The sequence below is a fragment of the Lachnospiraceae bacterium GAM79 genome (genome assembly GCA_020735665.1).
GTDB lineage: Bacteria > Bacillota > Clostridia > Lachnospirales > Lachnospiraceae > Coprococcus.
The window spans coordinates 2,010,857-2,068,527 of the sequence record CP085928.1; the positions used below are offsets into that span (position 1 = coordinate 2,010,857).

The window sequence follows — 57,671 nt, forward strand, 5'->3', positions numbered from 1 at the left end:
ATTATGCCGGGCTTCGTATTGGAGAAGCCTGCGGTTTGGCATGGCAGGACGTAAATCTGGAAGAACAATGCCTTACCATAAGACGCAGCATCCGATATGATGGCTCAAAGCGCAAATATATCATCGGACCAACCAAGCGGAAAAAAGTAAGGGTTGTTGATTTTGGAGATACACTGGTAGAGATTTTCCGTAATGCCCGGAAAGAGCAGTTAAAAAATCGAATGCAGTACGGAGAACTTTATCACACGAACTACTACAAAGAGGTCAAAGAGAAAAACAGAGTGTACTACGAATATTATTGTTTAGACAGAACAGAGGAAGTCCCGACAGATTATAAAGAAATTTCTTTCGTCTGTTTAAGACCGGATGGTTGTTTGGAACTTCCAACTACTTTGGGGACTGTTTGCAGAAAGGTGGCAAAAACATTAGAGGGATTTGAAGGCTTTCATTTCCACCAGTTACGTCACACCTATACAAGCAACCTTTTAGCAAATGGAGCTGCCCCAAAAGATGTGCAGGAATTGTTGGGACACTCAGATGTCAGTACCACAATGAACGTCTATGCTCACTCCACAAGAGATGCGAAACGAAAATCAGTTCGGCTTCTTGATAAAGTGGTGGGCAATGACTAAAAAATTTCCCTTATTTCCCTTGTGATTATCTCATAAGGGCAAAAATAAGGGAAACTACATATCATTTCACTAATGGACAGGCGGGAAAGCCTATAAAATGGGGAAAGTTAGAGGAATAATTATATAAATTCTAGTTTTTGAAACTGAGAAATCGGAATTTAACGGAGGAATCATTATGTGTGGAATGACAACTGATTTATAAATAAAAATAAATCGGAGGTTTATATGAATTATTCAATAAGAGAATTAAAACAAGATGGAAATAAGGTATTAGATACTTTTTTGTACGAGGCGATTTTTATTCCCGAAGGAGTTTCTGCACCGCCCAAAGATATTATTAACCAACCAGATTTGCAAGTATATGTAAAAGACTTTGGTAAGAATAAGGGAGACTTATGTTTGGTTGCTCAAGTTGGGGATAAAATTGTTGGTGCCGTATGGGTTCGGATTATGAATGATTATGGTCATATAGATAATGAAACACCGTCTTTTGCAATTTCACTTCTTAAGGAGTATAGAAACTATGGTATCGGAACAGAATTAATGAAACAGATGCTAACAAAACTAAAATTAGAAGGATATAAACAAGCATCATTATCAGTTCAAAAGATGAATTATGCTGTCCGTATGTATAGGAAGATAGGATTTGAAATTATTGATGAAAATGATGAAGAATATATTATGATTTGTAAATTATAGACACTTGCAAATTCAAATTTGCTTATTTTAACCAAATCGGACCGACAATAAATATTCCCCAAAAGAGAACTGTAATAATGACTAAGGCTTCAGATACAGACCAGTAAATGATTTTATATTTTTTTACCGTAAGAGGATATATAAAATATATCAGTACAACTAATAGCTGTAAAATGATAAATAGTATTGTTTCCTCAACCGTTGCAGATATGAAAAAGTCAGCAGCGCCCTTTGCTACACCCTTACCTATAAGCCAGATATTGACTGCCAAAAAAGAAACGATTGAAAGAATTAGCTTTACACCAAATCTATTCATGTTATTCCCCTCCAAATTCCGATTTTCTTGATTCCACAAACTGAAAGTTTACTTTCCCTATTTCTATCATTTAGTAAAATTCAATAATTCTTGAACCTTTTCTCGATATTCTTGGTTATGATCTAACCATATTTCTGTATGTTCACTATCAGTTACCGTCCAAATCATTTTAATTTCTTCATTTTGTATTGAATCATATATTTCTTGTCCCATAAACTGTGGGGTTAATGTATCTGCTTCACTGTTTATTACCAAAACCGGAATTTCAATATCTGCAATTTTGTCACATACATTTGCATCATCATAACTAAATCCCAATTTCATTTTGTTGATAATGTTGCCACAGAATGTCATGTAAGATATAGGCAATCCAATATCCATCTTTCTCATTTCTTCTTCTACCATCCATTTCATATCACTAACCGGACAATCTAGAATCAGAAAATCCACTTTGTTTTCAACATCCTTATCTCCCATTGCTAATCCTGCAGTTGCTCCACCAAACGATGTACCCCATATTCCTATCACTTGCTCCGGTGCATGGCTATAGACATAATCAATGTAATCAATCAAATCATATTTTTCCCAGTATCCAAATGTAGTATATTGAGCTGTATTTTCGTTGCTACTTCTCTGGTCATAAGTCAATACATTATATCCTTTCTGTAAAAACATTTCTGCTAAAGGATAATTGGTATAACGATTTCCACCAAGACCATGCACTAAAATAACTGTTGGATTATTCTTATCTCCTTCTTCACCAAGAGCATATATGTAATCTGCCGGTATCATATGTTCATCAAAAGTTGAAGTGATTTCAACTTTTTCTATAGTATATGTACTGCAGAAAACATCATAATCCATATTATATCTTTCCCAAAAACTATCTTTCACTTTTGAAGTATCTTCACAAGTAACCAATTGAGTAGACCCCATGAAAACTTGCGTCCCTATAAAATAGGACATTCCCACAAACAAAAGTAAAATAACTATAACTATTATCAACAATATTTTTGTCCATTTCTTCATCGTTTTCTCCTAAAAATTCCGATTTTCTTGATTCTACAAACTTGAAATTATCAGTTAGATAAATGATAAAATTGTTCTTAACTTAAATCAAGAGTTGTATAGCCAAACTCGTTGATATGTCTTTGCAAATTATGAAAATCTATCATGTTTTTATTTTTCCGAAATAGTCCTTTTTTATTAAACAATATTTTAGTATGTGCGTATGTGCTATACAATTCGATATATGGCGGTTCGGCAGTGATATTTCTTTCTCCGATACAGTTTCCTCTACTGTTGGGATATTTCCGATTGAAATTTATAGTACATTCTTTGTATGTCAACCAATGCAAATCACTAAATTTTATTCCATGCTCATCAATAGAAACAATATTCTCGTAGGAGACTTCTTTAACCTCAAGATGGAAATAATGATGTTTTGATTTAAAATACTCGACAGCTGCATTGATATGTTCCAGAAAAAATGCGATTTGTTCCTCCGTCAAACTACATTCCCATGGATAGTTGTTAGCCATTCCTGTTTTCCCGTATTGATATGCTGCCATACTATATTTTATTTCCGGTTTTATCCATTTTACAATCAGAAAATCGTTTTCCTCAAGCAATATTTCAGCGTTTCCTGTTGAAAGAATTTGTGCTTTTATTGCCTCTGTTTCAGCTGTCATAAATAAAGTTCCTTTCCTAACAAATACCAATTTCTTAGTTTTAAAAACGCTTGATATCATTTTATATTCATTGTGAATCTTCTAAATACACTATACATCTGTTAACATCTTTTGGAGAATAAAAAACCGGAACTTTCTTCTTCATAAACAACTTTTTGTCACTTTGAAGCATATTCTCTAACTCTGGTTCTATTCCTTCTTCGTAATCTCCATAATGCCCGATCGTGAAGCGGCACTCATGTTCCATATTATCTTTTGTCTTAAATATAATATGAGCTTCGGTATAGGGCTGGTTAAAATCATTAACTAACGTTACATCTTCGATGATCCCCTCGACCAGATTCCATTTTATAATCACGGAAAATCGATTGACCAAATAGATGATAGGAATAATTGCAAAGAGAGCAGCTAAAAAAAGCCATCTGTTAAAAAGTCCGGCAATGATTCCGGGGATAGCCGTTATAAGCACCGCAATCATACACCTTTTACATGTTCTCTTTAATACTTTACTTTTGTATTTCCCCATTATCTTTCAGCTTTCCTTACAATTTCACCATCATGTCGGATTCATATTTTATAATCGTTGAAAATCAAAGTATTACAAACACTACTACCAAACATCCAACGAATCCCACGAACCACGGTATTATAAAAGATAGAAAATTTGCTTTATTTTTTCGAAGCAGAATCATTGCGGTTATCATTATGGCTAACCATGCGAACATAATAAAATATCCAAATGGTACAAAAAACATATCCTCTACATAATCTTTTGTGCCGGGAGAAGTTTCAGGAAAAGCAAGCACCCACCCCAGTAATGCTAAGTAACTACCAAGCGTTCCTTGCAGAAGCCCTAGTATTCCCAAGCATATTTTCTTGATTGCATTATTCATAATAAACACCTCCAAACAAAAAATAAACTACCGGACCAGTCAAAATTTAAAGAACCAGAAAAGCTTCCCGCCATATGGATTTTTCTTACTGAGCAACCGTGCTGAAACTGCATGGAATAATAAAAATGCACCGCTTATGAGAGTCATCACCAGTTCAAACTGTGATAAGACCGACATGGAATTATCACTATAGCCTATATAAACATTCTTACTGCCCAGAATACTGCAATTTCCCTCATACCAGAACACATCGGCACCATTGACCGGTGAATCCGCCTTAATCTGCAGCACCGTATAAGTTGGTCGAATACCTTTCCCATAACGTGATTTGTAATTTCTGACATCATTTCCGCTATGTACCTTAACATGATTGGAGCTCTGCCGAGAACTTTGATATGTTACAGTTCCTGTTGTATGATTCTTCGCGCAGGCATATCCGACCACCTGCGTCATACCCGCCACAAAGAAAATCAAAGCAACTACAAGTGCCAAAATCTCAGCCGTATAGAATGCATCCACCGATTTGCTCTTCGTTTCTATCTCCTCATCACGACTCCATGGTTTATTACGGAAATTGCGAATTGCTGATGGTAACAGGCAGATTGCGCCAACCAACCCCAGCAAGGATAAAATCAAACATATAAGTACCGGTGTCTTTGTTCCGATAACCAGATCTGCGTTCACTCCCTCTTCTGTCGATTCATCCATAAATGTGATGTTACCACTTACCAACACCTTTTCATCCTGTTTTAGATGCGACTTGCTTCCGGGATAATAATAGTGGAAGAATATCGTTCCTCCATTCTCTCTGGCTCCGTCTACCTTTAATACTGCATAGCCGCTTGTCCCATGCTTGTCCACACCCGCAACCGTTGCCGGCAATGCATTCGATGAAAGCAAAGAGAATCTCGGCACACAATAAATCGCAGTCACAGCAAACAAAACGACACACACAATGGCAATCACCATATTTGAAACATTCTTCCTATCATTTTTCATTCCGGTTTACTCCCTACATAACCTTTGAAATAAAATTTTCGTCAGTCCCCCGACTTTTTGTCTTATATATTCTTATATGTTTTATTTATTTTTATATATTTCTATATACTTTCATATATGTTATATATTTTTATATACTCAAACTTCGCACTTGAATAAGTTCCTATGCACCTAATCCCATAAACCACGGTATTATAAAAGATAAACTGAAAGTTTCCGTTGCTTATCTTGATTTTTATATAAAACCTCTTTTTTTTGCTTCTTCAATCAATATAGGTTGAATTAAAGGATATGTCCAATTATCAACTAACTTATCTGAAATCAATATTTTCTCAATCTCACAATGTAATTCCACAAATGAGCTAATGTCTGCAATAAATAACATTCCAAAAGTTTCATCATCAATATTTTCATTTACTCGTGTCTTTCCTTTAACAGAATACACACATATTGGTTCAATTTTAAAATCAATTGCCCCTGTTTCTTCTTGTAATTCTCTTTTGGCTGTTTCAAAAATACTTTCTCCAGGTTCTCTGTGACCGCCTGGCACTTCATAAGTCTCTCTTTCTTTGTGTTTACAGAATACCCACTTGTTGTCTGTTTTTGATATTATTACTGCAAACTTCAAAAGTTCATCTGCGACATTGTCATAAAATTTTACTTCTACCATTCTACCAATACCTCGTCAAATTCAAAGTTTCTGTTGCTTTCAATCTCTCCGCATGACTGAAAGTTTTGAGTGCCTTATATTTATCTAAATAATTTTTGCATCTGCTTCTCGAAGCTTTTTAAAATATTTTTCTTTATTCTTATTAAACATTGTTCCGATAGCTGATTCATTAAGTATTACACTATAGCCTTCTTTTATGGCCCCTAACGCAGTCAATGCTACGCACCCACCACCATCAACTCCTACGATTTCAACACATTTAATCTTATGTGCTTTTAAGAACTCATTAAGTTTAGGATTGCTAAATGCATTTCCCTCATATTTTATGAAAACATAATCAGATACAACATGAAGATTGCTAACTAGTTCCACTTCTTCAGTTCCTTCATAAGCCTTAAATGGTGCAAGCTTATTTATTAAATTTTTCTTCATGATATTTTTGATATAAACAACCACATTACTTTCATTTGCGTCAATAACTTCGTTTACAGTTTGAATCAGAATTTCATTATCATATTTAAAGTATGTAGCGTGATTTTTTCCAACACATACATTCTGCATATCAATTACCAACAATGCTTTTTTCACTTTCTTTCCCTCCGTCATCTTCAAATTCATCTAATACTTTGCATTTTTATATGAAATCAATATATGTGCAGGTGCAAATAATAGTGATGCCACAATCAATAATACAGACCTGCTCATAATTCCACTGAAGATGAAAATTACGGATGGAATAATAGATAATGTCAATGCTTTAAAAATCGTATTATTTCTAAAACAAATAATCCATATCACACAATAAAGTATAATTAAAACGACATTTGCTATTAAATATATCGCAAAAGCTTCATCAGACCACCAACCGAACCAGGTTCCAGGAATATTAACAACCATAAATCCGAAACACCCAAATCTTCCTATCTGTTCTACAACTTCAACACCTTTATTATTCCACTTATTTTCAAAACCATCTTTATACTTTAATGTAAAAATAATATTGGGTACCATGATTACTGCTATAAATACTGCCCCAAAAATGTTTATCCACTCCATCATGTTCTCACCTTCAAATTTCGATTTTCTTGATTCCACAAACTGGAAGTTTCCTTTGCTTTTATCTTTTGTATTATCTTATTTACAATAAATACTATAATAGATACAATCAAAAACCAATAGTATAATTGACAAAAATATCTCTATATGCCGAAGATGCTAATTCAGCAGTTAGTCCCCTAAACCATACATACAAAAAAGCCAATAAAATTGTTGGAACATACACCACAACTAATTTAATTGCAAAATTCTTTATATGTATATATCTAATTAGTGAGTATGCTAAAATCACAATTAAAGTAATAATTGCACGGTCTAATTCGTGCCAGTTTCCTGTTGGATCTTCATATATCCCTTTTGAAAGATAAGAAATACTATTTACTATTGTCGCAATTGTATATAAGCCACAATATATTAATAACGAATCCTTTAAACCTCTGTTCCATATGTTTTTCATGTATTGTTTCCTCCGTCAAATTGGAAGTTATGAATGAACGTTCTCTCGTTTTTTCTGAATCCAGATGCTAATTATCGTTGAGATTGCTGTCATTACAGCCAGTAACACATAATATAACGAATCTTGATTGATATCTACCACTCCCATCAATGTGTTTGTCCATCCATGTAGAATCATGCAGAACATGACAGCTCTGGTGGCATCATAAACCATAGATAACCAATAGCTAAGCGCCAGTCCTAAGACTGCAAACCAGATAAATGACATGCCCTGATGTGAATTGCCTTCTATGAACCAGAGTGAAATATGCCAAATGACCCATACAATTCCAACGATTAATGTTGCTAAAGGTGCAGAAACTTTCTTCTCCAGAATCGGCAACATAGTACCTCGCCAGCCAAGTTCTTCATTTCCACCGTACAGGAACGCAGCCTGTATAAATATGATGAATCTCTTTTATCTTTGCTTTCTGCTTTCTTTTCAGAACTCTGTGAAATGCCTTTTCTGTTTCATTGCTCATAGGGACTTTGCGGTTTCCGCTTGCTGTCTTAGGCTCGGCTATGTAATATCCGTCCTTGTCCTTTAAAAGCTGATGATTGACATGGATAGTATGCTTTTCAAAATCCAAGTCCTTTTTTGTCAGTCCGCAGAACTCTGATATTCGCAAGCCTGTTTTCAGCAGGATAAATATATCATCATAATATTTCTGATAGGTTCTGTCCTGTCTGATTGTCGAGCGACACATTGTAAATCGTTGCATATCGGCGATTTTATATTTGTTTTGCCTTTTGCTTTTTGTAATAGTCCCCCCCTGTTAGATAACGGGGGCTTAGAAAGCTCGCTTCGCTCGCATAACCGCCAAAGTGAACCAGGCACTCGCCAGCAGGCTGGCGTGGCGATTTGTCTTACAACCGCCACCGTGTCTGGATCACTCCGTCGGTTGCTGTTTGCGTCCTTAAAAATACGTTTCTAAAGCAGGGGATAAGAAAAGGACAGAAACCTTTGTCCCTGTCCTTATCCTTGCTTATCTGCTTCTTCTGCGTTTGAAGAACAATGCTGTCAGCATTCCTGCAAGGGAAATGACCGTTACCATACTCAACAGCAAAATATTTGTACTATCGCCTGTCTTAACTGCTGTATCTGGCTTTGTAGAAGTAGTAGGCTGTTCTTCGTTGGAAATCATAGAAATGACTGCTGTTTCTTTATAATCGCAACGTTCACAAACACGTTCTTTTTTGCCTGTTTCTGTGGTTGTTGCTTCCTTGATGACTTTCCATGCTCCCCACGTATGACCTAACTCATCTACTTCGTTTCCTCTGTAGCTATAGCCACAATTTCTGCAGTTATATGTCGTATATCCTTTCTCTGTGCAATTTGGTGGTGTAACGACTGCAACATAATCATGTTCGTTTACAGTAAACTGTAGCTCCGTTGTTGCTATTTGAGCATTAGCTGCTGTTACAGTAAGCGTTGCCCGATATATACCTGTTGCTAAACTGTCTTTTGGTGCTACTGCTACTTTTAGAGTATCGTTTAGCTGGATGGTTGTAGTACCATCACCACTCAACTCGAACTTATCCTTATCTGTACCCGTGATAGATATATCTACATTCTCTAAATCAACATTTCCGCTATTTGTAATCGTAAATTCCTTTGCGGTAATTGGTTGATATCCTACGCAAGTTCCTGTAAATGTTCCGTCACCACTTAAAAGCATGCTGTAAACTTTCTTTGTTGCAGGTGGCAGTGTGATATTCACATCACTTATCGGCGTACCTGAAATGGTAAAACCATTTTTAGTCATTTTTGTCACTGTCAATCCGTTCAAGCCTTGGATTCTGTCCTCATAACCATCCGGAAGAAAATATCCGTCAACAGCTTCTACTATAATATCTGTAATTGCCTTGTTTGGAACAACTTCCTGCACACCATTATTCGATGTGATATTCAATCCCGCACCCGCAACAATATTCACAGCAGTTTCTTGTTCTTTCTCTGCCAAAGCCGCATATGTGATTCTATTTGCTGTATCTGTTGTTTCCAGCCATATCTTGCAATTCGCAAAATTATCTAAATTCATACCACTTGCAGAAACTTCTGTTTCATTCGTAATTTGTTTCGCATACGCACCATTGCTGTTTTGCGCAACCAGATATGTACCATTTGGAACATCTGTTAAGATAACCTTGCTACCATCATAAGAAATTACGGCTGAACCTAGGTTCTTGCTATACTTACCGGCGTCATAGCGTAATGTAAACGCTCCATCTCCATCCGTATCCTGCAATGTTAAATTACCTGTAGATGTTGCTGACGGAACAGCCGATGCAAAAAGAATCGTTGATGAATTCAGTTCAAAAGCAGGTCTTATTTTTTCTACATTGCTTGTTTGAGCTCCATTAAAAGCAGGATAATTCTTAGAAGGCCACGCAGTCAAAACATCATTTCCATCATTCGGATCATCATTACTAACAAATGGTGAACGAATCCAAAATAATTCAAGAACAGATTCTCCCCAATAACTTGGATCAATACGAAGACCGTCATTCAAATCATTTGCGCTGTTCTTTCCCACAGTAATGTGATTATAATCTTCTTGGTCTCCATAAGCCAAATATAGCTTGTCCGTCGTGGAATAGACGCTGTTGTTTTTCGTATCATCCGTATAAATCGTTGTTTCATTTATCAGTGCCTGTTCTGAACTTGTAAAAAAAGAAGCTTCCATCTCTTTTAAGGTAACATTCCTTATATAGCTCGCACCGTAGTGATTCGGGAAAACTTCTGCTGGTTCTCTATCAGGATAGGTACAGTTCCACTTATCATCATATGTTTTATTGTCCATATAATTTGATTCAAATTGTACATCATCTCTCATAGAACTTGCAGAAAAAAACGTTATGCTATCATTACTTTGACTTCCTGCAATCCACCACTGTTGATTGTTATTTCCGAAATAGACTTTTGCAGGATTTTTCACTCCGTCATTATCATTTGTATCATAGTTTTTTAATTCTTCAACAGTTGAAAACTGCTCTTTCGTTGGCGATTGATTTTCCTCTGCATGAACGCTGGTACTAAACGTCGGAAACATAGTCAATACCATTGCACTTACCAGCAAAAATGAATAAGGCTTTTTCAAATATCTTTGTTTCATATTTACTTTCTGCTCCTTTCCTTGATTTTTCTCAAAAGGTACACCTGTTAATAGCCACTATATCATTATCTAGTATAGCTGAAAACGCCTGTTTTTTCAATAAACAAATCATTTAGAACAGCTTTGAAGATGTTATTTTTGCTAATATTGCCAGATTATATTTTTTGCAAAAGGTGTACTTTGTGATAGTTCAGAATAGACTACCTTTGCTGTAATAAGCGGTATTCACTTAATTTCCGATAGAATGTAGCTTCGCTCATTTTACATACGTTCAAGACTTCCGACAGAGGAAGCCTTTTCTTTTCCCATTCACGGACAAGCTCTCCAAAGTTCTCTGGAAGCATGATTTCTGGTCTGCCGAATTTTACGCCCTGTGCCTTTGCCACAGCTATGCCCTGTGCCTGCCTTTTTCTGATGTTCTCACGCTCATTTTGTGCCACGAAAGATAGTATCTGTAATACAAGGTCAGCGATGAATGTACCCATTAAATCTTTCCCGTTCCTTGTGTCCAGTAAGGGCATATCTATGACACATATATCAATCCTTTTTCTTTCGTCAGTATTCGCCATTGTTCCTGTATCTCAAGATAGTTCCTGCCTAGACGGTCAATACTTAGGATATAGAGCAAATCACCTTTTTTTAGCTTTCTGACGAGCTTTTTATATTGCTGACGCTCAAAACTTTTTCCAGACTGCTTGTCTATGTAGATATTTTTAGGAAGCACGTTTCTTTTTGAGAGTTCGACAATCTGCCGTTCTTCATTCTGGTCTATACTTGACACTCGTACATATCCATAAATCTCTGCCATTTATTATCAATCCTCCTTTGCTATGGATATAGAAAAGTATCATAAACAAAAAAGCACCTTACTGTAAAAGTAAAATGCTTTATAGAAAAATATATTCACTTGTTATTATCTTTCCATTTCTGCCTTTAAGAAGCTACGCCTTATCCCACAGCTTGTAAAGAGCGTTGACACATTGCGTTGCAACAGGCTCTTGACACGCCGTGAACTAAGACATTGATAGCGAACAAGCAGAAATGAGATAGTATGTTGTTTCACGACATAGAAAAAGACGCTCTATTTCAAGCGTCGATTTCTTATAACTCTGTATTTCTCTTTATAAGTCGTTACATCAGGCTCTTTCATTTGTTGTAATTTCGTTGTAAATTTCCTTATTTTCTTCTTGCTATTTTGCTGATAGATACTGTATTTATGCGGTATTCCTCAATTTGGTATCTGTTTTTGGCACAAAAAAAGAAAGCTCGTCGATTAGGACGAACTTCTGTGTTTTATGGAAGTATTTGCTTTGACTGCTTCACAAGTGTATCTATAACTTCATAAATTCTGTTTCTATCTTCAGGAGCAAGTTTTTCAAGTTTCTCATTCAGCATAGAGTTCTTGACTGTGTATCCCGTTTCCAAAACATCTGTAAGAACCATATCCGATGATACACCTAAAGCATTTAGTATCTTTATGAAAGTTTCGAGTGACGGAATTTTCTCTCCACGCTCAACCATACCAATATAATTTGTTGTCAAGTCTGTTTTCTCAGCCAAATCTTCTTGGCGTAATTTCTTCGCAAGTCGGAACTTTCTTATATTCTTGCCGATTGTATCGAGCTTCATCACATCACCTCCCTTAGTGTGCTTCACTCATTTGGACAAAGGGGTATGAAATGCACACCCAAAATCGCTACTTTTGCAAAAATTTCTTGAAAAAATTTTTTCTGAACGAAAAAAAGCCGCCTATTTCCTCAAAATTGAGGTCAATAGATGGCGGGTAGAAATATTCACAATTTTGGTGTATAATATGAAATCCAGAGAAAAACAAATCGGAATTTATCTATCTGCATCGCAGCCATCTACAAATATCGACCACCTGCACACCCTGATAATCATAAGTTTCATGATGGGTCCTTGCAATTACCATCTTAGGATATGCATCTCGTATTGCAAGCAATGGCGAATATTCCCTCTCAAATGTTGTTTCATCTGAAATATTGTCACTTACCTGAATGTATATCAGTGTGTCTCGTTTCTTTGCTACAAAGTCCACTTCTTTTTTATAAAGTTTACCAACATATACCTCATAACCTCTCCTTCGTAACTCCAGATAAACAATATTCTCATAAACCCTTCCAAAGTCCATATTTCGTGTACCATTGACTGCATATCGAAATGCTGGATCACAAAGATAAAACTTACTATTGTTTTCGAGATATTTTTTCCCCTTTAGGTCATACCGTTTTGCCTCATAAAATAGAAATGCGTTCTCTAAATAACCAATGTATTTTGATACTGTCTTTCTGGTAATCTCTCTTTGGTCATTATTTAATGTCTTGCAGATATTATTGGGAGAAAGCAGGTTGCCAATATTATCCATCATAAATTCAGATATACTGGCAAACTCTGATGTATTTCTTATTCTATATTTCTCAACCAAATCTCTTATAAGAATAGTCCCATACACATCTCTGATATAATCATACTGTCTATCCTCTGTCTTATATACATAGGCTCCCGGCATACCACCGGTTCGGACATACTGATCAAATGCATCATCAAATCCATCCGTAATTCCATAATAAGTCAGATATTCCACAAAAGAAAAAGGATATACCTTTATTTCCATCGTTCTTCCGGTAAAAAGTGTTGCCAAATCTGAACTTAACAAAAATGCATTTGAACCGGTAACATAAATATCATAGATTCCTTTTGTATAAATACTATTGATTGCAAGTTCGAACTGAGGGCACATCTGAACCTCATCAATCAATAATACGTTATTCATTCCCTCTTTATATTGACCCAAGATATACTTATGCAATGCATGATATTCCAGCAAATGATCAAACTCTAATTCCTGAAGGTTTATCATTACAATATTGCTCTTTTCCTCTAACGACTGCAGATAAGTGATAAATTCCTGTAGCAAAACAGACTTGCCGCTTCGTCTGATGCCCGTGATTACTTTTATATCTGGCGTCCCATATAATTCAATCAATTCATCTAGATACTTTTGCCTTACAATAAACTGCATATCACTATCTCCCATTCCCATTTTTTGAAATTTCTTTATATTTTGGTAATACATTTCATGTATATTCTAGCACAGTCAGCTGCTTCTGTCATTATTCTATTCCCATTTTTTTTAAATAATTCATTTTCTGGTAATAGCATTTTCTTATAGAGCAAAAAAGCAGCAGACATTTCGTAAACGCATGGTTTGACGTTTACATTCTATCTGACTATATTTTCATTGTATCACAATTCAAAATAATTATATCTCCACCATCCGACATAACCGCAGCCTGCACATATTTATTTATGACATAAAATATGATGATGAACGGTATGCCATCAATCGCAACCTTATTTGCATTTAACTTGCCATTTTTATAATATGGTTTTAACAGTTTCTTCGGTAATGCCTTCAGGTCATCGAGTACGGCACCGCCAATATTCTTCTTTCCCATAAGCACCACCTACAAACTTGTATCCCGGCTCTTTTTCTTCGTTTTTTCACGCTGCCGGTTCTTGTCTTTCTGTTTCTTCTGTGACTGCTCCTTCTTGTCCTTGATTCTCTCCGTAAGCGACTTATCCTTCTTCGGATTATGTTTTCTCGCCGCTTCCTTGATTTCCTCCTTTGCATTTGGTGTGATACTTCCGGATTCCAAAACTTCATTCTTGTGATCCTTGATCTCAAATCTCGTAGAGAATCTTGACAGTGTTTCCACATCATCCATATTTATCTCACCATTATTTACAAAGTCAGCCGACATAACCTCCTTGCCCTTATCATCGTAAAGTACAAGTGTCTTGGTCATTTCCTTCTGCTCCTCAAGTACCTGTTCGGAAGCCATCTTCAGTAATGCTGCCATCTGGTCTATGCTTTTCACTTCACAGAATGCAGTATGCGTGATGGAACCATCTGCCCTCGTTACCTTTTTCATATCCACCGGAATATGACTTTTCTTACAGGCTTTCTCTAAAAGCTCCGCTGTTCTCTCATCATTCACATCAATATGCGTGACATCTTTGCCCTCTCTGTTGAATCCCTTTAATGAGCCATGCGTTTCCTTATAATTCGACATTACCTTATCGACAACCTTGCCGAGCAATGTCTCCTTCTGTTCCTCGCTCATACCAGGATTCTGCTGTTCAGACCGCTTGCACGCATCTGCAATGGCAGTAATCAGATCTACGCTGACAGTCACAATCGCCTTTCCTGTCTGGAACGACTCCTGCGTCAATTCATCGACCATTGTTCTGTCCTCCCGATATTATTTTCTCTATGCTTCCTGTCCTGTGTGGGTGGTCTTACCCACGGAATACCATTTTTGCTATACATCAGGTATCCTCCTTCTTTTTTATTTGAACTTCTGGACAATTTGTCCAAAAGCTGCTCTCTTGTTCTTTGTCCATGAAAGGACAAAAAAAGAGCATTCATGCTTTTACACATAAATGCTCTGACGCTGTTTTATTATAAAATTGTCTTATCTGTTGTTCCCTACAAACTGGAATTTGACGCTCTATTAATGCTATTAAACCCAATCAATAGCATTCTTTACAAGTTTGACAAATGGTTCACAGGTCAGATTTTGGGTAGTGTGTGCAGGAACGATACAGCAGATTTTTCCCTTGCCATAGGTGTGAATCCATACAGCAGGCTGAACGCCGTTCTTTGAAACGGTTTCTGCAAGAATCGTTGTATCAGCATTCGGAATCATTTTCATTACATAATGTTCGTCAAAATCAGGGAATGTGAATTTGCCAATGCCTTCAATAATCGGATGTTCTGCTATCGGTTTTACAGTAAGCGGACATTGTTCGGGATGAGTGATAAAGTTACTTCTTACAACATTTGTGAGGATTGCGTGATTTTCTGTGTAATCAGTAAGTGATGCGTGAAGCATAATCGTTCCCATACCATTCTGAATATCATTCAGAAATTTCTCCGTCCATTTTTCATCACACCAGATTGGAGTAGGAATCTGATCATTTTCAATAGGATCTTTGAAAGACAAAAACAAATCAAACTGCCCCTTGAAATAATCATTTGGATTCTTTGTGAATGTTACTTCATAATCTGCGTTAAACAGATAGTTCATCATAGGCTTGATGGAATCATCGTGATGCCAGTAATCGTGTACCAAAACAAATACTTTTTTACTCATAAGTTATACGTCCTTTCATCACCATTTTATGGCTACGTTTTTGTGAATTCTCGTTTTTTAGATGTGCGTTAAATTCAAATTTTCATGTGTTCGACAAACTGGAAGTTGTTTATCCAAAATGAAATGGAATAACCATATCAAGTAAAACTGCAAGAACTATACTAATCGTTCCCATTAGCGCAGAACTCCTCAATGTGTCTCTCCTCAAAACAATAAGTCCAATAATAAAGACTATCACTTCCAAAACAGATTTTGCATTAAAATACCAGCATCCATATACAAAGCACATATTGAACAATACTGCCAAAATCAGCGCTGATAGTATAAATGCCAGTTTGCTTTTCCCCTTTGCATACCAACAGACAAAAGCCAATAATGGAGAAACAGCTGTAAATCCAAACCAAATCATCGCATAACTTCTTGGGAAAAATCCTGCAATATAGTTTGAATACAAATAGTAGCTTGCAACCATACCAACAAAGAATACAAAAACATTGATGCTTGCTCTTATTGCAGAATTGCTATAAATAGAAATACACAGTGCAATCAATATCCAGATTGCAAAACGCCCAAGAAAATTACCAATATCTAAGACTCCATTTATTGCCATAAGCACACCTGGAAGTTCAGTTTGACGAAAATCCAGATATTTTGAGAAAGTTCCCAAAGCTATTCCGAGAAACAATATCGCTATGGTATTTATAAGTTTTCTATTATTGGATATTGGATTTTCTGCATTCCTTATATCATTCAAAAAATTTATCATAATTACCCTCACAAATTCCGATTTGTAAAACTGTTGCATTGATTATATCAAAGAATCATACTTGCAGCAATCCCCTTAAAACGAGAGGCAGGTGTGCCCTCCTGCCCCTCAAAAGGAAGGGAAGGTGAAAAATATATAGTCAACTGCTGTTTCCAGCAGCTATGAATCGTTACTTACCATAGAAGTCATGGTTTACTTCTGCTTTATAGTAATTACTACATGTTACCGGAGCATTATACAGTGTCGTGAGCATATAGCTTCGTATGTTGCGTACCTTTGTAGTATTGTTGCGAAGGCATTCCAGCACATACTCCATCGTATGAAAATCTATCTTCTCCAATCTGCTCCGAACAACATCATATGGGAAATCATATTTATTGATACGGATTACTGGCTGTTTAACCGCTATGGTCTCAACCATCAGCTCCACCAATTCGTTTATGTCCATCTTCTCTGTAGGATGGCACTGAAGCAATACGTCATAATCAATATTGTCTTTGATAAATGAGCGCACTTCATCCATCCTATCCATCGTATCAGTTTTCACGCCTGTGCCTGATGGAATGATAGGATAGGTAATCTCCTCCGTATTCTCTGTAGTATTCTCTGTATTTGTCTTACAAAACTTTGTATGAGGTGGTACATCGTTTTGTGGGAGGGTGTTACAAAATTTTGCAGGAGGGTCATACGAAGTTTTGTAGGGGGTGTTACAAAATTTTGTAGGAGGGTCATACAAAGTTTTGTATGAGGAGGTACAAAATTTTGTAACAGGCTTATTTGCTTGGTTTTCAGCCTGTTTTTGTATTTCTTCCCCTGTGTTTTCTACATCTTCGTCATCTCCTGGTATGTCCAGATATGTACATGTGTAAAGTCTATCAACGCATAGATCAATATACATGACATTATTTAAGACCATTCCGCTATTTGTTTCTATGTTACGGAATTCACGACGGATCACACCGATTTCCTCTAGTCTGTCAAACGCTGCCTTCACACTTCTCCGTGATTCTCCAAACTGCTCGGCAAAATCATTGTAGGTTTTCTGTAGCAAATCCTCTCGAAACTTTTTTCTGTAACCAATTGTCATGCCGCTATGCTCGTCCCGTACTTCCACAGGACGATACCAATACACGATTTCCGACAACACACAGATAGCGAGAAGGTATGGCTTGCCATTTTCACGCAAAATTGTTTTATACCAATTTACCGGTGTAACATTGCCACTAATGCTCATCTCTGCCAGCGCATCCACCGACGCATTACCGGTATTTACAATATTAGTCATGCCCTCTCACCTCTTTTCTTCCATTCATCTAAGAGGTTTATTATAACCTCTGTAATCTTTTCTTCCGTATATCCTTCATCAAAGTAGTCATCCAATCTGTCTGCCTTGAACGTTACCTTTCTCGGCTTTGCTAACACCTGTTCCGGAAGCATGATGTTCCTCACTTCTTCCTGTGTAAGCATATTTTCCCGGCAGGATGCCTTTAGTCTTGCCGACTGCTCTATATTAGGGAATATATTCCTGTCGAGTATTATATCGAGTACCCACTGCTGCTGCTTCTCGTTCAGATACGAAAGATCAACACCCTGAATAAAACCAATCTTTTTCCTGTCAACAAAGTCAAGCAGTTCATCAGAGAGCTTTGCAAGTCTGATATATCGCTGAATCTTCTTTGCGTTCTCGCCGGTTTCCTCACTCATGATATCAAGGCTACTACCCTTATCTCCCTTAATGCCCTGATGTTTCATGGCATAGTAACGCATACTATACGCCCTTGCCTTTTCGCTTGGAAAGATATCTTCTCTCTGAATGTTACTGTCCACCATGACAATGGTAGCTTCATCATCATTCAGATTGCGAATGAACATCGGCATGGTATCAAGACCGGCAAGTTCACAGGCAGCCTTTCTTGTGTGTCCGGCAATAATTTCATAACCACCCTGCGGTCGCATTCTCGCAATTCCTGGAACAAGCACGCCATACTGTCTGACACTCTCTACCATTTCCTCTAGCTTATCTTCATGGATCTGAAACGGATGATTTCTGAATGTATGCAGACTTGCTAAAGGTATTTCTCGGATTTCACCACCATTTGCATTTGCCTGTTCCAGATTTTCGTTTGTACCAAACAGATCGTCAAATGATTTCATCTTTATCTTGGAAGCACTATTGGATTTATTCATCTGCAAGCACCTCCTTTGCGAGCTTCTTATACGCCGCCGCAACTTTTCCTCTTGGGTCATGCTTGAATATACTCACACCCTCTGCGGAAGTCTCTGCCGCTCTCACAGAATGTGGGATAACCGCACCAAACACACGGACATTTTTGCCATAGATTTCTTCCACCATGGACTTGATTTCCTTTGCGTAATTGGTACGTCCAACCATCTTTGTGAAAACGATTCCCTCTATCCCAAGATTCGGATTCAGATATTTCTTTGTCCTGCCAAGGGTAGTGATAAGCTGTTGCAACCCCTTTACGGAAAGGTACGCTGCTTCTATCGGTATGATGACCGAATCAGCCGCAGTCAGGGCATTCATTGTCACCATGCCAAGGCTGGAATTGCAGTCAATCAGGATATAGTCATACAAGTTTCTCACACTTGTTATGTACTCTTTCAATATGTACTCTCTCCGCATGGTATTTACCAATGTGACTTCCAGTCCGGAAAGTTCGATATTGCATGGAAGAAAAGATACTCCCTCCTCATGTACAATAACCCCTTCCCGCTTTCCATAATCTTCATCATTGATCACTTTACCCATGATCGTCGAGAGAGTAACATCAAGCTCATCAGGCTCTGCTACGCCAAGGCTTGATGAAAGGGATCCCTGACTATCCGCATCTATAAGTAGTACCTTCTTGCCTTCTCTTACCAAACCTATACCTAAGTTCACTGTTGTCGTAGTCTTTGCTACGCCACCTTTTTGATTCACGATTGCTATTACTTTACACATACCGTTGTACCTCCATTCCCTATCGAATCACCATGCCACTTCCTACATAGTGGCATTGTTCATTCAACTGTTTTGCATTGATGGATTTCTTATCAGAATCCGTTTTCTTTCTCGACACTTCTGCATATACACGCTTGTATTTATCTGTCCCCACATTGTCAAAAAATGTCGAGACATTATTCAATTCAAATCTTTTATCTCTCTGAAGCAGACGGACAAACCAGCGTATATCATTCTTTGTTCCCTGAAGTCTAATCTTTAACATCTGATCACTCCTCTTAGTTTTATCTCATGACACAAAAAGGACACCTTCCAATAATTTCTTAATGGAAAGTGTCCTTAAAATTTTGCAAATATTTAATTTCTATGCACTAAGCGGAATATTATTGTATTTTGTTTTTGAATTTTGTCGTACTAAGTGTCGTACCATCTCCTGTAATATCTCTGCAAACCCGCATAAATCCTAGTTCTCGCTATTCAACGACTTCATAGTCGGGAAGAGGAGCACATCACGGATTGCCTGTGAATCAGTCAACAGCATAACCAGACGGTCGATACCATAACCGATACCACCTGTAGGAGGCATACCGATCTCTAATGCATTTAAGAAATCCTCGTCTGTGTGCTCTGCTTCATCATCACCGGCTGCTGCATTTGCATCCTGTGCTGCAAAACGCTCACGCTGATCAATCGGATCGTTCAGCTCGGAGTATGCATTACACATCTCCCATGTGTTAATGAACAACTCGAAACGCTCAACCTTGCTTGGATCAGAAGGCTTCTTCTTGGTCAAAGGTGAGATCTCGATCGGATGATCCATGATAAATGTAGGCTGGATCAGCTTTTCTTCGCAGAACTCCTCAAAGAACAGGTTAATGATATCACCCTTCTTATGACGTTCTTCATATGCAATATTGTGTTCATCAGCCAGCTTCTTAGCTGCTGCATCATCTTCTACCTGATCGAAGTCGATTCCGGTATATTTCTTGATCGCATCATTCATGGTCAGACGCTCAAACGGCTTACCGAAGTCAATCTCGATTCCATTATAGGAAATCTTTGTGCTTCCACAAACCTTCTCAGCAAGATAACGGAACATGGACTCTGTCAGTTCCATCATACCTTCATAGTCTGTGTATGCCTGATATAATTCCATCAACGTAAATTCCGGATTGTGCCTTGTATCAACACCCTCGTTACGGAATACTCGTCCGATCTCGTAAACTCTTTCCAGTCCACCTACGATCAGACGCTTCAGATATAATTCCAGAGAGATACGAAGCTTTACGTCCTCATTTAATGCATTGTAATGTGTCTCAAATGGTCTTGCTGCCGCACCACCTGCATTTGCAACAAGCATAGGAGTCTCAACCTCCATGAAATCACGGTCTGCAAGGAAGTTACGGATCTCCTTTAAGATCTGTGAACGCTTAATAAATACAGCCTTGCTCTCCTGATTCATGATAAGGTCTACATATCTCTGACGATATCTGACATCTGTATCTGTTAAGCCATGGAACTTCTCCGGGAGAATCTGTAATGACTTACTTAAAAGTGTCATTTCTTCTGCATGGATAGAAAGCTCTCCTGTCTTTGTACGGAATGCCCAGCCCTTTACACCATAGATATCACCGATATCGGATTTCTTGAAATCTGCATAAGCTTCTTCACCGATCTGATCTCTTGCAACATACACCTGAATGTTACCCTTCAGATCCTGAATATTACAGAAGGATGCCTTACCCATAACACGCTTGAACATCATACGTCCTGCAATGCTTACATGGATCGGTGATGCATCCATGATTGCTCTTCTCTCGTTATAATCGTTGTTCAGCACTTCCTTCTTCTGTGCATCATCCAGTCCCTCTACGTCCGGCTCCTGTCTGCCTGCAAGAAGCTCTGCCTCATGCGCTGTATATGCTTCTTTTACATCTGTGCTGTGATAAGTCACATCATACTTTGTAATCTCAAATGGATCTTTGCCTGCCGCCTGTAAATCTGCCAGCTTCTCACGACGAACCTGTAACAGCTTATTTACATCCTGTGGCTTAGCCTGATTATTCTGCTTATTCTCTGCCATCTTTGTTTAATCTCTTTCTACTATATTGATTATTCTGTTTATTAGATTGCTCTCTTGATATCTAATATTCTGTATTTGAATTCTCCGTCCGGTGCTTCTACTATTACTTCTTCACCAACGCGCGCACCCTTTAATGCCATACCAACCGGTGATTCATCAGAAATCTTATTCTTCATGATATCTGCTTCTGTTGAACCAACGATGTGGAATACAACTTCCTCGTCAAATTCATAATCATATACTGTTACGGTACGGCCGATACCGACAACCTCTGTATCAACCTCATCTTCGTCAACGACCTCTACATTTTTCAGGATAGCCTCTAACTGCTCGATTCTTGCTTCGATATCACGCTGCTCGTCCTTTGCCGCATCATACTCAGCATTCTCAGATAAGTCTCCCTGCTCTCTTGCTTCCTTGATCTTGGCAGCAATCTCTCTACGTTTATTTACTTTCAGATCCTGAAGTTCTTCTTCAATTTTTTTAAGTCCTGTATAGGTAACTACCTGTTTCTTTTCAGCCATCGCCGACTACCTCCTAAACAATATCTGTGTTTTCCGTTAAGTTCTCACAAGTATCCTACATTATATTCCAGTTTCCCTGTAATGTCAAACCTGTATACAGAAAAAAAGAAGCCTTAAAGCTAAGACTTCTTTTTCTTCTATCAATGCAGTTGATGGGACTTGAACCCACACCCACGTAAGTGGACATGAACCTGAATCATGCGCGTATGCCAATTCCGCCACAACTGCATGAAAACGTGCTTTATCTCACGCACTCGTTTAATATAGCACGTCATCTGCTTCTTGTCAAAACAAATTTTGTAAAAACGTTAATTTTTTTATTCTGCCTCTGAAGCTGTCTCTGTTGTTGACTCTGTGCTCTCTGCTTCAGTGGAACCATCTTCCGATGCATCTTCTGAACTTGCTTCTGTTGAATCTACCTGAACAGCTGTACCCATCAGATAATCAAGAACTTTTTCCTCTGTTGCATAGAATTTCAGATCGCTCGCTGAATATTTGGAGTTGATCGTATCCTCGTCTACTTCATTATCATCCATCAGCTTCTGCTTATATGCATCAGTCTCTTTATCATTTGCGACCAGATCTTTTTCTAACGCGATCGAGCTGACAACGATCTTCTCCTGCATTACAGATTCAACTGTGCTCTGAAGATAGGAAACAAATGAGGCCTCGTCTGTGTATCCATAAAAATACTGTAGGAATGTCTGTACACCGATTCCATACTGAGAAGCACTGGATTCGATATTATCCATAACACTCTTTACATATGCATCAATCTCGCCTTCCGGATATTTGGTAAACGTTGTTTTCTCTTTAATTGCTTTTAACACATTAGCTCGGTCAGTACTGTCTGCCGATTTATCTGTATCCTTCTGAAGCTCATCCGTCAGATACTTGGTATAATCCTCTGTCGTTGTATATTTACCATCCGTAGCCGACTTCACAAGGTCATCTGTATATTCCGGTGTTGTCGTTATCTTGATATAATTGATCGTTACATCAAATTTTGCTTCCATACCGGCAACCGTTGTATCTGAATAATCGTCCGGATATGTGATTGTGAATGTCTTCTGTACACCGGGCTTTAATCCGATCATCTGCTCATCAAGTCCGGGTGCTAACGCATCCTTACCCATAACAATACTGGTTCCGGCTTCGTCATCGTTCTTTGCCTTTTCCTCGCCGTTGATGGTTTCAACGTAGTTGATATTAACATCGTCACCATCCTTGATCACGCTGTCATAATCCTTTGTTTCTACATTATTATCTGTACAGAATGAATTAATCTTCTCGTCAATCTGATCCTGTGTTACTTCTCTGGACGTTGGTACATACTCGATACCATCATAATCCTTTACTTCCGCACATTTTGCATACTGTCTGAATTCACTCTTTGTGCTTCCGCATCCGCTAAGCACCCCCATGCCGACAACCGCAGTCAGACACAGAGCCATTACCTTCTTCATTTTCATAATATAATCTTTCTCCTCAGAACTTCATCTTATTAATTCTTTATTTACCGAACTCTGTTTCGACATCTGCTCTAGTTTGCTTCTGTTATTGCTTCTGTTGTAGTTTCTTCTTCGGAACTCGTTGCTTCTGTCGCTGCTTCTGTCGTTGTCTCCGTCTTCTTACCATTATCAAGAAGGAAAGTCATAACCTTGTCAGCCAGTGTATAATACATCAGATCCTGAGATGAATACTGTTCCTTTACAGAATCCTCTGTTGCGTCATTCTCCTCCGCGAGTTTCTTGATATAGGCTGTTTCATCATCCGAATCAATTGTAATATTTTCTGCCTTTGCAACCGCGCATACTACCTTTTTTTCTTTTACGGATTCCTGACAGATCTGATTCACATATTCTTTGAATGAATCTTCATCCTCATAACCGTAATAATATTGGATAAATGTTGCATAATCAATGCCATAATTACTTGCCTGTGATTTCAACTGTGTAATGATCTCATCTGCCAGACTACTTACCTCTTCTGCCGGAATATCCTCAATTGTTGCCTTATTGATAACATTTGTCATAACAACATTCTGTGCCGATGTAAGTGCAGTTGCTTCATTACTTGCTTTCAGCTCACTTCTGATGGATTCCTCATACTCGGCTGTTGTCTTATAAGAAGTATTCGCAGCTACCAGCGCATCATTATACTCTGCTTCCACAGGAATCTTGATATAGTTCAATGTAGTCTTGAATACAGCAGCTTTGCCATCCATATCATTGCCATATCCGTCCGGGAAGGTTACATTTACATCAAATGTATCTCCTGCCTTATGTCCCACGATCTGATCTTCAAATGTGTCGATGAGGGATTTTGATCCAAGTGTTACATCATATCCTGAACCGTTCGTATTACCACCATCAAATTCTACACCATCTACAGTACCTACAAAATCAATATTTACTGTATCTCCTGATTTTGCCGCACTTGTTTTATCCTCATTATATGTCGCACAGGATTCAACAAAATCATCTACCTTCTTCTGTACATCATCCTCAGTTACTTCTGCAGGAGCATACTCATATTCAATACCCTTATACTCCCCCAGAGTTACTCCCTCCGCATACTTGGCAATATATTCATCAATTGTCAGATCAGCTTCTGTACTGTCCTCTGTTGCATCCGTCTGTGTCGCTTTATTCAAATTACCGGTCACATCTTTACCCTTATCTCCACAACCTGCAACCATGGATACTGTCATTGCCATTGCAAGAGCAACCGCAAATCCCTTTTTTAATTTTCTCATTGTACTTACCTCTATATTATTATAAAATTAGGTATCACCTATCATAGCTTTATATCACACTTTCTATTAAAAATAAAGCTATTTTACGCAATTCATAGAAATGTCACAAACTATATAACATTATCGTTATATCTTCAATTGTTTGCAATACTTCGACAGTATCCGGTCCTCCGAATACAATTTCCGACAATTTCACATATTATCAAGCACCGCTCGAACGTTAAATCACATTTTCCCATGCAACACAATATCTAGTATTGTTTCTTTATTTTTTTCTCAATATTTTGTACCATTTGATATAGACAAACCAGAATGGTGATGCTATAATGTGTAACTGTCGGGGACATAGAGTTACAAAATATTCAAAACGATTTTTTAGTCTCACAGATTTTAAATCGTTCATTTTTTTGTCTTTTTTTCGCGCACGACGCAATATGTTGTGGGGCGAGCAAATATTGCACTCAATATCTAGATAACCATTTTAGGAGGAGAATAGAAAAATGCAGGTAATCAAAAGAGACGGAAGAGCCGTATCCTATGATCGCAGCAAGATTATCGTTGCCATTCAGAAGGCAAATGCCGAAGTTGAAGACTGCGAAAAAATTTCTGAAGAAAAAATCGAAGAGATCATAGACGGCATCGAAGCAAAAAACAGAAAACGAATGCTGGTTGAAGATATTCAGGATATCATTGAACAAAAGCTCATGGCAGAGGGGAAGTTTGTTCTTGCCAAGACTTACATTATATATAGATACAGCCGTGAACTGATTCGTAAGGCAAACACAACTGATGATTCGATCCTCAGTCTGATCAAGAACAGAAACAAAGATGTTATGGAAGAAAATTCGAATAAAAACGCAACAGTTGCATCTACCCAGCGTGATCTGATCGCAGGCGAGGTTTCAAAAGATCTTACAAAGAGGCTCCTGCTTCCGGAAAAGATCTCAAAAGCCCATGAAGAAGGTGCGATTCATTTTCATGATGCAGATTATTTCTTACAGCCTATCTTCAACTGCTGTCTGATCAACATTGGAGATATGCTCGACAACGGCACTGTCATGAACGGCAAATTGATCGAGAGCCCTAAGAGCTTTCAGGTTGCATGTACGATTGTTACACAGATCATTGCAGCCGTTGCCTCCAGCCAGTATGGTGGTCAGTCCGTTGATATCCGTCACCTTGGAAAATATCTGCGCAAGAGCTATAACAAATATAAAGCATTATATCAGGAAGAATTTGGAGACAGATTGGATGCTGATACATTAGAGGAACTGGTAAAAGAAAGGCTGAACGATGAACTTCGTTCCGGTGTTCAGACAATCCAGTACCAGATCAACACCTTAATGACTACAAATGGGCAGTCTCCATTTGTAACCTTATTCCTGAATCTTGATCCAAATGATGAATATATCGAAGAAAATGCCATGATCATAGAAGAAATCCTCCGTCAGCGTTTAGAGGGTATCAAGAACGAAGTTGGTGTCTATGTGACACCGGCATTTCCAAAGCTGATCTACGTTCTGGATGAACACAACTGCTTAAAGGGTGGCAAATATGATTATATCACTCGTCTTGCCATTAAGTGTTCTGCAAAAAGAATGTATCCTGATTACATCTCCGCCAAAAAGATGCGTGAGAACTATGAAGGAAATGTATTCTCATGTATGGGTTGTCGTTCTTTCCTTTCTCCTTGGAAGGATGAAAATGGCAACTACAAATGGGAAGGTCGTTTCAATCAGGGAGTTGTCAGCCTGAATCTTCCACAGATCGGAATTCTGGCAAAAGGTGATGAGGATAAATTCTGGTCACTCTTAGACGAAAGACTCCAGTTATGTTATGACGCTTTGATGTGCCGTCACAGAGCTCTGGAGGGTATCACATCCGATGTCAGTCCTATCCACTGGCAATATGGTGCAATTGCACGACTAAAGAAGGGTGAGGTTATCGATCCATTGCTTCACAACGGCTACTCTACTCTGTCGCTTGGATACATCGGATTGTATGAAACTTCTATCCTGATGAAGGGTGTCAGCCATACAGATCCTGTCGGTGAAGAATTTGCTTTAAAGGTTATGAATAGAATGCGTGCAGCCTGTGATAAATGGAAGGCTGATACCGGACTTGGTTTCGGATTATACGGAACACCTGCCGAAAGCTTATGTTACAGATTTGCCCGTATTGATAAAGAGCGTTTCGGTACGATCAAGGATGTTACAGATAAGGGCTACTACACGAACTCTTACCATGTTGATGTACGTGAGAAGATCGATGCATTCAGCAAGTTCAGATTTGAGAGTCAGTTCCAGACGATCTCATCCGGTGGTGCAATCTCCTATGTCGAGATACCAAATATGCGCAACAATCTGGATGCACTTGCAGAAGTGGTTCGTTACATTTATGAGAACATCCAGTATGCTGAATTCAATACAAAGTCTGACTATTGCCATGTATGTGGCTATGATGGTGAGATTATCATTAATTCAGACGGCGAATGGGAATGTCCTCAGTGTGGTAACAAAGACCATGCAAAAATGAACGTTACAAGAAGAACCTGTGGTTATCTCGGTGAGAACTTCTGGAACGTCGGCAAAACAAAAGAAATGGCTTCCAGAGTATTACACCTGTAGAATTCAGGTCTGATGCATGTGGTTCAGCCATACCACAGATAAAGACATATACCACATACGATCAGAATATACCGGAATTTTTATAAAAACACTTGCTATATTGAAAAAATTGGTTTATATTAAAGCTATGCATAAAGTATTTACTTGTATGAACAGTTTACATCCGATTTTTAACTAAGTGCATTAATAATTTCAATTTGTATGGTCTGCATGTCGTAGAGGGCAATGCGGGCCATACTTTTTGTATGGGAGAAATAATAATTATGAATTATATGGATATCAAACGGTGTGATATTGCAAACGGAACCGGAGTTCGAACCTCTCTGTTCGTATCCGGCTGCACACACCACTGTAAAGGTTGTTTTAATCAGGATACCTGGGATTTCAACGCAGGTAAGCCTTTTACGCAAAAAGAGATCGATACGATCATTGAACTCTGTAAGCCGGATCATATTGTAGGTCTTACTTTGCTGGGTGGCGAGCCATTGGAATTCGTCAACCAGCAGGGTCTGCTTCCACTTCTGGAACAGTTCAAATCTACTTACCCGGATAAAACGATCTGGTGCTATACCGGCTACGATTTTGAAAAAGACGTTCTGGACAAGATGTATTATCAGTGGGATTTCACTCACAAATTCCTGTCCTATCTGGATGTTTTAGTCGATGGCGAATTTGTTGAAGAGAAAAAAGTTCTGGATCTGCGATTCAGGGGTTCCACAAATCAGAGAATATTAGATGTTCCAAAATCACTGACTGCCAAGAAAGCAGTCTTATGGGACGAGAAAGGAAGGTACTTCTAATGGCCACATTTGATATTAACATTAAGAAACTGAATGAAAATGCGACGATTCCTTCTTATGGTTCTGAATTTGCTGCCGGAGCAGATCTGTATGCCTGCATGGATGAGCCTGTAACGATTGCTGCCGGAGAAACCCAGTTCATCCACACCGGACTGGCTATCGAGATTCCGGCCGGCTATGCCGGACTGGTCTATGCAAGAAGCGGTCTTGCTTGCAAACGTGGTCTTGCACCTGCCAATAAAGTAGGCGTTATCGACGCTGATTACCGTGGAGAGATCATGGTAGCACTCCACAATCACTCTAATGTTGATCAGACAATCGAAAGTGGCGAACGTATTGCTCAGCTTGTTATCACTCCATACATTACCGGCTGTTTCCATACTGTAGATGAATTATCCGATACCGTACGCGGTGAAGGGGGATTTGGCTCAACAGGAAGAAAATAAACAAACGAAAAAATGTCCATGGTACGAAATGTACCATGGACATTTTTATTCTATCCCATTAACTAAACGTGATCATACTATACACATCGGTATTTACGCTCTTGGAATAAGTGTAATCTTTATCAATCTTTGATACCCAGTTCGTTAAAAGATTATTAAAATAGGCATCATTTGCCTCTTTTGTCAACTCCGCTTTATTCGTAGCGGTTGCTTTCTCATCTGTCAGATATGTCATCTGAAAGATATGATAGCCATTCTCAGTCTCGATAACCGGGGAGATATCTCCATCCTGCATATCATATAAAGTATCCAGCACCTCTTGTCCATAGCTTTCCAGGATCTGATCCTTACTCATCGTATGGCTTCCGGCATATCGCAGGTTGTTTGTGTGGCCAAGGAAAGTAATATTCAGGTTCGGATTGTCCGATAACTGCTGTTTGATCGAAGTATAAGCCTCGTCCGCTTTTTGTTTCTGTTCTGCAATCTTATCCTTACTGTACACTACGATATTTCCAAAATCATCCTCATAATAACATTCAAAGAACATATCGTAAAATGTCGTCATTCTTGCCTGCTCATCGGATACCTCGGCAGAGGAATCGCTCATGACATGATCGTAAATCTTCTTCGCCAGTGCATTCTCCTGAAGAACACGGGATGGTGTATCTGCCTCCATGCCGGTTTCCTTCAACTGCTCATCGGTCAGACTGTTATAAAAATCTTCCGCTTCCTGTTCTGCCTGTGCCTGTTCTTCCTCCGTCAGGCTGATCTTGTATTCATCTGCCTGTGCGATCAATGCCTTAGTCTGGACAATGTTGGAGATTACTTCACGCCTTGCCATTTCCTCGACATCCATCTCAATACCGCCATCCGTTTCGATCGTTTTGCCCCAGATGTCGCTGCCGTATTCTTTCTCGTACTCATCAATGGTTGTCTGTGCATAGATATACACCTCGTCCAAATAAATGTTGTCATTTCCGAATTTGAATACAATATATTTTCCTGTATTATCCTGACTCTCTTCTCCGCACGCTGCAAGTGTAAGTAACATCACACATGCGCAGATCAAAGAAATAGCCTTTAGAATTCTACGTTTCATCCACCAAACCTCCTGTTCTTCCAACTCACCGATTTCGGTGTCTGCATCGCCCTGCAAACATTACAGATTTCGGTATGCTGATCATCCTTTATTCTTCTGCAAGCTCCGCGATATCGGCTACAACCGCTCTCGCCTGCTTCCAGATCTCTTTCTCTGTGATCGTCTTCATCTTAAGCACAAAAGACGGACTGTTGCCGATCACAAATTTCATGCTTCCTCTATATTTATCTAATAACGAATCAATCTTTGCTGTGTCGATCTTCGCCTGTTTAAACATCGAAAACCGTAGTTCCGCCCCCGCCAGCATAATGCTGGTTATATAGGCACGATTTGCCTTTGCCTTTAATAAAGATACATCAAGCAGGTTCAGAACCTCTGTCGGCATCTCTCCGAATCTGTCATTTAATTCGTCAATAATATCGTCATAGTCATCATCCGATGCGATATGTGATATCCGCTTGTACAGATCCAGCTTGATAAATTCATTCTTGACATATTCAGCCGGTATATAAGCATCCACCGGAAGCTGTACGGTTGTCTCGAACCGTTCTTCAACCTTCTCGCCCATCTCCTGACGGATCGCATCATTTAACATCTTGCAGTACAGATCATAACCAACTGCTTCCATATGACCGGACTGATCCTCGCCTAAGATATTTCCCGCGCCACGGATCTCCAGATCCTTCATGGACACCTTGATTCCGGAACCAAGATCGGTAAATTCCCGAATTGCTTTCAGTCTCTTTTCCGCAGTTTCTTTAATAAGTTTATCCCGACGGTACATCAGAAATGCATATGCATTCCGATCTGAACGACCGACACGGCCGCGGAGCTGATACAACTGGGATAAGCCAAATGTATCTGCATCATGAATGATCATGGTATTTGCATTCGGAATATCCAAGCCTGTCTCGATGATCGTCGTAGTAACCAGCACATCAATCTCATGATTGATAAACCGGTACATGATGTCCTCCAGCTGTCGTTCATGCATCTGGCCATGCGCATACTCAACGACTGCATCCGGTACAAGGGATGCGATCTCCGATGTGACCATCTCTATATTATTTACCCGGTTATATACATAATATACCTGACCATCCCGCGCCAGCTCACGCTTGATCGCTTCTTTGACAAGTTCGGGATCAAGCTCCATGACATAGGTCTGGATCGCCCGTCTGTCAACCGGTGCTTCTTCCAGAACACTCATATCCCGGATACCGATCAGGCTCATATGAAGTGTACGAGGAATAGGAGTCGCTGTCAAGGTCAGAACGTCTACATTTGTCTTCATCTGCTTGATCTTTTCCTTATGTGTTACACCAAACCGCTGCTCCTCGTCTATGATCAGCAGACCAAGCTGCTTAAATGCCACATCCTTGGACAACAGCCGATGTGTTCCGATCACGATATCCACCTTTCCGGCCTTCAAATCGGCGATCGTCTCCCGTACCTCCTTCGGTGTACAGAAACGGCATAACAGCCGGATCTCGACCGGGAATTCCTTCATACGTTCTTTGAATGTATTATAATGCTGCTGTGCAAGGATCGTAGTAGGCACAAGATATGCAACCTGTCTGCCATCGTATACCGCCTTAAATGCCGCACGGATCGCAACCTCTGTCTTACCAAAGCCCACATCACCACAGATCAGACGATCCATGATCTTGCTGCTCTCCATGTCTGCCTTTGTCTCTGCGATTGCTTTCTTCTGGTCATCCGTTTCCTCGTACGGGAACATTTCCTCAAATTCCTGCTGCCAGATCGTATCCTTCGAATAGCAAAAGCCCTGTGATGCCTGTCGTTTCGCATACAGGTTCACCAGTTCCTTTGCGATCGTTGCAACATGACCTTTTACCCGGCTTCTGGTCTTCTCCCAGTCCTTGCTGCCGAGCTTGTTGATCTTCGGCCGTCTGCCCTCTTTATCACTGTATTTCTGGATACAGTCTACCTCAGAGGCCAGCACATAGAGCTTTCCGCCCTCTGCATAATTGATCGTTACATAATCTTTTAAGACACCGTCCACTTCGACCTTCTCGATACCGCCATAGATACCAACACCATAGCGTTCATGAATCACACAGTCACCCACGCTGATATCAGAGAAATCCTTGATCACTTCACCGGAATACCGCGGCTTCTGGTTCTTCTTTTTCTTCATACTGCTCCGTGCAGTAAAGACGTCGCCTTCATTTATCACAACCAGCTTCAGCTCCGGGAACTCAAATCCTGCCCGAAGTCTTCCTGTCGTAACCATTACCTCTTTCTCAGAAAGAACACGGTCGGTATCCTCTGAATAGAAGCACGCCACATCATGGCTGGTCAGATTCTCAACCATGCGTTTTGCTCTGGTCGTCGATGGTGAGATAAATATGATACGGTAATTCTTCTCTCGCCATTTTCCGATATCCGCAATCAACGCTTCAAAATTATTTCTGTAAGAATTAACTACACGGCTGTCATATGTTACATCATGCCGGATCGTAAAATACCGATCCTCATGATACAGAATAGAAAATGCGAGCGTCTGAAACGCCTGCATCTTCTGCACGATTGCCGGATAAGTAAATAAAATATTCATCATACCCGGAAGGATATAGCCACCCTCCAGACGGCTCTCCATGCTCTCAAGGAAGGTCGCCATATAGTTATCCGCATAATCTGATATCCGCGAAGTCTCATCCAATAAAATAACTGTATTCTTTGTGCGGAAGCAGTCTAAAAGTGATACTGTCTTACTGTAGAAATACTCTACATAGCTGTCGACTCCAGCCATTCCATGGAACTCAGTCAACTGCTCTTTGATCTCCCCGATCTGCTTCTTCAGACGGGCAGCTTCCTCTGTCTTGAACTCTTTCCGCAGCTTCTCATAATATGGCTTGAACTCCTGCTCAAGCTTACGGATACCCTGCGCCGTCCTGCGATCAGACAACACCATCTCGCTTGCCGGATAGATCTGGATCTCCTGCACCTGTTCGATCGACCGCTGGCTTTCCACATCAAAGCTTCGGATGGTATCGACCTCCGTATCCCACATATCGATACGATATGGACATTCCTCTGTCAGAGGGAAAATATCAATGATACCACCACGCACAGCAAACTGTCCGACACCATCTACACTGTCTGCCTTTTCATACCCCAGTTCCACCAGACACTTCTTAAGCGCCTCGACGTCCAGTTCTTCTGCCTCACGGATCGTCACCACATTTTTCTTAATATAGGACAGATCCGGCATCCTATCAAATAACGCATCTACCGTCAGAATGATCGTACAGGCTTCTCCCTCGATCAGTCGTCTGAAAATATCCATCCGCCGTCTGGTGATAGAATTTCCATGGATATCTGAGCTGTAAAATAAAATATCCTTCGACGGATACATATACACCGCTTTATCATAGAAACGGAAGTCCTCATATAACTGTTCCATTCTCTGTTCGCTGTAGGTTACGACCAGCCTTACATGTGCATCGGATGAAAATGCATGCATCAGATACACCCGGTCTGTTCCGTCATTTCCGGATATATTGACGATGCCATCCTGCTCTTTTAACCAGTCCTTTATCTGTATATAATTTTCGGTATGTTTTACAGGCTCATTGATTGCCTTCATATCGACGCCAAATGCCAGGCTGATACAGCCTGGCTCCCTTTCTTTTTTATTTTCTGATTATTTATACCTGTCTGATCGTATCCACAGCTTTACCCTGTATACGACCTGTTCCGATCAACACATTTTATCTTTCAGTTAATTATATTTATTCATTGCTGCTGCCGCGCTGTCTTTTAATATCAATGCGATCGCATCACCGGCATTATCACAGCCTGCCTTGATCTCCGGAAGTTCATCTTTTCCAAATCTGGATAATACATAATCTGCAAGATCCATACGATCCGGTTTCTTTCCGATTCCGACACGGACCCGGACAAATTCCTGTGTTCCCAGATGTGAAATAATATTCTTCATTCCATTATGTCCGCCGGCACTTCCCTTTTCACGAATCCGAAGCTTGCCGACTGCCAGATCGATATCATCATAAGCAACGATCACATCGGATGGATCGCATTTGTAATAATCGACCAGCTCCCGGACACTTTCTCCACTCAGATTCATAAATGTCTGTGGCATTGCAAGGATCACTTTCTCTCCTTCTATCATGCCCCTGCCATAGATCGCTTTATGCTTCTTTTCACTCAATTCTATATTATATTTATCTGCAAGTCCTACAATTACGGAAAATCCTACATTATGTCTGGTTCCCGCATATTTGGTTCCCGGATTTCCAAGTCCTACTATCAGTTTCATCTTATCTTGACCTCATTATCTCTTCTGCTTCTGCAAGCTGTTCCAGTGTATTAACACCCTTGATCTGATCTGCATCCTCCATGGCTGCCGCATCGACCGGAAGTCCCATTTTCTTGATGATCTCAATGGTATCCGGCAGATAATATTCACCCTGTGCATTATCATTTGTAATCTGTGAAAGTGCTGCCAGTAATGCATCACATTTGAAAATATACATACCGGAATTTACTTCTCTAACCGCCTGTTCTTCCTCGGTTGCATCCTTCTGTTCTACGATCTTTGATAAGCCTTTCTCATCACGGATAATTCTTCCGTATCCAAATGGATCTGAAAGCATCGCTGAGATAACCGTAACACCATTTCCTGCTGCAACATGCTTCTTGATCGCCTGCTCTAATGTCTTACCGGTTACAAGTGGTGTATCTCCGCAAAGGACAACAACATCTCCCTCCGTGCCGATAAAATCAGAAGCACACTTGACCGCATGACCGGTTCCAAGCTGTTCGGTCTGTAGTGCATAGCTTACTACATCCTGCATTTCTTCTGTCTTATCAAGCTTCGCATAAGTATCTTTAATACTTTTTTCTACTTCTTCTGCCTTGTATCCAACGATCACACAGACTTTATCACATCCGGCAACTCTTGCCGCTTCTATCGAATAGTATACCATCGGTTTCCCAAGCACCTCGTGCACAACCTTTGGCTTTTCAGATTTCATTCTTGTTCCCTTGCCTGCTGCAAGGATGATTGCTTTCAGCATTGTCCTATTATCCTCCAAATAAAATATGAGATTACCACAGCTAATTTTACTTTATCCCTATTTCATTTTCAACCATATGGTGGAAATATTTCGTACATTCATCAAATTCTTCCTTACCACATGATAAACATTTCATAAATATAATCTCCTCTCAAATTAAATGAACAACTTATTTATTGAATTTCGTCTCACAACCACTTTATTAATCGACACTTTAATCACAATTCATTTTCTGAAAAGGAACAGATATCCCCATCATCGCACCAGCTAAAATCATTATGCTGGCATAAATCTCATTCAAATTAAAACATACCATAATCATAGCCAAAATAACAAAAATGGAGCAAATCCCCAGTTGAAGATTCTTTATTTTTCCTTTTTTATCCTTTTTTAACTTAACTGTTAAAAATCCTACATCCAATAAAATATAGAGAATAAAGTCTACAATGAATAAAGCAATGTTTAAATCTTTTTCATAACAAATCGCTAAAATAATATTATACAATCCCAAAGCCACAGAACATACTTTGGTTAATTTAGCGTTCCAAATCACATTTGGAATCTTCCATTTGAAAGTAGACCAAACAATCAAAAAACAACCCGAAAACAATATCATTACTCTATTTATTTCCATAAACCTTCTCTCCCCTTGTTATAGATCTTTACCATATATAAATACCAATACTAACACTAAAGCCAGCCACTGCATCTACAGTGGCTGGCTCCGTTTCACGTCTTAAGCTTCCAGTGATTCCTGATATTTCTCAAGTATCATCCGCTGCAGACGTTCTCTTGTCTCAGTATTGATTGGATGTGCGATATCTCTGTACTCACCATCTGCTGCTTTCCGGCTAGGCATCGCAATAAACAATCCCTTATCACCCTGGATCACTTTGATATCATGAACTACAAATTCATTATCAATTGTGATCGAAACGACGGCTTTCATCTTACCTTCTTTTTCAACACCCCTGACTCTGATATCGGTCACCTGCATCGTGTGTACCCCCTTGTCTTTCTTATCTGCTACAATGCGTATCTGAAATTCTTCTCCACGATAACCTTGATGTCATCCGGGCTACCCTGATGAACTGTATTTGCACGGATCGTATCTCTACTTTCTACAATACAGTTTTCAATTACACAATTATCCCCAATGTGTACATCGTTCAGAATGATAGAATTTCTGATCACACAGTTGTTGCCAATGTATACCTTCTTAAATAATACTGAATTCTCTACAGTACCATTTATGATACATCCACTTGCTACCAGGCTGTTATTCACAACCGCTTCCCCATTATACTTTGCTGGTGGAAGATCCTCCACCTTGGAGTAGATGTCAGGATGCTGCTTGAAGAAATAGTTTCTTACATCTCTGTTCAGGAAATCCATGTTTGTCTTATAGTAAGACTCCTTGGTTCCGATGTTTCTCCAGTAAGTATCCATCTTATATCCATAAATCTTCTTTACATTCTTATATCTTACAAGAATATCTCTTACAAAATCAGTTCTGCCTTCATTTGCACAGGTTTCCAGTAATTCGATGAGCTGTCTTCTTCTGATCACATAGATACCGGTTGAGATCGTATTGTTGCCTGCAACCAGTGGCTTCTCCTCGAAATCTATGATACGGTTGTCCGCATCCATCTGTACTACACCGAAACGGTTCACATCATCTTCTCCCGGTTCGAGATCCTTACATACAACTGTAATATCTGCGCCCTTGCTGATGTGTTCTTCCAGAACCTTACCATAATCCAGCTTGTAGATACCATCACCGGATGCAATAACTACATATGGCTCATGACTTTCCTTCAGGAAATTAATGTTCTGATAAAGGGCATCCGCTGTACCCTTATACCAATAGCTGTTCTCTGATGTAATGGTTGGTGTGAATATATAGAGACCACCCTGTTTTCTTCCGAAATCCCACCATTTGCTGGAATTCAGATGTTCATTCAGAGATCTGGTATTGTACTGTGTAAATACCGCTACCTTCTGGATATGGGAATTTGTCATATTCGAAAGGGCAAAATCAATAGCTCTGTAACCGCCAGTAATAGGCATAGCTGCAACAGCTCTCTTTGCTGATAATTCGCCCATCTTGTTGCTATTACCACCTGCTAAAATTATACCTAATGCTCTCATCTCTATTCACCTGCCTTTATAATACTTCCGCCACTCTTTAAGTTGCCATCCGGATAATCTTCCGGAGTAGTCACACCAGATATAGCAGTATTCTTACCGATTGTTACACCATCAGGAATAACTGAGTTTTCTCCGATCGTAACAAGTCCAAATGAATAAATCTGTGGCTTGAATTCATTGACAGCTTCTTCTCCGATTCCAAGCTTAGCATCCTTACCAATCTTAACATTCTCTGCGATGATAGCCTTGTCCATATATGCATTCTCACCGATCGTTGCGTTATTCATAATGATCGAATTACGGATGACTGCACCCTTTTCGATCGTAACACCGGAACCGATAACGGAATTCTCAACATCGCCGTACACCTCTGTTCCTTCACCGATGATACATCTGCTTACTCTGCCGCTTGCATCTATGTACTGTGGTGGGATCGCATCTGTCTTGGTGTAGATCTTCCAGAACTCCTCATACAGATTGAATTCAGGAACAATATCTACTAACTCCATATTTGCTTCCCAGTAAGAACCAAGTGTTCCTACATCCTTCCAGTAACCCTTGAAGTCATATGCACAGATCTTCTTGCCATTTGAATGGCAGTATGGAATGATGTGCTTACCAAAGTCACATTCCGGCTGATCCTTCATCTTTACAAGTGCTTCACGAAGCACCTTCCAACTGAATATATATATACCCATAGATGCTTTGTTACTTCTAGGATTTGCAGGTTTCTCCTCAAATTCTGAAATAACATTGTTCTCATCTGTAATTACAACGCCAAATCTGCTAGCTTCTTCCCATGGTACCTGATATGTTGCAAGTGTGATATCTGCATCACAGGATTTGTGATATTCCAGCATGTTCTCATAGTCCATCTTGTAGATATGATCACCAGATAATATCAGAACATATTCCGGATTATAATAGTCTATAAACTCCAGGTTCTGATAAATAGCATTTGCAGTACCTGTATACCATTCGCTGTTATCACTTTTCTCGTATGGTGGAAGAACTGTCACGCCTCCTATGTTACGATCCAGATCCCAAGGGATACCGATTCCAATATGCTGGTTAAGCCTCAGTGGTCTGTACTGTGTAAGAACACCTACTGTATCAACACCTGAATTAATACAGTTGCTTAATGGGAAATCGATAATCTTGTATTTGCCGCCAAAAGCTACAGCCGGCTTAGCCAGATTAGAGGTCAGAACGCCTAAACGGCTTCCCTGTCCTCCTGCAAGAAGCATGGCTATCATTTCTTTTTTAATCATAATGTCACCCCTTCGTGCGTATTAATATAAATGCATTATACCACTGTTTTTGTAATAAGCAAAGTTTTTTATTGCATTTTCACAATAAAAGTTGAAAGAATATAGAAATTTTAAACATTTTTACAAAATAAACATATATTTTGCATGAATTTCCCATGTATCTTTTAACAATTTTCACTGTGCATTTTTGATTAAAAAAATTTCTTTCCTATATTCTCCGGGTAGAAATGGTTTTCTACTTGTGATAAACTCTAATTAATTATTTTACCAATATACTTTCAGGCTGTTACACAGATTTTGACCTGTCATCATCCCACAAATGCCTGAGTATACGAAGATGAAAGGAAGAAGAACTTATGGCTGAAATTTTAGTAAAAGAATACCGTGGCGATGTTGTTGAAAATGTACATTATGGATCTATTGCTATTGTTTCATCAACCGGCGAAACGATTGCTTATACCGGTGATATCGAGCGCCAGACTTATATGCGTTCCGCAAGCAAACCGATCCAGGTGCTTCCTACCCTGCTCGCAGGTCTTCATAAAAAATATAACCTGAGCGAGGAAGAAGTAACGATCTGTAATTCCTCTCACTGGGGCAGTAATCATCACATCTATGTACTTCAGAGCATCATGGAAAAAACGGACTTAAAAGAAGAAGATATGATCATGAATCCAACGATCTCCACATCTGCAACACCGCTTGCGGACAAGCTTGCACTTGGTTCCAAGCTGAATCCTGTAGAGGGCAAGAGCCGTTTGCAGCACTGCTGCTCCGGCAAGCACTTAAGCCTTATGATGCTGCAGCGTGAACTGACAGGAAAAGTCACCGGCTACCAGCTTCCGGACTCTCCTGTCCAGAAGCAGATCATTTCATTCTTATCCATGCTAAGCCAGACTCCGACTTACCGGATCAGTCTGGGAATCGACGGCTGTGGTGTTCCAGTATTTGCACTTCCAATGCGTAATATCGCACTTGCTTATGCAAAACTTGCAGATCCGTTCAACCTGCCGGATGATATACGGGAAGCAATCACCTATAACTTCGACTGTATTAACAAGCATCCTGAAAAGATCAACGATTACTTTACACCATCTTACTATGTAAATAAGAACCCGGATCTTCTTATGAAGGACGGTTCCAGAGGTGTGATCTGTATGGCGATCCGAAGCCGGAAGCTCGGTATCGTGATCAAGCTCGAAGATGGCTGGAGCGACGAATATCAGGGAATCATTGTTGCCCGTATTTTGGAGCAGCTTCAGTATGATGATAAAGAACTGATTGAACAGCTTAAGAAAACGTATAACACAAAGATTTATAACGACTGCAAGGATGAGGTCGGACACGCCGAAGCAGATTTTGATATCCATATCGAGCAGTCCTATTTCGATGAATTATTCGGAAATGCAGAACCGGAAGAAGACGATTCGGATGAATCTGATGCAGGCACTGCAGACGAAAGCGCTGATTCCGAAGATTCTGATATTGATTCTTCAATCGAAGACGAAGACATGGACGAACTTGAAGATGATGATACCGACGAAACCGATAAATCGTCCGGACAAAAGAACAGCTTTGAAAGTTCCGACTTTATAAGCAGTCTTTTGAATATGCGAGGCAAAAAATCCCGGTCAAATTCCGAGCATAAGCCTGTCACAGATCATAATGATATGGATGAACCGGAAGACATCGACGAGGTTTCCGAAGCAGATGAAGATATGGAAGATGAGGAACAGCTCCCTGCAGAAGAACGTGCCAGACGCCGTGCAATCCGTGACCGCAGATCTATTCTCGGTCAGAATGTTGTCCTGCCATCATCAAACCAGACTTTCATCCAGAATCCAATGACCGACCCGATGCGTCCTGTAAAATCTGCCAAGGTGATCTCCACCATCCAAAATAATGACGCCGAATTCGAAGTCTTTGACAAGAAAGACAATGAAGATAACAAAGAGCAGGAATAACACCATGCTTTGACTGGTTGTTCAAGTTTTATATAAGATTGTAATATAGCACACACATACAACAACACCCATATGGTTATTCCACTATAAATGACTTACTGCGGTTTCTGTTTGCAGCACATGTCTGATTCGTAAATACTCCTGTGCCAACTCGCCTTCGGCTCAAACAGGCACTCGTATTTACTGACAATGTGCAGCTCACAACGAAATCCTCGTATATGTCATGTTATAATGGAACAACCATATGGGTGTTGCTGTATGTGTATGCTATATTTTATACAATCTTATATAAATCCTGATAGTGTTATAAAGCATGGTGTTATTCCTGCTCGTTCTGACATTCAGGGCAGATGCCGACATATTCAAGATTGTGGGATGAAATGATAAAGTCCTCATCCGCCAGTCTGCCTCGCTCATCGATCTCAGGATCATATGGGACATGGCTGTCGAAGATTCTTCCGCATTTAGTACAGATAATATGATAATGTGGAACCGGATTGCCGTCAAAATGTTCATTCTTATCAAATGAGAATACATTCATGATAATGCCGTCATCAACCGCATCCGCCAGCACCCTGTACACGGTCGATGCACCTATATTATATCCCCTCTCCATAAGAATCTGATGAAGCTGCTGGGCAGTCGGATGACATTTTAATTCTTTTATAACCGAATATATAACCTGTTTTTGTTTTGTATTTCTTTTCTCTGCCATACCTGTTCACTCCAATAATTTATTCCGAATTTACTTTTGATAAGTCTATACTAACACATATTTTGTCAGGTTTGAACACCTTTTTAAGAATTGTTCTCATTAATTTTAGCCTTTATCCGGCAAATCACCTGTAAATGGAAGTTTTTGCCGGCAAATTAATATTTATAAATTTATTTTTTATGCTTGACATTCTAAGTGTATTGGTGTACTATCTGGCTAGTACAGTAGTTAGGAGGGAAGCATTTGGAATTTAAATCAAACCTGCCGATCTACCTTCAGGTCATCGATGATATAAAAAAGAAGATTATTACAGGTGCCCTGCCACTTGGTACCAAGCTCCCATCATCCAGAAAGCTTGCTATCCAATATGACATCAACCCGAACACCGCGGCCCGGGTTTATAACGAGATGGAATCTCTCGAACTGTCATATACGAAACGTGGAATTGGTACATTTGTAACAGAAGATCCTCAGGTAATTGATCGGCTGAAACAGGAACAGTTAAAGCAGATCCTTACAGTTCTGGATGAACAGCTCACCGGTATGGGATATACACCGACAGAGATCATCCGATTATTACAGGACTACTATTCCCTGTAAAAACAAGTATTGAAAGGAATGAATACTATGATTAAATGTGAACACTTAGTAAAAAAATATATGAGTACGACCGCAGTTTCGGACCTGTCACTGGATATTATATCCGGTAACATTTATGCGCTACTCGGTCCGAACGGAAGTGGTAAATCTACCCTTATGAAAATGATCGCCGGACTTTCAAAACCGACCTCCGGTACGATCACGATGGATAACCGGCCATTAGATTACAAAGCTAAAGCGCATATCGCATATATGCCTACAGAAGCCTATTTCTTCGGTTATATGAACTGCATCGATGTCGGAAAATATTACCGTGATTTCTTCGCTGATTTTGATTATGACAAATACATGCGATTGTTACAGGAAATGGATCTGTCGCCAAAGCAAAAAGTGCGTGAGATGTCATCCGGTATGATGGCAAAGCTGAAGATCGTTGCAACGCTTTCAAGGAATTCGGAAGTTATTATGTTAGACGAACCATTAAACGGCATCGATATCATTGCCCGCGAAAAAATCATTCATACAATCGTGTCTAATATCTCAGATGACACCGCCGTTATCATGTCAAGCCATCTGGTCGATGAACTGGAAAAGATCATTGATCATGCCATCTTCATCAAAAACGGAACCTGTGTATTACAGGGTAATGCAGAAGAACTTCGTATCGCACAGGGCAAATCCATTGTTGATATGTATAAAGAAATCTACGCATAAACTGGGAGGTATTGAATTATGTTAAAAATGTTAAAATATGAATTTCGCCGTGGAATCTTTCCACTTCTGATCGTAGGGATCGTCATAGCTGCCATTGAGCTTTACTTTCTCATTGGTACGTTAACCGAACATGCAAATCACTCTGTTATTGCTATTGCCCTGCTTATTCTCGCGGCTTTCTGCTGTTACCTGTTTGTATTGATCTACGGCATAATCAGTTACAGTCAGGATCTGAAAAACAAATCGGGATATCTGGTCTTTATGGCTCCTATATCCAGCTATAAAGTAATCGGCGCCAAACTGTTATCCATCCTGCTGACAGGTGCAATAATCGTTGCTGTTATATTCGGATTACTGACCTTAGATCTCAGCCTGGCATACTCCACATATGACTCCATTGATTCTTTTTATGATTTTCTAAGCAATATTCTTGAAATGGGGGGATATTCCCTGGGCGGCGTTATCTTAAGATTACTGGCATTTATCCTCGTATTCCTGATCCAGTTCTTTATGACGATCACACTTGCCTACCTTGCGGTATCGGTATGCTCCACCATTCTTCAGACAAAGAAAATTAAAGGTTTTATCAGTTTCGTACTGTTCATCGTCTTCTATGTGATCCTGTCTGTAATTGCTTCTAAGATTCCCCATCTGTCCAATCCCGGACCGGATGCGACATTTATGGAAGCCATGTATGCCATGATCCCACAGATCGCACTCTACTTCGTAGTAATGGTGGCAAGCTATATCGGAAGCTCCGTGCTCCTCGAAAAGAAGATCAGCTTGTAAATATACTCAGCACGAACGAACAGGCAGCAACCCTCAACCGGGGCATTCTCAAACACGCATGACTACTCATTACTGTTTCCATTGCAAAAACTTATCATGACTCGATATAACAGGAAACACATTTGTATATAAAACAAGGGCATATCTGTAAAATCATAGCATGAACGACTGAGTTTCAATGATTCGATGCTGCTGCAAAGGACACAACGAATTTATCGTGTCCGGCGCAGCATGCAGATCGAATCTGAATTGAAACGAAGGTAGTCATGCGTATTTTACAGATATGCCCTGTTTTTATTACTAAAATGTGTTTCCGTCCCTACACCCCTATGGTGTGCAGGTCGATCCAGTTATAGATATCGTAATATGCCTGAATATTATTGATCTCGTTTATGACTTCGTGACGCGCATCCTTGTACAGGATGCATTTGACATCATCTGTGATATATCTGCTGTATTTGTTGTATAAAAGCTTCACGTCCAGGCCATAGTGTCCGACCGGATCTTTGCTTCCTGATATGAATAATACCGGCATATTCTTTGGCACATTTGCCAGATTATCCTCATCCTGAATAAATTCCAGTGTTTTGAATAACGTCTTGTAGCCCTTTACCGTAAAGGTATAGTCATACATCGGGTCTGCCATATATTTGTCAACCTGAACATAGTCTCTGCTCAGCCAGTCTTTCACGGTACGCTTCCGTTTCTCACCGTTCATGATCGTCATTCTGGGAATACCGAAAAGGTAAGTACCAAATGCAAGCACCTGCAACAATTTGCTTCTATGCTTCTCACCACGGAGCATACTCTCCACTCCGGCTACTGCCTCTCCGATCTTCAGCATACACTTCGGATGTCCGCCCGTTCCCATACAGATAAAACCATCTATGCTGGCATTTTTCTGCACCTTTGCAGGGTACTTTGGATCTTTTGCATATTCGCATATATACCTTCTTGCAATAAATGAACCCATGCTGTGTCCCATAAGGAAATACGGAAGATCCGGATATGCCCTTTTTATGCATCTGGTCACACGATGAACATCTGCTGCCATCGTCTTACTGGCATCATAAGCATACATATAACCCATCTCGGATTTATTTCTGGCTGTCAGTCCATGCCCCAGATGATCATTTCCACATACCAGAATTCCTCTGGCAGCCATAAATCTTGCAAAATGATCATAACGCTCCATGTCCTCTATCATACCATGAGAGATCTGAAGCACCGCCTTGATCTCTCCTTGCGGAATCCAGACAATGACATGTAATTTATCTCTTCCGTTGGATGATGGAATATATGTCTCTTTTTTCTTTACGTTCTGTTTCATAAGCAACCTCCCATTGTTAGTATCCGCTTTCGGAAAAAAATTTATGCATTCGGCTCCTGATTTTCTTCCTTCCAGTAGATATTTCTGTGTTCTACAGAGGTCGAGAATGCGATCAAAGTCTTTGTTTTTCCAAATCTCTGCAATTCACCGATAAACAGATCCAGCGCCATCGTTGTCTCAAAGATAACCTCGATCAGCATGGAATAGTCACCGGTCACACAATTACATTCCACAACATTTTTGCAGTTCTTGATAAATGGATAAAAATCCTGTTTGTCGTTCGGCTCTACCTCTAAATTAATAAATGCTTTTGTATAATATCCCAGTGCGATCGGATTGATCTGTACCTGAAAGCCCTCGATCACCCCTGCTTCCTTTAACCGCTCTATTCTTGTAGATACTGCTGTTGATGACAGAAAAACACATTCCGCAATATCCTTTAAAGACATACGAGCATCCTTCTCTAACAGTTCCAGAATCTTCTGATCCACCTCATCCAGACAGTAAGCTGTCTCTTTTACTTCACGCATAGTTTTACTCTCCATTTTCTTATACATCTCATCTTCCCAATACCTTCATTTATATAGAAACTTTGGTATAGAAAAAGGACATCCTTCATCTGAGAAGGACATCCCTTTCATATTTCTGATATCAATGTACTTCTATCTATCCTGTCTGTATTTTACTACTAATAACAGGATAAATCCAGCACTAAAAATACCATGTAGTATTGCATCTGTATATTTTACGGGAATATACCCTTGATCTCTTCCGTATGGATCAATCGTTTTAAGGCAATGATATAGGCTGCCATCCGCAAAGTACAATGACTCTTTTTGCTCTCCTCCACGATTTCTCCAAATGCTTTCGTCATGATCGTTTCAAGCATCTCATTTACCTGCGGTTTTTCCCATGTCATTTCCTGAATGTTCTGTACCCATTCAAAATAAGAAACAATAACACCGCCGCTGTTTGCAAAAATGTCCGGCACAAGCTTGATACCTCTTTCTGCAAGGATCGGATCTGCATCTGCTGCCGTCGGTCCATTTGCACCCTCAACGATATAAGAACATTTTAACTTCTCCGCAACCTCTTTCGTGATCTGATTTTCAAGCGCTGCTGGAACCAGCACGTCACAATCACAGGTAAGAATATCTGTATTCGAAATATGGATAACACCATCTTCCTGATAGTCTGCAAGCAGACCACCGGCTTCTACATAAGCTGTTACCTTATCTGCATCCAGTCCGGTCTCCTTATAGATTCCACCCGACACATCACTGATTGCTACAACAACTGCACCTCTGTGTCCAAATATCCTGGCTGTATTGCCGCCAACATTACCGCATCCCTGAATTGCAACCTTAGTACCCTCTAACACCTTGCCATCTTCTGCAAGAAGGAGCTTGGTACTGATCACAACTCCACGTCCGGTTGCCGACGGTCTTCCCTTGGAACCGCCAAGCTCTAGCGGTTTTCCTGTCACAACTCCGGGACAAGGTTTGCCCTTTAACTGGCTGTATGTATCTAACACCCATGTCATGATCTGTGCATTTGTATTCACATCAGGAGCAGATATATCGGTATCTGCTCCGATGATCGGCTCGATCGCATAGGTATATCTTCTCGTCAACGCACACAATTCCCGTCTGGAAAGTGTAGCCGGATCTACTTTGATACCACCCTTCGCTCCTCCAAATGGTATATTTGCCACTGCACATTTTAATGACATCCATGTTGCAAGTGCTTTGACTTCATTCAGCGATACGTCCTTGTGATAACGTATACCTCCTTTGAACGGTCCTCTGATATTTGAATGCTGGACTCTGTATCCTTCAAATACCTTAACACTTCCGTCATCCATCTCCACAGGAAGGTAAACCTTAGTCTCACGCTGTGGATTCCTGATGATCTCAAACATCCTCTTGTCAATTCCGCCAATGTTCATGGCTTCTTCCATCACTGCTACCACATTCTCATATGGGTCGTACTGTCTGCTCATCTTCGTATCTCCTCGTTTAACAAATATTTTATTGTCACGAGTTATCCGGTGTTACCTGTAAGGGATAAACCTTTTGACAAGAGGCATTCTAGTCCTCCTGCATTTATACGTCAATATCCCAAGTCAAAGACCATTCAAAATGATATTTTCAGGCATTTTATCTTAATAATGTATATTTGTTACAAACCAAACTTGAAATAATCAAGTTTGGTTTGTAACATCGATCACATACAACTGGTGCAGTGCTCTTGTACAGGAAATGTAAAATGCATGTCGGCTGATCCGGTTTTCCATCACATCCTGTTCATTGATAACAAATACTGCATCGAATTCCATCCCCTTTGCAAGAAACTTCGGAAGAACGACCACACCTCCATTATAGACAGTCGACTGATTCGTAAGATATGTCACCTGCTCATATTCTTCCAGTTCTTTGTACATGGCAAATGCACGTTCTTCATCATCACAGAGAATTGCCACATTATCAAAATCATCCAGTTCTCCATAATCAAGCTTCTCTGCGATAAATCCGGCAGCATCTTCTATACTCTCCGCCTGCTCTGTTACCGGCTCCATGCCATGGCGGTTAAGTGGATGGGCCTCCACCTCGTCTGACGCCCGGTCTGCTTCCAGTATCCTGTTACAGAATTCTGTGATCTCACAGGTTGAACGATATGCAGTATCCAGAGCCTTGATCTGGCAACCACCTGTTCCTCCATGCGGCACAAATACCGTCTGCAATACATCCAGCACCGTTTCCTCCGGATTATAATAAAGCACCTGCAGACTGTCACCCAGTATCGTCTTCTTACATTTAAAAATACGATCCAACACCGCATACTGAAATATATTGTAATCCTGCATCTCATCGATCACGAGATGCTTGATATTGTCATAAGACTTGCATCCATAGAAATAAATCTGCAGATAAAAGACTGCCAGAATATCTTCATAGCACACCTTTCCATACTCATTCCGGTATTGTTCGATACCCGGATGCTGTTCAGCCTGACTGTTAAGAAAGTCCTGATATAATTCGATCAGGTTGCGCTCCGCATATTGATAAATCATCTCTTTTGTGATCTGGTTTTCCATCTTCTGATGCTTCTCATCCGTAAATGCCTGATCCTGTTCATCCTCTACCCGGTCTGCTATAAAATATGCGATCTTCTCAAAACGTTCATAGACCGGATATCTGGCAAAACGATTATAAAACATCTTCTCGATCTGGTCCTTTGTAAATTCTGTTTTCTCAAAATGGAAATCTTTAAACTTAATATTTTCCGTATAATCTTCCAGATATTTGTTAAATGCCTGATAGAACGCAATCGATGATTTCCATGCAATATTCTTCATCTCCGGACTTTCCATATCGGGATGCGTCGTGATCCGGTCTGCCTGTTCCAGCTTTGTCTCATAATCACAGTCCACAAACAGGATTTCCTCCATCAGAGAATCAAATTCCTTCTCCGGTACATTATCCTCGCCGACCTCCGGCAGCACACCGGCAATATAATCGCCAAAGATTCCATTTGGCGACAGGATCATAACATTGTCTGCCGACATCGTCTTACGATTGTTGAATAACAGCCACGCCAGTCTGTGCATCGCAACTACTGTCTTACCACTTCCTGCCCGTCCGTCCACAATAAGATTATAAGCGGTCTTATTACGGATCAATGCATTCTGTTCTTTCTGGATCGTTGCAACTACGGATTTCATCTTCGTGCCGCTGTTCTTTCCCAGTGCATCAAGCAGGATCATATCATTGATCTTCTCATCGGTATCGACTGCATTATGTAGTCTTCCATTGCTGATATCAAATTGCTTCTTCTCTACGATCTTTCCAGAATATTCTTTATCGGGTGCCTGATAGGATGCCTCGCCCTTCTCATAATCATAATACATCGATGCGATCGGAGCACGCCAGTCATAGACCTTCTGATCCTGTTCTTCCATCGACCAGTAGCCGTTTGTTCCGATATAGACCGGAAGAACCTGTCCATCCTCCTGATACTCAAATGCAATCTTTCCAAAATACGGGTTCTCGATCTGATGCGCCAGTACATCCACCTGCTTTGCCGCATGTTCGATAAAAAACGTATCGTTATTTACATTGTTCATGTTCTGCAGGAATTCCTCGTCGTCCATATCACCGTGGCTGTCACGCATATATTTCTTCTGTGCTTTGATCGCCTGATTCCGATATTCCATGCTTTCCTGTGTCGTCTGAAGATCACACTGCAGCTCATTTTCTACTTCTTCAAAATATTCCTGTTCTTCTTCCGGCGTTGTCTCTCTATATGTTTCCTGAACCTGTTTCTTGTCCATTTTCTTTCCTTTCAAAACAGACATCACCCGAAATCTGATCCACCTGACTTCAAATGATGTCTGTCTTCTTATTTCTTTTTTAATTTTATTTTCTTGCTATAACTGCCATAAGTCTTATTACACTTTGCTCTGACGCGGTACTCATAAGTCTTTCCGGACTTCGCAGTCTTATCCGTAAAGGATACCTTCTTACCGGAGGTCAATTCTCCGATCCGTTTCCACGAACCATTCTTCGTCCTTCTGTAGATCCGATAGCCCTTTGCACCCGCTACCTTTTTCCATGTCAGGCTTACACCTGATTTTTTGTTTGTTATCTTTGTTATCACTGTCTTTGCAAGATTTATACTGTATGGTACTTCTATCTTGCCACTGTAGTTACCCTTACCTGTGATCACGCAAATGGCAGTTCCCGGTTTATCTGCATTTTTATAAGTTACCTTATAATCAGATCTTGCAAGTCCACTTACAACAGCCTTCGGCTTGCAGTTTTTTCCTGCATATATATAACTCGTCTTCGACAGCTTTACCTTCTTCTTCGTCATATTCTTTTTAGATACAACCAGTTGGTAGCCGGCACTTGCGCTTTTATAATTTGCATCCGCAGCCACCTTGGCTGTGATCGTGCAGGAGCCTGCTTTTTTGATCGTGATATAACCGAACTGATCCGGCTCTGCAACAGCTGTATTTGACGACCGGTAAACTACTTTTCCTGTAGAATTCGTAGTTACCTCATACTTATAGTCAGCATTTCCGTACTTCTTTGTAAGCTTTTTCTTTGTAAATGATATCTCCGGCATGGCCTTCTCTGTTCCATCTGCATCATAATCCGTATATCTGGTATCAAGTCCCATATCATCAAAATAATCATGAAGTTTAATAACTCCCCAGCCGTACTTCTCGTCCCAGCCAAGAGTTCCTCTGTCCTCCGCATATTGCTTCAGACGATTCTTAACCCCTTTATAATTCAATTTGGGTTCTATCATCTTAATGTAAGCAATTGCCGCCACTACATGCGGTGTCGCCATCGACGTACCGGACATAGACTTCTTACCGCCACCAAGATATGTGGATACAACCGCCGTTCCCGGAGCAGCAAAATCGATCATGTCTCCATAGTTCGAATAATCCGAGGCGAACATTCCGTTATTTCTGATCGCTGACACGGTTATGACATTTTCTTTATTTGCAGGATACGTCATAGCAACATCAGATGCCTTATTCCCTGCTGCACAGCACACAACCGTTCCTGCTGTCTCGGCTTTCTTTAACACATCCTTCAAATAAGATGAATATGCCCATAACATTCCGGTCCAGCCGAAGCTCATATTTACCACATCTGCTTTCTGGTCTACTGCATATTGCAGTGCACTTCGAATTGCAAGATTCGATGATTTCCCATCTCCGTCAAATGCCTTCAACACCATAAAATTCACATTATCAGGTGTATTATCCGCTATTATTCCTGCTACATGCGTACCATGTCCGTTTTCGTCTACATATGCGGTTGTCTTTTTAACAGAATCAGAGCCTTTAAAATAAAAGCTTCTCCTCTTATCGACTCTGTTATTAAAAATCTTGTTTGTCGTATCCAGGCCGGTATCGATCAGGGCAACCGTCACATCTCTGTCTACCTGATAATAGTCATATTCAGCCTTCAGATAGCCCATACCCATATAAGATCCGCCCCATGACATTGTCTTATAATCTGTTACGCCGGTAAATGTCGCCAGCACGTCATCCGTAACAACCTGATCTATATAGCAATTATCTTTTCCATAATCAGATACCAGCTCATAATATGCATACTTTGTATCGGCTTCCGTTTCAAACTGCAGCACATATTCATTATATTTACCGTAATGAAGAATCTCGGAAGCACCATAATCATCTGTCAGCTTCCTGCCGTCCGTCAGAACCATAAGGCGCTTCAACTGATAGGTATCATCCGTCTTTTCCTTCTGAATGTTCTTATCTTCCGAATCTGCCAACTCTGCCGAATCCTGTTTCTCCGGTTCTTCCCACGTATCATTGATCAGAGCAACTACATCTGATGCATCATCCACTTCTTTTATCTTTGCATTCAGTGCATATTCACTCTGTATATTCTGTTCAGACTGTGTAGAAGCATCCTCTGTGTCTATCGAAGCCTCACTCCGGTTCATCAGATCATCTGATTCTTTATTATGCGCAGCATCCCCACTCAGCTCTGACACAGTATAAGAATCTCCGTGAATCCGAATCGTATTCTCCCGAGTATCCTCCGAAGGCAGATCCTCTATGTCGTATGTATGTATCGATGTTTTATTCGAATCTGTTCCTGTCTGATCCGAAAATCCTGTCTTCTTATCCGACAGTCCACCCCATGTAAAAACTGTGCATGTCAAAACAGCAGCCATTCCGATACAGATTCCTGCTTTTTTATAATTTGTCTTTCGACTGTTATTCTTTGAATCTTTTCTCATATTTTTCTCTTTCCTTAAAAACTGTCTTATAGCAGCATTATTCTTTATTGTAGCACATATCAAAAGTTTTGTGAACCGACGCGGCACTTTCAGGCAAAGGAATTTCACGAACATTTTATAGTCATTCTATCCATTTCATGTTAGAATAAGACATTCAATGAAATCGGAGGAATTTTTTATGAGTAACGAAGGCAAGAAATGTACGGTTCACTATACAGGAACATTTAACGATGGAACAAAATTTGATTCATCTTATGACCGTGGCGAACCGATCGACTTTGTATGTGGTGCAGGCATGATGATCAAGGGCTTTGACGAAGCTGTTAAGGGCATGGCGATCGGTGATATCATCGATGTACACCTTATGCCGGAAGAAGCATACGGCATGCCGGATCCTGAAAATATCTTGACCATTGAGATCAGCCAGCTTCCCGGTGCTGAGGATCTGGAAATTGACCAGAAGGTATTCCTGTCAAATCCAGCCGGACAGTCTTTCCCTGTTAAGGTAACCGCCAAGGATGACACTACGATCACCTTTGATGCAAACCATGAGATGGCAGGCAAGGAACTGAACTTCAAGATTGAACTTCTGGATGTAGAATAAACAGGAAAAAATTATGTACACCTGATATAAAATCTCCCAGACGTTCCGGATATGATATACTACGAATTTCTACTCGTCACACGCATCTATTCGCTCATGCTCCTGTGCCAACTCGCCTTTCAGGCTCAAACAGGCACCCGCATTCGCTGATAGCGTGTTTCTCGCAACAAAATTCTCGTATCTATCATATCCGGAACGTCTGGGAGATTTTTTATACCAAGTATACCACATTATATCCTCTAACATCTTCTCAATCTACATAAGCCTGAATCCAGCTTGTAATACAAAACTGCCATATTAAGACCTCAAGCGAGGATTTCGTTATGAAATGCATATACCAGCAAATGTGGGTGCCTGTCTGAGCCCAAAGGGCGAGTTGGCACAGGAACATTTGCGAATCAGGTATATGCAGTTCATCGAAACCACAGCGTGTCTTAATATGGCAGTTTTGTATTACAAGCCAATTCAGGCTTTATTCATTTTACTCGTCGAATTCGTAGTCTTTGCCCGGAAGGATTGCGTTTAAAGCAATTCCAAGGATAGCTGCGATAGCAAGTGATGTTAATGTGATAGATGTTCCTGCAACTGTGAAGGTAATACCATTACCGAATCCAAGTCCGCTGACAAGGATAACAGCAGCAACGATCAGGTTACGCGACTTTGTGAAATCCACCTTGTTCTCAACAACATTACGAACACCGATAGCTGAGATCATTCCATACAGCATGAAGCTGACACCACCGATGATCGATGCAGGAAGTGAACCGATACACTCAGCAACCTTTGGTGAAAAGCTGAGAAGGATCGCATATACAGCAGCCAGACGTACGACTCTTGGATCGTATACACGGCTAAGCTCAAGAACACCGGTATTCTCACCGTATGTTGTATTTGCAGGGCCGCCGAATGCAGCAGCAAATGCTGTAGCAAGACCATCACCGATCAGAGTTCTGTGAAGTCCCGGATCCTTGATGAAATTATTTCCTGTTGTAGCTGAGATTGCCGAGATATCTCCGATATGCTCCATCATGGTCGCAAGAGCGATAGGTGCCATTACAAGGATGGAAGTAATATTGAATTTACAAAGCTGGAACGGAGGAAGATCCACCCATCCGGCATCCTTTACTGCCTTAAATGTGAAGATTGCAGATCCGTCCGGATTGTGAACACCACATTTGAAAAGAATAAATGCAACTACATATGAGATCACAACACCCATAAGAATCGGAATGATCTTGAACATTCCTTTGCCCCAGATATTAAAAATTACGATAACTGCAAATGCGATAATTGCAAGAATCCAGTTTGTTTTTGCATTATTTACGGCTGATGGCGCAAGACTCAGACCGATACAGATAATGATCGGACCGGTAACAACAGGTGGAAGGAAACGCATAACTCGTTTTACGCCAACCAGTTTTACAACCAGTGCAAGAACCAGATACAACGCACCTGCTACTACGATACCACCACATGCATAAGGTAATTTCTCACCCATAGACATATCTTTGAAGATTCCGGTATCAAGATTTGCGACTGTGTGAAAGCCTCCTAAGAAAGCAAATGAGGAACCCAAAAATGCAGGCACCTTTAATTTTGTACATAAATGGAAGAATAATGTTCCGATTCCGGCACAGATCAGTGTAACCTGAATGGATAAGCCCTCTCCATTAAAATAAGTATTTACCAGAATTGGTACTAAAATAGTTGCACCAAACATGGCAAACATGTGCTGCAAACCTAACAGCAACATTTTCGGAACACCCAGTTCCCTTGCATCATAAATCGCTTCTTTTTTCTGATTCATAATAATCTCCCTTCTTCTATTGTACCTGTTTTACTGTGATACTATCGATCGAAATGCACGCCTTCTTTCGACAAAATCTCCAGCACACCATCTTTACGATGATAACATAAGAAGGGAGATTTGTGAACTGCAAATCTCCCTGTTTTTTTATAAATTTGTTATATTTGTAAAAACTTTCGATATTGAAAGTTTTTAGGTCGTTTTTGTTTCAGATCATTCAATTTTGAACATTACGATCAAATGACTTATTCAACATTTTTCAGCGCCTCATCCATTGGGATCCGTTTAATCCTTCTTACCTGGAAAACAGCGATGATTCCATAGGCTGCCATCGCCAGGATAAAGATCGCAGGATAAATATACGGAGCAATATAGATCGTCATCCATCCACTGATTGCTTCCTTCATCATCACATAATAGATGCCGGAGATCGCCACCTGTGAGAGAATGATTCCAAGGATGACACATACTGCCATCACCCAGGTTGTTGCAGACAGATACAGCTTGTTGATCTCTTTGTTCTCATATCCAAGGATCTTTACCATGGATATTGATATGGTATTCCTCTCAATGATCAGCTTTGTAAGCAGATAAACCATCAGCATGAACATCGCCAGTGCGAATACCTCAAACATATAGAACATCTGCCCCATGGAACGATCAAGCTGTCTTGATACCTTTGTCAGATCTTCCTCTGTGACGACTGTCGCGATCAGCTTCTCATCAATATCAGTCAGCTTCTCATTTGAGAAATATCCGGAGAAATATCCCTCTTCGACATCGAACATTTCCCGATATGTCTTCTCATTCATAAATACTGCCAATGCCGCAGGATATGTGCACACACCGGAAACCTTTATCTTATAAGAATCGGATGAATATTCCTTATCCAGCGTGATCGTATCCCCGTTTTTCAGTTTATATTTGTCACGAAGTCCGTCAGAGATCAGCATTTCTCCATCCGCAGGCTGTACCTTGGAATACTTGCTGTCATCCGAGATACCATAGACCATGACTTCTTCATCTCTTATATCTGTTTTATAGATCAGGGAAGTTACCAAGTATTTCTCTGCATCCTTGTTCTCTGTTTCCACAGGCATTTTCAAAACGTACTGATAATCCGCAAGCATGTTGTCCAGTGTTTCATCCTGATAGTGTTTTAAAAGTGGCGACATCATCATTCCGAACATCAGCAAAACGATCGCAAATGTTACTCCAATAAACAATACGATATAGCTTGGCAGATTCTGCAGGATCACACGTATACGGAATCTGGTAAAGAAACGGAAATGTGGCAGCTTGACCGCTTTCTTTCTCCTTGACTTTGAAAGATCCCGTCTGATAAACCGAAGCGGTGACATACGGAGCTTCGAATAGATCATCCATGCTGTTATGACAAGCATCAGCACGATCGGAATAACCGTCGTTTTTACAAATGCTTCCGCATTCCATTTTGTCACATATTTTGTCAGACTGTAACTTCCATAATACATTGCCACACAGACATTTTTAAATACTGTATATCCCAGAACATTTCCGATTACAGCTGCTACAAATGTAACCAGGATCGGAAGAGAAATGTAATGTGCCAGTAATTCTCCTCTTGTGTAACCGGAGGCCCGAAGAGTACCGATCGTGCCGGCTTCCTTTACGATCGTATTGTTGATCGTAATCGCAAAGATAAATGCCATGATCACGATTATAATATAAAGCAGTGTTTCCACCATTATCGAATCACTACCCATATCCTCTCCGGTAAAATTAATTGCCTGATTCGTATATCTTGGAATAAACTTCTCCACTTCTCCATACTGACTGATCACCCTTGCAAGATCATCGGATACATCCTTCTCCGCTTTCTCATCTTCAGGTTCATCGTCATAGATCCAGGCATAAGAATAATGCATCAGCCCTTTGTCAAAGCTTTCAAACCGTTCATCCGTTACGATCGCAACACCGAACAGCACGGAATCAAACATCGTATCATTGTTATTCTGGAATAATGTGCTGTAATCAGATAATGCTACAAAGCCCGATACCTTATATGTCTGCCCATCAACCGACAGATCATCTCCTACCTTGATCCCATTATTTTCCGCATACATACGGTCAATTGCAATCTCGTCCTCTGCCGTAGGGAACGCTCCCTTCATCAGACAAACCTTATCCACATCTGTACGATTCTTAAAAATACGGAGTGTACTTTCATCCCCATCTTTTTCTACGATTTTCTCATAGTAATAATTCTCATACAGCTTTACACCCTCATCTTCAATCGCTCTCTTCACCTCGGATGATGCTTCATCCTTGTACTCAAAATTACCGTTCTCGATATTATACTTATCAAAGCTCTCATCATATGTAGCGATCATACTCTTACCGGCTACCAGAAAGCCGGACACAAAACCAATACTCAAGATCATAAACAGGAAAATAACCAGATACTTTCCAAGATCGGCAGCCAGCTCCTTCGGCAGCCGTTTCCATAATGGATTCTTCATATTATAAATTCTCCTTTTCTCTCTGCCACTTCTGTATTACCAGTCAAGCTCCATTGCAGGAACCTTTACATCATTTACTATATTCTTACGGATCATTCCATCACGCAGCTTGATCACACGGTCAGCCATATTCTTGATCGCATCATTATGTGTAACCATGATAACGGTATTTCCATATTTCTGATTTACATCCTCGATCAGCTTCAGGATCTCCTTCGAGGTCTTATAATCAAGTGCACCTGTCGGTTCATCACAGAGCAGGATATCCGGATTCTTAACAATAGCCCTTCCGATCGATGTTCTCTGCTGCTGTCCACCGGACAACTGATTCGGAAGCTTATGTCTGTGCTCATATAAACCAAGCGTCTTTAAGATATCATCGACATCGAGCGGTGAATCACTTAAATATGCACCAACCTCTACATTTTCCTTTACGTTCAGATTCGGGATCAGATTATACATCTGGAATACATAGCCAAGATGCTTTCTCCTGTACTGTGTCAGCGTCTTCTCATCCATATCAACTGTTTTTTCCCCATTGATCGCTATATAACCGCTGTCGGCATTATCGATTCCGCCTATGATATTCAGTAACGTAGATTTACCGGAACCGGATGGTCCAAGCAAGACACAGATTTCTCCCTTCGTCACTGTAAAATCCAGTCCTCTTAATACCTCTGTCCGGTTCTCCCCTGATCCGAAGCTCTTTTTCAGACCACTGATCTGTAAAAAATTCTGATTTTCCATTTAACTGTTCCTCCTTTTTAACTCGTCTAACAATATTCTTCTAAACGCTGTGTAATTATTTATTCTTTTCTTTGAACATTTGATTATTTGTTCATATGTTTAATACCACATGTATAAACTGTTGTCAACCCTTTATTGGTTTTTAGTTAGTTTCTTCTAACATTATACTGTCAAATTTCTGTTTTTGTATACAAAAAGCCGGTACTTATTGATAAAAAATATCAACAAGTACCGGCTTTTTACCGAATGCCTCATTTAAAAGTTATATTCCCGGATCTCGCAGTTCTTAATCCCGAAATGCGCGAATTCTTCATTTGTCATATCATAGAAATATGACTGCACGATTCTTGAAATTCCATTATGCGCAACCAGCAGATATGTCCTATGATCCGACTCCGCCTTTACATCATCTAACAAATTATAGACACGCTGGCACAGATGCATCATCGTCTCCCCGCCATCATAATGATCGAGGAAATGGGATTTTGCTTCCATGAATTCTTCCCCATTTCTGGGTGTTGATTCAAACCGTCCAAAGTTCTGCTCCTTTAATCTCGGCTCCATCCGCATCGGAATTCCTGTCATCTCCGATATATGTCTGGCAGTCTCGGCTGCACGAACAAGTGGTGAATATAATATCTCATCGATTCCCGGCTGTTCCTCCGCCAGCTTTCTTCCAAGCTCTTCTGCCTGTTGATGTCCAAGCTCTGTAAGTTCAATATCAGTTGCACCGCATATCTTATTCTCCACGTTCCAGATCGTCTGTCCGTGTCTTGTAAAAAATACTTTTCCCATGTTGTCTCCT

The 57,671-nt window shown here is 40.1% G+C and carries 55 protein-coding genes, 1 tRNA gene and 1 pseudogene (1 of these 57 cut by a window edge); 10 read left to right on the plus strand and 47 right to left on the minus strand.

The window, feature by feature from the left end; all coding sequences use genetic code 11:
* Both LK416_09015 and LK416_09020 read left to right on the plus strand, forming a co-directional pair.
* Nucleotides 1–632, plus strand: the 3' portion of a protein-coding gene (locus tag LK416_09015) for a site-specific integrase (protein UEA73819.1). The gene continues 664 nt to the left of window position 1, outside the view; the window shows 632 of its 1,296 coding nt (coding positions 665–1,296); its start codon lies off the left edge, out of view; its stop codon occupies nt 630–632.
* Between the two features lie 225 nt (nt 633–857).
* Nucleotides 858–1,331: a GNAT family N-acetyltransferase gene (locus tag LK416_09020; GenBank protein ID UEA73820.1), complete on the plus strand. Its 474-nt coding sequence runs from the start codon at nt 858–860 to the stop codon at nt 1,329–1,331.
* Between the two features lie 22 nt (nt 1,332–1,353).
* Here LK416_09020 and LK416_09025 read toward each other — a convergent pair whose 3' ends face one another.
* The 29 genes and pseudogenes from LK416_09025 to tig form a co-directional block, all read right to left on the minus strand.
* Nucleotides 1,354–1,647, minus strand: a complete 294-nt coding sequence (locus LK416_09025; protein ID UEA73821.1) for a hypothetical protein — start codon at nt 1,645–1,647, stop codon at nt 1,354–1,356.
* A gap of 66 nt (nt 1,648–1,713) precedes the next feature.
* Complete coding sequence (locus LK416_09030; protein UEA73822.1) at nt 1,714–2,676, minus strand: alpha/beta fold hydrolase; 963 nt, start codon at nt 2,674–2,676, stop codon at nt 1,714–1,716.
* 77 nt (nt 2,677–2,753) lie between these two features.
* Nucleotides 2,754–3,338, minus strand: coding sequence for a hypothetical protein (locus LK416_09035; GenBank protein ID UEA73823.1), 585 nt, complete (start codon nt 3,336–3,338; stop codon nt 2,754–2,756).
* 67 nt (nt 3,339–3,405) lie between these two features.
* Nucleotides 3,406–3,864: a hypothetical protein gene (locus LK416_09040; GenBank protein UEA73824.1), complete on the minus strand. Its 459-nt coding sequence runs from the start codon at nt 3,862–3,864 to the stop codon at nt 3,406–3,408.
* Nucleotides 3,865–3,928: 64 nt separating this feature from the next.
* Nucleotides 3,929–4,231, minus strand: coding sequence for a hypothetical protein (locus LK416_09045; protein UEA73825.1), 303 nt, complete (start codon nt 4,229–4,231; stop codon nt 3,929–3,931).
* A 39-nt stretch (nt 4,232–4,270) separates the two neighbouring features.
* Nucleotides 4,271–5,230: a hypothetical protein gene (locus tag LK416_09050; protein ID UEA73826.1), complete on the minus strand. Its 960-nt coding sequence runs from the start codon at nt 5,228–5,230 to the stop codon at nt 4,271–4,273.
* Nucleotides 5,231–5,465: 235 nt separating this feature from the next.
* A complete protein-coding gene (locus LK416_09055; protein ID UEA73827.1) occupies nt 5,466–5,900 on the minus strand; it encodes an NUDIX domain-containing protein in 435 nt (144 codons plus the stop codon).
* Between the two features lie 84 nt (nt 5,901–5,984).
* Nucleotides 5,985–6,488 (minus strand): cysteine hydrolase, encoded by a 504-nt coding sequence (locus LK416_09060; GenBank protein UEA73828.1) that lies wholly within the window; start codon nt 6,486–6,488, stop codon nt 5,985–5,987.
* A gap of 30 nt (nt 6,489–6,518) precedes the next feature.
* A complete protein-coding gene (locus tag LK416_09065) occupies nt 6,519–6,995 on the minus strand; it encodes a hypothetical protein (GenBank protein UEA73829.1) in 477 nt (158 codons plus the stop codon).
* A 70-nt stretch (nt 6,996–7,065) separates the two neighbouring features.
* Nucleotides 7,066–7,413, minus strand: a complete 348-nt coding sequence (locus LK416_09070; GenBank protein ID UEA73830.1) for a hypothetical protein — start codon at nt 7,411–7,413, stop codon at nt 7,066–7,068.
* A 27-nt stretch (nt 7,414–7,440) separates the two neighbouring features.
* Nucleotides 7,441–7,860 (minus strand): CPBP family intramembrane metalloprotease, encoded by a 420-nt coding sequence (locus LK416_09075; protein ID UEA75899.1) that lies wholly within the window; start codon nt 7,858–7,860, stop codon nt 7,441–7,443.
* A complete protein-coding gene (locus LK416_09080; GenBank protein ID UEA73831.1) occupies nt 7,820–8,173 on the minus strand; it encodes a tyrosine-type recombinase/integrase in 354 nt (117 codons plus the stop codon). Before LK416_09080 ends, LK416_09075 begins: the two co-directional genes overlap by 41 nt.
* A 264-nt stretch (nt 8,174–8,437) precedes the next feature.
* Entirely contained in the window at nt 8,438–10,567 is a 2,130-nt protein-coding gene (locus tag LK416_09085) for a hypothetical protein (protein ID UEA73832.1), read from the minus strand.
* Nucleotides 10,568–10,767: 200 nt separating this feature from the next.
* Nucleotides 10,768–11,375 (minus strand): annotated as a pseudogene (locus tag LK416_09090) (recombinase family protein).
* Between the two features lie 485 nt (nt 11,376–11,860).
* Nucleotides 11,861–12,196, minus strand: coding sequence for a helix-turn-helix domain-containing protein (locus LK416_09095; protein ID UEA73833.1), 336 nt, complete (start codon nt 12,194–12,196; stop codon nt 11,861–11,863).
* A gap of 217 nt (nt 12,197–12,413) precedes the next feature.
* Nucleotides 12,414–13,610: an ATP-binding protein gene (locus tag LK416_09100; GenBank protein UEA73834.1), complete on the minus strand. Its 1,197-nt coding sequence runs from the start codon at nt 13,608–13,610 to the stop codon at nt 12,414–12,416.
* Nucleotides 13,611–13,818: 208 nt separating this feature from the next.
* The gene (locus LK416_09105; GenBank protein UEA73835.1) at nt 13,819–14,046 is read right to left on the minus strand and encodes a hypothetical protein; all 228 of its coding nucleotides are present in this window, start codon (nt 14,044–14,046) and stop codon (nt 13,819–13,821) included.
* A 9-nt stretch (nt 14,047–14,055) separates the two neighbouring features.
* A complete protein-coding gene (locus LK416_09110; GenBank protein ID UEA73836.1) occupies nt 14,056–14,835 on the minus strand; it encodes a hypothetical protein in 780 nt (259 codons plus the stop codon).
* Nucleotides 14,836–15,114: 279 nt separating this feature from the next.
* Nucleotides 15,115–15,747 (minus strand): ThuA domain-containing protein, encoded by a 633-nt coding sequence (locus tag LK416_09115; GenBank protein UEA73837.1) that lies wholly within the window; start codon nt 15,745–15,747, stop codon nt 15,115–15,117.
* 109 nt (nt 15,748–15,856) lie between these two features.
* Nucleotides 15,857–16,513, minus strand: a complete 657-nt coding sequence (locus LK416_09120) for a hypothetical protein (GenBank protein ID UEA73838.1) — start codon at nt 16,511–16,513, stop codon at nt 15,857–15,859.
* A gap of 169 nt (nt 16,514–16,682) precedes the next feature.
* Complete coding sequence (locus LK416_09125) at nt 16,683–17,798, minus strand: DUF6017 domain-containing protein (protein ID UEA73839.1); 1,116 nt, start codon at nt 17,796–17,798, stop codon at nt 16,683–16,685.
* Nucleotides 17,795–18,700 (minus strand): ParB/RepB/Spo0J family partition protein, encoded by a 906-nt coding sequence (locus tag LK416_09130; protein ID UEA73840.1) that lies wholly within the window; start codon nt 18,698–18,700, stop codon nt 17,795–17,797. Before LK416_09130 ends, LK416_09125 begins: the two co-directional genes overlap by 4 nt.
* On the minus strand, nt 18,693–19,475 hold the full coding sequence (locus tag LK416_09135) for an AAA family ATPase (protein UEA73841.1): 783 nt from the start codon (nt 19,473–19,475) through the stop codon (nt 18,693–18,695). Before LK416_09135 ends, LK416_09130 begins: the two co-directional genes overlap by 8 nt.
* A gap of 19 nt (nt 19,476–19,494) precedes the next feature.
* On the minus strand, nt 19,495–19,740 hold the full coding sequence (locus LK416_09140; GenBank protein UEA75934.1) for a hypothetical protein: 246 nt from the start codon (nt 19,738–19,740) through the stop codon (nt 19,495–19,497).
* 198 nt (nt 19,741–19,938) lie between these two features.
* Nucleotides 19,939–21,558: a lysine--tRNA ligase gene (lysS, locus tag LK416_09145; GenBank protein UEA73842.1), complete on the minus strand. Its 1,620-nt coding sequence runs from the start codon at nt 21,556–21,558 to the stop codon at nt 19,939–19,941.
* Between the two features lie 41 nt (nt 21,559–21,599).
* The gene (gene greA, locus LK416_09150) at nt 21,600–22,082 is read right to left on the minus strand and encodes a transcription elongation factor GreA (GenBank protein UEA73843.1); all 483 of its coding nucleotides are present in this window, start codon (nt 22,080–22,082) and stop codon (nt 21,600–21,602) included.
* Nucleotides 22,083–22,226: 144 nt separating this feature from the next.
* Nucleotides 22,227–22,310 (minus strand) — tRNA-Leu (locus tag LK416_09155).
* An 89-nt stretch (nt 22,311–22,399) separates the two neighbouring features.
* Complete coding sequence (locus tag LK416_09160; protein UEA73844.1) at nt 22,400–23,554, minus strand: FKBP-type peptidyl-prolyl cis-trans isomerase; 1,155 nt, start codon at nt 23,552–23,554, stop codon at nt 22,400–22,402.
* 71 nt (nt 23,555–23,625) lie between these two features.
* Nucleotides 23,626–24,840, minus strand: coding sequence for a trigger factor (tig, locus tag LK416_09165; GenBank protein ID UEA73845.1), 1,215 nt, complete (start codon nt 24,838–24,840; stop codon nt 23,626–23,628).
* A gap of 500 nt (nt 24,841–25,340) precedes the next feature.
* On the opposite strand from tig, the gene nrdD reads away from it, so the two are divergent.
* The 3 genes from nrdD to dut all read left to right on the plus strand — a co-directional run bounded on the left by nrdD (nt 25,341) and on the right by dut (nt 28,713).
* Nucleotides 25,341–27,467, plus strand: a complete 2,127-nt coding sequence (nrdD, locus tag LK416_09170; protein UEA73846.1) for an anaerobic ribonucleoside-triphosphate reductase — start codon at nt 25,341–25,343, stop codon at nt 27,465–27,467.
* Nucleotides 27,468–27,730: 263 nt separating this feature from the next.
* Nucleotides 27,731–28,267 carry an anaerobic ribonucleoside-triphosphate reductase activating protein gene (gene nrdG / locus LK416_09175; protein ID UEA73847.1) on the plus strand — a complete coding sequence of 179 codons (537 nt, stop codon included), beginning with the start codon at nt 27,731–27,733 and terminating at the stop codon, nt 28,265–28,267.
* Entirely contained in the window at nt 28,267–28,713 is a 447-nt protein-coding gene (dut, locus tag LK416_09180) for a dUTP diphosphatase (GenBank protein UEA73848.1), read from the plus strand. The genes nrdG and dut overlap by 1 nt, the downstream gene beginning before the upstream one ends.
* A 58-nt stretch (nt 28,714–28,771) precedes the next feature.
* On the opposite strand, the gene LK416_09185 is transcribed toward dut, so the two are convergent.
* The 8 genes from LK416_09185 to LK416_09220 all read right to left on the minus strand — a co-directional run bounded on the left by LK416_09185 (nt 28,772) and on the right by LK416_09220 (nt 38,300).
* Nucleotides 28,772–29,812, minus strand: a complete 1,041-nt coding sequence (locus tag LK416_09185) for a peptidyl-prolyl cis-trans isomerase (GenBank protein ID UEA73849.1) — start codon at nt 29,810–29,812, stop codon at nt 28,772–28,774.
* A gap of 88 nt (nt 29,813–29,900) precedes the next feature.
* Complete coding sequence (gene mfd, locus LK416_09190) at nt 29,901–33,425, minus strand: transcription-repair coupling factor (GenBank protein ID UEA73850.1); 3,525 nt, start codon at nt 33,423–33,425, stop codon at nt 29,901–29,903.
* A 135-nt stretch (nt 33,426–33,560) separates the two neighbouring features.
* A complete protein-coding gene (gene pth, locus LK416_09195; protein UEA73851.1) occupies nt 33,561–34,118 on the minus strand; it encodes an aminoacyl-tRNA hydrolase in 558 nt (185 codons plus the stop codon).
* 1 nt (nt 34,119) lies between these two features.
* Entirely contained in the window at nt 34,120–34,878 is a 759-nt protein-coding gene (locus tag LK416_09200) for an NTP transferase domain-containing protein (protein ID UEA73852.1), read from the minus strand.
* 214 nt (nt 34,879–35,092) lie between these two features.
* Nucleotides 35,093–35,512 (minus strand): hypothetical protein, encoded by a 420-nt coding sequence (locus tag LK416_09205; protein UEA73853.1) that lies wholly within the window; start codon nt 35,510–35,512, stop codon nt 35,093–35,095.
* A gap of 102 nt (nt 35,513–35,614) precedes the next feature.
* Entirely contained in the window at nt 35,615–35,875 is a 261-nt protein-coding gene (spoVG, locus tag LK416_09210; GenBank protein UEA73854.1) for a septation regulator SpoVG, read from the minus strand.
* A 29-nt stretch (nt 35,876–35,904) separates the two neighbouring features.
* Nucleotides 35,905–37,029, minus strand: coding sequence for a glucose-1-phosphate adenylyltransferase subunit GlgD (glgD, locus tag LK416_09215; GenBank protein UEA73855.1), 1,125 nt, complete (start codon nt 37,027–37,029; stop codon nt 35,905–35,907).
* 2 nt (nt 37,030–37,031) lie between these two features.
* Nucleotides 37,032–38,300, minus strand: a complete 1,269-nt coding sequence (locus tag LK416_09220) for a glucose-1-phosphate adenylyltransferase (protein UEA73856.1) — start codon at nt 38,298–38,300, stop codon at nt 37,032–37,034.
* A 356-nt stretch (nt 38,301–38,656) separates the two neighbouring features.
* On the opposite strand from LK416_09220, the gene LK416_09225 reads away from it, so the two are divergent.
* The gene (locus LK416_09225; GenBank protein UEA73857.1) at nt 38,657–40,264 is read left to right on the plus strand and encodes an asparaginase; all 1,608 of its coding nucleotides are present in this window, start codon (nt 38,657–38,659) and stop codon (nt 40,262–40,264) included.
* Nucleotides 40,265–40,583: 319 nt separating this feature from the next.
* On the opposite strand, the gene LK416_09230 is transcribed toward LK416_09225, so the two are convergent.
* Entirely contained in the window at nt 40,584–40,979 is a 396-nt protein-coding gene (locus tag LK416_09230) for a transcriptional repressor (protein UEA73858.1), read from the minus strand.
* Between the two features lie 243 nt (nt 40,980–41,222).
* On the opposite strand from LK416_09230, the gene LK416_09235 reads away from it, so the two are divergent.
* From LK416_09235 to LK416_09245, 3 genes are read left to right on the plus strand one after another with little or no spacing between them, the layout of a single operon-like run.
* Nucleotides 41,223–41,579, plus strand: coding sequence for a GntR family transcriptional regulator (locus tag LK416_09235; GenBank protein UEA73859.1), 357 nt, complete (start codon nt 41,223–41,225; stop codon nt 41,577–41,579).
* A 27-nt stretch (nt 41,580–41,606) separates the two neighbouring features.
* A complete protein-coding gene (locus LK416_09240; protein ID UEA73860.1) occupies nt 41,607–42,293 on the plus strand; it encodes an ABC transporter ATP-binding protein in 687 nt (228 codons plus the stop codon).
* 18 nt (nt 42,294–42,311) lie between these two features.
* Complete coding sequence (locus LK416_09245) at nt 42,312–43,082, plus strand: ABC transporter permease (GenBank protein UEA73861.1); 771 nt, start codon at nt 42,312–42,314, stop codon at nt 43,080–43,082.
* 319 nt (nt 43,083–43,401) lie between these two features.
* Here the strand turns inward: LK416_09245 and LK416_09250 are convergent, their stop codons facing one another.
* The 5 genes from LK416_09250 to LK416_09270 all read right to left on the minus strand — a co-directional run bounded on the left by LK416_09250 (nt 43,402) and on the right by LK416_09270 (nt 51,207).
* Nucleotides 43,402–44,412 carry an alpha/beta hydrolase gene (locus LK416_09250; protein ID UEA73862.1) on the minus strand — a complete coding sequence of 337 codons (1,011 nt, stop codon included), beginning with the start codon at nt 44,410–44,412 and terminating at the stop codon, nt 43,402–43,404.
* A 41-nt stretch (nt 44,413–44,453) separates the two neighbouring features.
* Nucleotides 44,454–44,912 (minus strand): Lrp/AsnC family transcriptional regulator, encoded by a 459-nt coding sequence (locus tag LK416_09255; protein UEA75900.1) that lies wholly within the window; start codon nt 44,910–44,912, stop codon nt 44,454–44,456.
* Nucleotides 44,913–45,157: 245 nt separating this feature from the next.
* On the minus strand, nt 45,158–46,414 hold the full coding sequence (locus LK416_09260; GenBank protein ID UEA73863.1) for a Glu/Leu/Phe/Val dehydrogenase: 1,257 nt from the start codon (nt 46,412–46,414) through the stop codon (nt 45,158–45,160).
* A gap of 201 nt (nt 46,415–46,615) precedes the next feature.
* Complete coding sequence (locus LK416_09265) at nt 46,616–48,760, minus strand: AAA family ATPase (protein UEA73864.1); 2,145 nt, start codon at nt 48,758–48,760, stop codon at nt 46,616–46,618.
* A 53-nt stretch (nt 48,761–48,813) separates the two neighbouring features.
* Entirely contained in the window at nt 48,814–51,207 is a 2,394-nt protein-coding gene (locus LK416_09270) for a S8 family serine peptidase (GenBank protein ID UEA73865.1), read from the minus strand.
* A gap of 178 nt (nt 51,208–51,385) precedes the next feature.
* Here LK416_09270 and LK416_09275 point away from each other — a divergent pair, with 178 nt between their 5' ends.
* Nucleotides 51,386–51,811: a peptidylprolyl isomerase gene (locus LK416_09275; protein UEA73866.1), complete on the plus strand. Its 426-nt coding sequence runs from the start codon at nt 51,386–51,388 to the stop codon at nt 51,809–51,811.
* Between the two features lie 481 nt (nt 51,812–52,292).
* On the opposite strand, the gene LK416_09280 is transcribed toward LK416_09275, so the two are convergent.
* From LK416_09280 to LK416_09295, 4 genes are all read right to left on the minus strand, one after another.
* Nucleotides 52,293–53,618: a uracil-xanthine permease family protein gene (locus LK416_09280; GenBank protein UEA73867.1), complete on the minus strand. Its 1,326-nt coding sequence runs from the start codon at nt 53,616–53,618 to the stop codon at nt 52,293–52,295.
* Between the two features lie 245 nt (nt 53,619–53,863).
* Nucleotides 53,864–56,119, minus strand: a complete 2,256-nt coding sequence (locus LK416_09285) for an ABC transporter permease (protein UEA73868.1) — start codon at nt 56,117–56,119, stop codon at nt 53,864–53,866.
* Between the two features lie 36 nt (nt 56,120–56,155).
* Complete coding sequence (locus tag LK416_09290; GenBank protein ID UEA73869.1) at nt 56,156–56,866, minus strand: ABC transporter ATP-binding protein; 711 nt, start codon at nt 56,864–56,866, stop codon at nt 56,156–56,158.
* Between the two features lie 255 nt (nt 56,867–57,121).
* Entirely contained in the window at nt 57,122–57,661 is a 540-nt protein-coding gene (locus LK416_09295) for a histidine phosphatase family protein (GenBank protein ID UEA73870.1), read from the minus strand.
* Nucleotides 57,662–57,671 lie beyond the last annotated feature (10 nt).

Bases quoted from the DNA above. Each gene is read 5' to 3' on its own strand.
- LK416_09205 (UEA73853.1), bottom strand. From the start codon at position 35,512: ATGGAAATAAATAGAGTAATGATATTGTTTTCGGGTTGTTTTTTGATT.
- LK416_09200 (UEA73852.1), bottom strand. From the start codon at position 34,878: ATGCTGAAAGCAATCATCCTTGCAGCAGGCAAGGGAACAAGAATGAAA.
- mfd (UEA73850.1), bottom strand. From the start codon at position 33,425: ATGAAGGCAATCAATGAGCCTGTAAAACATACCGAAAATTATATACAG.
- LK416_09250 (UEA73862.1), bottom strand. From the start codon at position 44,412: ATGAAACAGAACGTAAAGAAAAAAGAGACATATATTCCATCATCCAAC.
- LK416_09270 (UEA73865.1), bottom strand. From the start codon at position 51,207: ATGAGAAAAGATTCAAAGAATAACAGTCGAAAGACAAATTATAAAAAA.
- LK416_09130 (UEA73840.1), bottom strand. From the start codon at position 18,700: ATGAATAAATCCAATAGTGCTTCCAAGATAAAGATGAAATCATTTGAC.
- spoVG (UEA73854.1), bottom strand. From the start codon at position 35,875: ATGCAGGTGACCGATATCAGAGTCAGGGGTGTTGAAAAAGAAGGTAAG.
- LK416_09120 (UEA73838.1), bottom strand. From the start codon at position 16,513: ATGATAAATTTTTTGAATGATATAAGGAATGCAGAAAATCCAATATCC.
- LK416_09245 (UEA73861.1), top strand. From the start codon at position 42,312: ATGTTAAAAATGTTAAAATATGAATTTCGCCGTGGAATCTTTCCACTT.
- pth (UEA73851.1), bottom strand. From the start codon at position 34,118: ATGAAACTGATAGTAGGACTTGGAAATCCGGGAACCAAATATGCGGGA.
- LK416_09290 (UEA73869.1), bottom strand. From the start codon at position 56,866: ATGGAAAATCAGAATTTTTTACAGATCAGTGGTCTGAAAAAGAGCTTC.
- LK416_09030 (UEA73822.1), bottom strand. From the start codon at position 2,676: ATGAAGAAATGGACAAAAATATTGTTGATAATAGTTATAGTTATTTTA.
- LK416_09095 (UEA73833.1), bottom strand. From the start codon at position 12,196: ATGAAGCTCGATACAATCGGCAAGAATATAAGAAAGTTCCGACTTGCG.
- LK416_09035 (UEA73823.1), bottom strand. From the start codon at position 3,338: ATGACAGCTGAAACAGAGGCAATAAAAGCACAAATTCTTTCAACAGGA.
- lysS (UEA73842.1), bottom strand. From the start codon at position 21,558: ATGGCAGAGAATAAGCAGAATAATCAGGCTAAGCCACAGGATGTAAAT.
- nrdG (UEA73847.1), top strand. From the start codon at position 27,731: ATGAATTATATGGATATCAAACGGTGTGATATTGCAAACGGAACCGGA.
- LK416_09070 (UEA73830.1), bottom strand. From the start codon at position 7,413: ATGAAAAACATATGGAACAGAGGTTTAAAGGATTCGTTATTAATATAT.
- LK416_09275 (UEA73866.1), top strand. From the start codon at position 51,386: ATGAGTAACGAAGGCAAGAAATGTACGGTTCACTATACAGGAACATTT.
- LK416_09080 (UEA73831.1), bottom strand. From the start codon at position 8,173: ATGCAACGATTTACAATGTGTCGCTCGACAATCAGACAGGACAGAACC.
- LK416_09125 (UEA73839.1), bottom strand. From the start codon at position 17,798: ATGACTAATATTGTAAATACCGGTAATGCGTCGGTGGATGCGCTGGCA.
- LK416_09025 (UEA73821.1), bottom strand. From the start codon at position 1,647: ATGAATAGATTTGGTGTAAAGCTAATTCTTTCAATCGTTTCTTTTTTG.
- LK416_09140 (UEA75934.1), bottom strand. From the start codon at position 19,740: ATGTTAAAGATTAGACTTCAGGGAACAAAGAATGATATACGCTGGTTT.
- LK416_09105 (UEA73835.1), bottom strand. From the start codon at position 14,046: ATGGGAAAGAAGAATATTGGCGGTGCCGTACTCGATGACCTGAAGGCA.
- LK416_09100 (UEA73834.1), bottom strand. From the start codon at position 13,610: ATGCAGTTTATTGTAAGGCAAAAGTATCTAGATGAATTGATTGAATTA.
- LK416_09220 (UEA73856.1), bottom strand. From the start codon at position 38,300: ATGATTAAAAAAGAAATGATAGCCATGCTTCTTGCAGGAGGACAGGGA.
- LK416_09230 (UEA73858.1), bottom strand. From the start codon at position 40,979: ATGGCAGAGAAAAGAAATACAAAACAAAAACAGGTTATATATTCGGTT.
- glgD (UEA73855.1), bottom strand. From the start codon at position 37,029: ATGAGAGCATTAGGTATAATTTTAGCAGGTGGTAATAGCAACAAGATG.
- LK416_09240 (UEA73860.1), top strand. From the start codon at position 41,607: ATGATTAAATGTGAACACTTAGTAAAAAAATATATGAGTACGACCGCA.
- tig (UEA73845.1), bottom strand. From the start codon at position 24,840: ATGAGAAAATTAAAAAAGGGATTTGCGGTTGCTCTTGCAATGGCAATG.
- LK416_09045 (UEA73825.1), bottom strand. From the start codon at position 4,231: ATGAATAATGCAATCAAGAAAATATGCTTGGGAATACTAGGGCTTCTG.
- LK416_09160 (UEA73844.1), bottom strand. From the start codon at position 23,554: ATGAAAATGAAGAAGGTAATGGCTCTGTGTCTGACTGCGGTTGTCGGC.
- dut (UEA73848.1), top strand. From the start codon at position 28,267: ATGGCCACATTTGATATTAACATTAAGAAACTGAATGAAAATGCGACG.
- LK416_09085 (UEA73832.1), bottom strand. From the start codon at position 10,567: ATGAAACAAAGATATTTGAAAAAGCCTTATTCATTTTTGCTGGTAAGT.
- LK416_09040 (UEA73824.1), bottom strand. From the start codon at position 3,864: ATGGGGAAATACAAAAGTAAAGTATTAAAGAGAACATGTAAAAGGTGT.
- nrdD (UEA73846.1), top strand. From the start codon at position 25,341: ATGCAGGTAATCAAAAGAGACGGAAGAGCCGTATCCTATGATCGCAGC.
- LK416_09110 (UEA73836.1), bottom strand. From the start codon at position 14,835: ATGGTCGATGAATTGACGCAGGAGTCGTTCCAGACAGGAAAGGCGATT.
- LK416_09225 (UEA73857.1), top strand. From the start codon at position 38,657: ATGGCTGAAATTTTAGTAAAAGAATACCGTGGCGATGTTGTTGAAAAT.
- LK416_09260 (UEA73863.1), bottom strand. From the start codon at position 46,414: ATGAGCAGACAGTACGACCCATATGAGAATGTGGTAGCAGTGATGGAA.
- LK416_09280 (UEA73867.1), bottom strand. From the start codon at position 53,618: ATGAATCAGAAAAAAGAAGCGATTTATGATGCAAGGGAACTGGGTGTT.
- LK416_09020 (UEA73820.1), top strand. From the start codon at position 858: ATGAATTATTCAATAAGAGAATTAAAACAAGATGGAAATAAGGTATTA.
- LK416_09295 (UEA73870.1), bottom strand. From the start codon at position 57,661: ATGGGAAAAGTATTTTTTACAAGACACGGACAGACGATCTGGAACGTG.
- LK416_09050 (UEA73826.1), bottom strand. From the start codon at position 5,230: ATGAAAAATGATAGGAAGAATGTTTCAAATATGGTGATTGCCATTGTG.
- LK416_09185 (UEA73849.1), bottom strand. From the start codon at position 29,812: ATGAAACGTAGAATTCTAAAGGCTATTTCTTTGATCTGCGCATGTGTG.
- LK416_09135 (UEA73841.1), bottom strand. From the start codon at position 19,475: ATGTGTAAAGTAATAGCAATCGTGAATCAAAAAGGTGGCGTAGCAAAG.
- greA (UEA73843.1), bottom strand. From the start codon at position 22,082: ATGGCTGAAAAGAAACAGGTAGTTACCTATACAGGACTTAAAAAAATT.
- LK416_09115 (UEA73837.1), bottom strand. From the start codon at position 15,747: ATGAGTAAAAAAGTATTTGTTTTGGTACACGATTACTGGCATCACGAT.
- LK416_09285 (UEA73868.1), bottom strand. From the start codon at position 56,119: ATGAAGAATCCATTATGGAAACGGCTGCCGAAGGAGCTGGCTGCCGAT.
- LK416_09055 (UEA73827.1), bottom strand. From the start codon at position 5,900: ATGGTAGAAGTAAAATTTTATGACAATGTCGCAGATGAACTTTTGAAG.